Consider the following 57,671-nt stretch of genomic DNA (forward strand, 5'->3'; position numbering starts at 1 on the left):
GGTGTTTGGGTCATTGCCTGATTATATTTTTGTTTGCCGAAATAAGCATTAACCAAAATATTGGGAATAATCATGATTAGGACGATGGCCGCCAATATCCAATGGAAAGACAGCAAAATGGATACTAGTCCCACTAAAGTTATTATATTTGATCCAATGGTTAGCATTAAATTAACCAGGTTAAAACCTTTAACATCTACACCAAACGCCACCCTCTCCAATTGATCATAATAATCGGGGCGGTCAAAGTAACTTAACGGTAATTGAGTGGCTTTATTGATTAATAATTGTTCAAAATAAAATTTCAGTTTTTGTTGTGCTCGAAATCCAATGACAGAATCTAGATAACTACAGAAGCGATCAGCGATCAGAATTAGCGCCTGCAGAGACAGGATGAAATAAACTTCGGAAGCGATCCCCTGTTGTTGTGTAAATAGTAAGGTTACCAAATCAACCAATTCTTTAACAATGTAGATTTGGGCAACGGGAAGTAAAGCAGTAATGATTCTAAGCAGGATGAGCAGGAGGGTTGCACCAGGAATGACTTTAAGCATAAGCGGCATGAAACGGCTGAATACACTTAAAACCACCTTATTTTTATCCGCGTTATTTATCTGCATGTAAGTTCACCTTTATTTTATAATAAAGAGGAGAGCGCTGATGGATCGCTCTCCTCTTTTGTGTGTTACTATCAGGAAACATTTACCGCATCTTTAGGAGATGCTTAACAACCGCAAGAGGTCTCTTCCTCATATCTGCAATTTGTTCCTGCGTACCAATAGGTTACTTTTACCATATAAGTATTTGGAGAACATTGCTGTTGATAACAATAGCTACCTGCTGAATGACATGACATAAGTATAACCACCTTTAAATAAATTTTATTTTAAATACATTCATGTAACGATATCTTTGTAGATTACAATGCTGATGACCACGGATGGATACAACGGTCATCTTGCATAAGTTAGGTACCATTTGTTGCTTCTTTAGAAAATACCTAACAACCGCAAGAGGACTCTTGCTCATACCTGCAATTTGTTCCTGCGTACCAATAGGTTACTTTTACCATATAAGTACTTGAAGAGCATTGCTGTTGATAACAATAGCTACCTGCTGAAGGACATGCCATAATTTTCACCTCCTTTCCGTGATTCTAAATTCTTATTAAATTATTTTTTTAACAGTAATCATTTTCGTTTTTATGATGCTTTAGGGACGACAGCTTGTTGAAGTAATGCGTTCAGTTGTTCCCTGTACTGCACCACACTTTTGGCAATAACCTCTCCTTTAGGAGATAAATAATAGACAAAAGGAAAGATGCCGGTCTGGAACGATGTCGGGGAGTCGATTGGCATAACTGGAACCGTCAGTCCATATTGATTGATGATCTCTACTACATCGGGTTCTTGACCGACCATCAGGATAAGCGATTGATAACGAGGACTCTGCTGGTGGAACCTCTCTAAAACCGGGTACAGCTCTTTACAAGAAGTGCATTTTGCATCTGTAAAAGCTATCAAGAATCCATGTTTTTGTTTGTCGAGTTTTTTTAAATCAATCAAGCCTTTGTTAACGGTTTCGAATTGGAACTGAGGAAACAATGCTCTTTTGGGAAGCCCGTGATCTTCTTCAATAAGACCGGGCCCAGCATCCGCTGTACCTTTTGCCGCTTGTAATTTTCGTCCAAGTTGAATAATGAAGTAGGATTGCAGCGCAATAATTGCCCATAGAAATGCATAGGATACATTGAACAAATTCATTGGATTTATGAGCCTCCCTCTAATAGTAGTTTTCTATTTTTCAACATGAAGTACATATTCAATATGCCAATCGTAAGTCCAACGCAACTAATCATTTCTGTCATATTCATTGAAGTCAGCGATAGCGAGCGATCAACCGAAAGTCCGGTCAATGTTAACAACAAGAGTGGTGTAACCTTCCAAATCGTTCCCCATCCCAGCTTTTCTTCACTTGATTTCCCAAAGCAGTTACAACTTACATTCAATTTCTTATAAATGGCCAAGCCCGCAACCACATAGAAAGACAGGAACAACAACATTGCGGCGAAATGACCAATCTGCTGAGTGAAATCTAAAACTAGTAGCACTGCGATAATCCCCTCCGCTGCTACAACCATCCAAGTGAAATACAACGGAAACTTCAGTTGTTGTATAGTCGTTTTAAAATCTTGGTAAGACACAGTTTTGGCTATAGAGGAGTATAACAATAGGGTAGCTAAAGCAACCGAAACAACTAAGTTAACGTCCATGAAAATCCCCCCAACTCTTATCATTTAGTTTGCTTGCGAAAGTGGTACAGAGGATATGACCACAAAATAAATGTAAACACTTACATTTATAAATAAAATCATATTAAGTAAATGTCTGTTGACTATAAGTAACAAATATACAATTTTGATAATTGTATAGACCTATTGGGGAACAAGAGTGCGGCCTTATCCGAGCAACGAAAAAAATAAAAGGAAGCGTCTGGAAAGAGTTACAGAGGTGTTTGATTTTTGGTGTCTTACGAAAGGTTAGCTTAAACAGGGGGCTTATAATATCTTGGCCGTTACCCTGTGCAGGAATTTCAAGGGAGTTCTATCTCATTATGTGTACGAAGAGTTGGTTGCGTTGCTGCGAATGCCCTAATGGGCGATTGTAGTGATTCCTTGAGGATGATAATTATGGAGAAATGAAGTGTAGACCGACGCGCGCCTGGATTCAGGTGCGTGGATGTGGTGAAACGTTGGAATATAGGCAGCGATTCTGCACTAAAAAATAATATTTTTAGGGATTTATACTATCAATATCAATAAACTACTTTAATAGTATATTATGGTAGATTGTATTGTCAAGACACGATTTTAGGTTTTATAAGTGCATAAGATTTGAACCCCTCAGGGGGCCAAACTTAAGTATTGAAAATGGCTGCCGGTGTCCTGTATTGTAGGAATTATGAGGCCGTTCAGAATTGCGTATATCACAATATTGAGTTGTTCCTTTAGAGTTGATATTCCGGAAGAATTGGAGCAAGATCATTGCGGAAGCATAGTTTTTGTGGCAGAGTATGGTTGTTATACAGTGTTATCGGGTGACGGAAGAAATTGAAGATATTAAGGTAATAGTAAAGTTAACGTCCTTTAAGTGATAGAAAATAATCTTGCAGGAGTTTCTATATTCTTCTATAGAATTTGTTACTATGATAATAGGTAGATGTCTCACACCTTTGTGCTTCAACCTGATATTAACGAAGTAAGAGGCAATTAGTGCATACCTATCAATATAGAGATGACAACCAGGAGGGAATAAATTGAACACACAGAAACTCGGAGTTCCATTAGAAGGTTTTGCTGAATTTAGCAGACGAGTAGCAGCAGAAGGTGCTGTGCTGTTAAAAAATGAAGGACAAGTTCTTCCCATTCAAAAAAACGAAAATGTTTCAGTGTTTGGCAGAACTCAGGTTAATTATTATCGCAGCGGTACAGGTTCGGGGGGCAGTGTCCATGTAACCCATACAACCAATCTGCTGGATGGTCTTCGAAATAAAAAGAACATTACCATCAACGAAGAATTAGCAGCTGTATATGAAAAGTGGATTGAGCAAAATCCATTTGATAATGGTGGAGGCGGCTGGGCGGCTGAGCCGTGGCATCAGAAGGAAATGCCTTTAAGCGATGAGCTGGTGTCAGCGGCAAGAAATAAATCGGACAAGGCGATTGTTGTCATCGGACGTACAGCGGGAGAAGATCAAGATAATGCCAATGAGCCGGGCAGCTACCAACTAACGGCAGAAGAAAAAGCGATGCTAAAGCAGGTAACAGCATATTTCGAACAAACAGTCGTTGTACTGAATGTATCGAATATTATCGATATGAGCTGGATGTACGATGAAGGTTATGTACACCCGATTCCATGTGTCATTTACGCTTGGCATGGCGGCATGGAAGGGGGCAATGCGATTGCTGACGTATTGATCGGAGAGGTGACACCAAGCGGTAAATTAACCGATACCATTGCATTTTCGATCGAGGATTATCCATCAACCCGTAATTACGGCAATGAACTTAACAATGTTTATCAGGAAGACATCTATGTGGGATACCGTTTTTTCGAAACGTTTCGACCGGATAAAGTTCAGTTCGAATTCGGTTACGGGTTGTCTTATACCCAGTTCGAAATCGTGCCCGAAGAAGCCAAATTGACCGTCAAAGAAGGAAAACAATACGTTGAAATCGGCGTAACCGTAAAAAATATCGGAACCACCTACGCAGGTAAAGAGGTCGTGCAGGTCTATTACGAAGCGCCGCAAGGAAAGCTGGGCCAGCCTGCTAAATCTTTGGCGGCATTTGGGAAAACGAAGGAACTTCAAGCGGGTGAGTCGCAGCATCTCATCGTGAGCTTCCCTGTTGATGCCATGGCTTCGTATGATGACGCCGGTGTGACGGGGCAGCCTTCCGCTTATGTCTTAGAAGCCGGAACCTACCGTCTGTATGTGGGAACCAGTGTCAAAAATGTGGAGGAAATCGGCATTGACGGTCAAAAAGGTTATGTTGTAGAAACTCTTCAAATCGTTGAGCAGCTGCAAGAAGCAATGGCGCCAATGGAAAACTTTACGAGAATGAAGCCGGGCGCTCGCAAAGAAGACGGTTCGTATGAACTGATCTTCGCAGAGGTACCGAAGCGCAAGATTTCCATGGCGGAACGGATTGAAAAAAATCTGCCACAAACCCTGGAGCAAACCGGCAATCAGGGCTACAAATTAAGGGACGTGTATGATGGAAAAGTCAGCATGGAAGCCTTTATCGCCCAGCTTAGCGATCAGGATCTGGCGGTGATCGTTAGAGGAGAAGGCATGAGCAGTCCGCTTGTCACACCGGGTACGGCTTCGGCTTTCGGCGGGGTAAGCGACAGCTTGTTAGACTACGGAATTCCGGTTGCTTGTACGGCGGACGGTCCGTCCGGGATTCGGATGGACAGCGGGCAAAAAGCAACGCAGGTTGCCATTGGAACCTTGCTTGCGGCTACCTGGAACACGGAACTGGTCGAAGAGCTTTATGTCATGGAAGGCCGGGAATTATTAAGCTACAACATTGACGCTTTACTTGGACCTGGCTTGAATATTCGGCGCAGCCCGCTTAATGGACGCAATTTTGAGTATTTCTCGGAAGATCCGTTGATCTCTGGGGTGTTTGCCGCAGCATGCACGCGCGGGATTATGAAAGGTGGCTCCAATGCCACGCTGAAGCATTTCGCCTGCAACAACCAAGAAAAGCATCGCAGCAAAGTTGATGCCGTTGTCTCTGAGCGCGCCCTTCGGGAAATTTATCTGAAAGGCTTTGAAATCGCGGTGAAGCAGGGCGGAGCGAATTCAATTATGACCTCCTACAATCCGGTCAATGGACACTGGGCGGCTTCCAATTATGATTTGAACACCACCGTTCTTCGCGGGGAGTGGGGATTCCAAGGCATCGTGATGACGGACTGGTGGGCCATTATGAACGACGTGGTTCATGGTGGCCCTGCAGATCGGAAATATACGAACTGGATGGTCCGTGCACAAAACGATCTTTATATGGTGGTCATGAACTACGGTGCGGAAATCAATGCGTGGGACGACAATACCATAGAATCCCTAGAAAATGGTACCCTGACTCGTGGAGAACTGCAGCGCAGCGCCATCAATATTTGCAAGTTCCTGATGCAAGCGCCGGTATTCTCCAGAAAACAGGTGATCGAAGAAGCGGTCGCTACGTTTAAAGCCAATCATTCTCTTTCGCCGGAACAAGTCCAAACTTTATCCGAAAACGCACAGGTAAAACCTTCCGTAGCCGGATCGACTTTTGTGAAAGTAGATCAGTCCGGTGAATACCGGATCATTGTGCGCATCATGTCTCCGGAATCTGAACTGGCTCAAAGCGCTTGCAACGTGACACTGAGCGATCAACCGATGACGACCATTCAAACGAATGGTACAGACGGCAGATGGATCAGACAGAAGCTTGTAAAAATCGAATTGGAAGCAGGTCTTTATGAGATGAAGTTGGATTTCGTCAAACCAGGCTTGCAGATCGATTGGATTGAGTTTAAACGAGTTTAATGTAGAAACGCGTAAATGAGGTTATTAAGCTATTAAACGGCCTCGCCAAACGACTGAATCAACATGCGGCGGCGAATTGTGGATTTATCCCTTCATGGTTCGCCTCCATACATAAACCCCGCTCAGTTGAGCGGGGTTTTGTTTTTGTAAGGATTTTATAAACTCGAATGAACTCCCTTACTTTGGAATGTAGCTACTACTCCTATAGTATCCAACAGGATTCAGCCAGTGTTGTAAAAAATACAACTGTATTCCTTAATACAACAGCAAATTACGGATTGTTGCATTCAATACAACAATAGGAATAGGAAATCGTTTATTTACCTCGTCAGGAAAGGATTATTGTAGAATCTACAACAATATCAGTAAATTCAGGCATTCTGCTTGCCTAATGTTGTATGTTATACAACATTACTTATCACTTCATGTTTGATTTTTGTAGCGGCTCTTAAGGCCGGCTTTTTTTTACTTTCCAATTGCATCTAAAACCATATTGGTCAGCTGATGCACTGTAGGCTCGTTTAATGGTCGCTGAAGCTGATATATGTCGATACTGCCAGACATGCGAGCTGTCATGTCAAAATGCCATTTGGTTAACCCGCTGTCTTTAAGTAAGGATTTGCGATATGTATGGCGGTACAGAAGCGGCAGCCGTTCTAACTTCTCAACCGACCGAATCCGGGCCTGACTGCAATCCGTCTTGAACAGCTCAAATATACCGGCTAGCGGAAGGGTGTCGGAAGAAAAATGAGACTCCACAGGAACGGCGTATTTGGTTTCACGCTCAAATAATGGACGGAATTGATCCGGATCCATGCCAAAGACATCGAGGCTTTCCTGCCAAAGCTTCTGCTGCGGGTAAGCCGGCGTTACATAAGGAATATTACGTTGATCAAGGGTAACGGCGATGACATCATCGGTTACTAACTGGTACCCTTGCTGCAAAAAGGCGGAAGCAAGCGTAGATTTACCGTGTCCGGAATGACCGACGAAGGCGTAGGTTTTATCGTTGATCACGACTGCGCTGCCGTGCAATGGAAGTATTTTTCTCTGGAGCAAAATAGCGCCCATGCATGTTCCAAGAACAAACAACCGCATTTTATTTTCATCGGCACCCATCTCAGGCGACACATAAATGGTGTTACCGTTCTCCGCAGCGAAAATAGCCAGATCAGGGATTCTGAAAATGACCATAGTCTTTGTACATACGGATGTCCTCGACGAGTCAGAATGTTCCAACCATTTTTCGGTTAAGTCGGCATAACGGACGACAATATCTACAGTTTCATTAGGATGATCTATCTGCTGCAGTTCAGGCAGGTGGATGTCACTTTGTATAGAATGCCCGAAGGCTTTATATATGGTTTTGTTAAGAGTTTGAAACATGGTCCTCACTCCATAGCTCAAAATACGAATAAAAGAGTAAAGCCCTTATACCCAATAAGGCGTATAGGGGCTGCGCTTCTAAGTAGATGATGGCTTATGTTTAGCTGTAGTGTACCGTTTCATCGGGATCGGGTTGAACTCCATCTGGAATTGCATCACCAGGACCAGCCATAGTCATCTTAATATCAAGAACTTCCAAAGCAGGTGTGTTCCATTCCTTTTTCATTGATTTCACCTCCTTTCAAAAATTTTTTTCGAGAAATCGGTACAAAATTAAGCTGCGCATTAACAACTTGATGGACGGATTGTAGGCTTGATTTGGGTTAATACCATGACGGGCTTCTGTTAGTGCATCTTGGATAACAGGCATGTTGATGACCTGCTGCATTCGAGAATCGCAGTTCAATTGATCCAACTCTTCGATGAAAACAGACCAGTCGCTTAACATTCTATGGATGGAATCCGCAGCTTGTATCCCTCTCGTTCGTTGATTGAGCCGGATAGGATCAGGGAGCCAACCTTCTGTGGACCGACGAACTAATGCTCGATCCATGCCATTCTGAACGAATTGTTCTATCGGAGTCGATAGGCAGAAACGTATAACCCGCAGATCATTGGTAGGATCGTGGCTCCATACCGAATAACGAAGAGAAAGTTTGCATCCGCTTGTTCCGGTTGTACTCCACATGTTTACACGGTCGTAATGCTGCCTTCTTGCTTCAAGTGGATCTGCCGGCAGATCGTCTGTTGAGCCGATTCCGATAAATTTGCGGTCTCTGAGTTTGTCATAGATACCGGTCCGTTTGGCGAAGTCTGAATTAATTAATTGCGGAAATTCATATGTTGAACTAGGAGGTTTTAATCGTTCGAGTGCGGGAAATGCTTTTCGGCTGATGATGGAGTAGATTCGCTTGCGTCCTACTCCGACATTTTTGCTATATTGTTTGATTTCTCGGGATAATTTAAGCCAGTTGAACCTTTTCATGAGCTTGGTGTAATACTCGATTGCGGGGCCCCAAGAGATACTGTAATTTCCTCTGGCTCCGGTGAGCATAAGGCCTATCCCTCGCTGCTCAGCTTGCTCATAGATACCTCTTAACCAGAATGAATTATCGAAGAACTTGTAGGGAGACTCCATGATGTCAAGCCAATCATCGATTTCCGAGAAGGGGCTTTTTCCTTGGAAATTCAAATAATTGTCGTTAATGTTCCCCACAAAATCCACTGTTTGCTTAATAAGTGGTCTTTCGTCTGCAAACCTGTGCTTTGGTGTCCAATCCACAAATCCATCCTCTGGTATGTAACTGAATGTATGAAGGGGACGGTTATTCTTCTGCAGGGCTTTGGCAGCGAAGCTGACGACAGCGCCTGAATCCAATCCTCCGCTAAGATGAGCACCGACATTTCGGTGAGTACGTCGGAGCCTGGCCGTAACGGCTTTATTGAACACCTCCCTGAATGCCTCCTCATACTCTTGCGATGATGCAAGCTCTAAAGGAATAACATCAGAAAGACTATTGTATCTGGTGATCGCTACCTTATCATGCTTGATGATTATCGTATGAGACGGCGGTAGCTGATGAATACTTTTATAAATTGTGGTTGAAACATCCGGAGGTTCGAAAACACCGCTAATCGCCAGAAACTCTGCCAGCCATTGTTCATTAAGCTCTTTATGTATATAAGGTAAAGACAATAAGGGGTTAATAACTGTACAGAAGGAAAGCTGCTGCTCATTGCGATGATAATAGAGCGTCCTTGCGCCTGAGAAATCCCTTGCTCCAAAAAGGAGCTGCTTTTTCTCGTCCCAAATGACGAAGGCAAAATCCCCGACCAGTCGTTCCGGCATTCGTTCCGACCACTTTTCATATGCCAGCAGTAAAACTTCACTGTCTGTCATGTTTGTCCTAAGGTTATAGGAGACTTGCAATTGATCCATTAATTCGTCTCTGTTGTCAATAATGGCATCTGCCGTTATGGCCAGCCCCCGATTCGGATCGTAGGAAGGTAATGATTCGTGAGTGGACTGTTCCGTAATCCATTGCGCATGACAACCCAGCATGATGTGATCCTTATGCCACGCCCCGCTTTGATTAGCTGGATACTTCCTCAATGCTTCCATTACAAATTCGCCATGCTCTATTACTTGGACAGGTTCTCCATTAAAACGATAAATACCAGCAATTGCACTCATTCGATTTTCCTCCGTTACGACCCATCCTGCTGAAATATATTTTGATACAATTCGTATCACGGTCATTATATAACAAGTATACAATTTGTATCAATACTTTTTTTGCTGTATCATACCATTTCGAATAAAAAATTTTAATGTACATTGTTTATGTTTCTTGTACGCCTTGATTTTTTACGGAACAGGATCATACAAAATAGGTAAGCAAGGAGAATGCCGAAGGAATCGTTAACCACATCATAGATTCGACCGCCCCGGAAGAAGAATAACTGGAGAATTTCAGTTAGTGCTGCAAAGATGACAGACAAATAGAAGGCAGACTTGTATTTGCCGAAGTCGGATGCGAGCAGAGCAAGAATGAAGAAACCAATGAGATGTCCTATTTTTCGCAGAATCCAATCGTTACTTGACCATTGAAGATCAAGCTTCAGCAGCTCCGACCAATCGGGATTCGGGTTGAACTGGAAATCAACAATGTGATATTTGATCAGAAGATGGAAGTTAAGCGAGCAAGTGAAGATGAACAGGGTGAAAGCCCATATGGCTGTAAGTATAATGCGCATAAGAGAGCTCCTTTTTGAAAGCGTTTCTATTATATATAGGGTATGAAAATGTAGGAATGAAGCTAAATTTGATACATTTTGTATCTCGTTAAGTTTGTATACTATAGCAGTTCAATATTGATTTCAAGTAAATAATAAGCTGATTTCATAATTAGGTGGGGGCTTGAATTGTAGATGGGCATTTTCATCAAGCATTTATGGTAATGGAATCATTACTATAAGTAAAAAGGAGGAGATGAGCATGGCCAAACAACAAACTAATTCCATGAAGATGAATAAGTGGTCATCTACAGATACAATACTTCCCGAAGACCTGAGTTCCAATTTCGACGTGTTAGATGAGGAAATGAAAAGCCGCGGAATTAATGTAAAGTGGTTTGGAGCTGTTGGTGATGGTACAACGGATGATACTGCGGCTTTTCAGGCAGCAATGGCAATGTGCGAGAAGCGTTACAAAATGTTTGTGCCTGCTGGAAACTATCGGATCAGACAAACCATTGAGAACAATAGCCGCGGGATATTCGGGGTCGCTCCTTATGTAGATAGTGGACAGACGGGCACCAGAATTATCTGGGATCCCCTCGACACAACGACTGATTTACTACCTTGTATAAGAATTAGAAATGCTGGAGTAAAAGCTGTGTTCGAGGATTTTGGAATTTATGGAATTTTAAAATATAGTTCGAGAAATCTTTCAACCTGGGTTAATAAGGATTTATTCGAACAGAGCTCATATGACATGTTTTCAGAAGGTACAGCGGCAATAGAAATAGCGGGATCAGCGACCCCAATATTTAGAAACATTTCAACTTCTGGAGTGAAAGTTGGACAGCTACTTAATAGTAGCAATGGGCATATATCCTCTTACGACTGTAACTGGAACGGATTAATTGGTGTATATTGCCGTATCAATTCGGGAGATTACTTTTACCAAGGCAGTGTTATATCGGGAGCATTCTGCGGAATCATGATCGGCACTATATTGACTGCAGGACATCGAGGGGGATTTAATGCAAATATTTATAGAACTCATCTTGGCTTTTCACCATATGCCATTTATCAGTGCATTGACAGTGGGATTGATGACTATAATAATGCTCCTTCGGTTCTAGGGATAAGTGGTATATATAATAATGCTCAATTTGAGCAATGTGGAGAAGCAGCAATAAAATTGCTGACCAAATCCTTAACTTCGAACTTGAGAATATTTGGATTTGGATTTTCTTGGTCAGTATCAAGTTATTCCGGGAATCTTTCGGGCTGGGAATATCCGTTGCCTGATGATCTGAAAAAGCCTAGTGAAAAACAGCAGTATGCAGCTTGGTTTGGAACTATTACAGCGCCTACTGCTATTAATGACGAAACCGGGAAATTAAGAAAATCAACTGCCCAGGGAGCGATCGGATCAGCCTATATAGATACTTTAACTGGTGATAAAGAATCTGATTTGACTGGATTAACGATTGAAGATACGGTTATTCGGAGGAAAATAACTCCATTATACAAATCTGCTGATTTACAAGCACGAATGCAGGAAAGAGAGCATAGGGCACTAATGCCGGTCTCAGCGCCTAACTTGCTTAGAAATCCGGAAGTGCTGTCAAATTGGTCGGTAGCGAATGGGGGAGTATTAAGTCTTGTAGCAGCGAATCAAGTTCCAATACCTATTACCAATGAAATGAAACAGATTATCGGGAATAATCCCGTGATTTTGAAGGTAACGCCTAATGGGGTCAACTCACCGAGTATTAGAATAAAATTCAATTCACAAACTTTACCGTATCATGGGGACGCTGATCGGAACTTAGCAATGCAGTATTTTATTTTGGAAACAGAATATGAGAGCTCTTCTATGTTTAAATCGATGGGGCGTATTTCAGCGCAAAATGCAGAGTATATTTTTAACGATGCAATAACCTGGAAACAGAAAGGTTGGAAGCATCTACGGGGAAGAGAGTTGGCTAGTAAAACAGGTCTGTTGAACGAGTTTAGCATTTTTTTTATACCGAAGGTAGGTGAAACCTATATTGCAGGCGTAATGGTGACATGGGATCATATAGGGTCGTACTCCCCATACCCACATAGTTATATGACAGATTCGCTGGAAATCGGCGGATTAGTTAATGGCATAATATTAACTGATTCAGTTACTAGTGTTAGATATCAGTTATCGGTTACCAATGGAGTTTTACAAATCAAACCAATAACTTGACAGATCTCTAAATATTTATAGTTATTTTAAAAAATCGGCTTTGTTGATGTGTATATACATCAACAAAGCCGATTTTTTGGCATTATTCAACGGTTAATCTCTGAGAAAGTCATAGATTGAAAACATAAACAGATATTTGAAAGCGCAATCAATAGAATGTACTTCTTATTTTTGGATACAAAACGTCACAAATTGAGGACGAGTTATAAAATATAGCCTTGACATGATACAAAGTGTATCGTAAATTATGGGATATAAATTATACAAATTGTATCGTTGATCGTGAATGTAGGAATAGAGATCAGAATATTCAAAATAAAATCCCGATTTATATATTACCATTTCAGAAATTAAGCGGGGGGTTACTAGCGAATGGAACTCAAACAGTATTTTAGAATTATTCAGAAAAAATGGTGGTTGATCGCGGTTATTGTAATTGTTGCTATGGCCGCAGCAGGAGTCAAAACATTTTATTTTACGACACCAATTTACGTTGCGAATGCTAAGCTTATCGTCAACCAGTCTTCAGGAGAGGGTGGGGCAACCCTTAATGCTAGTACAATCCAAACAAGTATCTACCTTATTAATTCCTACAAGGAGATCATTAAGTCATCAGCAATTATGAATAAGGTAGTTGAACAATTCCCGAACTTAGGAGAGAGTGCTGCACAGCTATCTGCTAAGATTTCTGTCTCATCAGCTAACAATTCACAAGTCATGAATTTGGTCTATGAGGATACATCGTACGTTAAGGCTGCTGAGATCGTAAATGCTGTTTCTATGGTATTCAAAGATCAAATTCCTCACATCATGAATGCTGATAATATCACCATATTGAGCGAAGCAGATACGGAAGCAATACCTATCCCAATTAATTTCAAGCCATTTATGAACATGTTAATTAGTTTTGTCATTTCATTATTACTGGCTATCGGACTCGTATTCCTGCTCGATTATCTGGACGATACGTTAAAGACAGAAACTGAGATTATGGAGATTATAGATGTCCCGGTACTTGCTGTTGTAGGAAAGATTGCTAAAGGTGACCTGAAGAAATCCGCAAGAACGAAAGCAAAACAACAACAAAAGGTAGGTGATAGCCAGTATGCGACGATCAATCAATGAGAACAGTCTAATCGTATCCTTAAAACCTAAATCTCCAATTTCTGAAGAGTATCGATTGCTTCGAACCAAGATCCAGTTTTCTTCCAAAGACCAGGAATTGAAGACTGTTATGGTTACCTCTTCTCAAGCAGGTGAAGGCAAAAGTACAACGATCAGCAACTTGGCCGTTGCCTATGCACAGGAAGGCAAAAAGGTGCTTCTTATCGATGCGAATCTGCGTAAGCCTTCGCTTCACCGTATTTTTTCCCAGATGAATCACCAAGGCTTAAGTACGCTTTTAACTGGTCACACGAGTGTTGAGGATACTATCCAGGCAACGGCTGTTAGCCATCTATCGCTGCTCACTTCCGGGCCGTTGTCAGCTAATCCGTCTGAACTCATTGATTCTCCAGCGATGAAGGAACTACTGGAGTTACTGAAACAGCAATATGATCTTATTCTGATGGACACATCTTCGGTGCTCGCTGTATCAGATAGTGTAATCATTAGCGCTTTGTGTGACGGTGTTGTAATGGTTGTGGCTGCAGGCAGGGCGAAGAAGGATCATCTGAAGAAAGCCAAAGAACAATTGGATCATGTCAATGCTCGAATGCTGGGTATTGTACTTAATCGGGTTGTTTGAGCAAGAGTTATTTTTTGCGGAAATGTAGGTCGGCTGCAAGAAAGTAAAGTAAAGGTAATGTCTACTGCACCTCTATCACTGTAGACACTCGGTTACGCTGTGGGTCTTATTGACCTTAGACATCATTGTCGAGGGTGTAATGTGAGGAGGGGTTGAATGCCCTTATCAGAAAGTCTAAGCTATGTTTTTTTCAGGCTGAAGAATACATAGCTTAGTCTATCTGCTATAAGATTTGTTTTTGGTATTTGTATAAATAATAAATATAGTTGGAGAGTGACTGAACAATGAGGAAAGTAAAAAAAGCAATTATTCCTGCGGCGGGACTTGGGACGCGATTTTTACCTGCGACAAAGGCCATGCCAAAGGAAATGCTTCCAATCGTAGATAAGCCAACCATTCAATACATTGTAGAGGAAGCGGTGGCATCAGGGATTGAGGATATTATCATTGTGACCGGTAAAGGTAAACGCTCTATTGAAGACCACTTTGACCATGCGTTCGAACTTGAACACAATCTATTTAGCAAAGGGAAGTTTGATTTACTAGATGAAGTGCGCCGCTCTTCTAATGTAGATATTCATTACATACGCCAAAAGGAAGCCAAGGGACTTGGCCACGCCGTATGGTGCGCCCGCAACTTTATTGGAGATGAACCTTTCGCTGTGCTCCTAGGTGATGACATTGTACAATCTCAGACACCTTGCATCCGGCAGCTGGCAGAGCAGTTCGAGCAATTACAGAGATCAGTGATCGGTGTTCATACCGTTCCTCAGGACGAAACGCATCGTTATGGGATCGTTGCTCCTCTGGAAAGAACCGACCGCTTATACGCAGTGGATTATTTTGTAGAGAAGCCTCTCGCAGGTCAAGCTCCATCCAGGTTGGCAATTATGGGAAGATACATATTGACCCCGGAAATTTTTAGATTTCTTGAACATCAGGAGGAAGGTGCTGGTGGAGAAATTCAGTTGACCGATGCAATCCAGAAGTTGAATGAAAGCCAGGGGGTATACGCTTATGATTTCGAAGGAATCCGGTACGATGTAGGCGAGAAGCTTGGATTTATTATGACTACACTGGATTTCGCGCTTCAGAACGAAGAGCTTCGAAAACAGTTGTTACAAGGTATGGAGATGATTCTTGAAAGAGAATATACAAGCAAAATAAATCGCTGATGAGGTGAATTAATCATGTCCCCCAATCCGCAACGTAAAGAAACAAACGTTGTGTTTAAAGCCAATCCACCTTATACAAACGAGATGAGCATTGAGGAGAAATCCAGGGTGTTGTATTTGGGAATCAAACGTGTAATGGATTGTATATTGGCCCTAATCGGGCTTGTAGTACTGTCGCCGCTCTTTTTTATCGTGTCGATCCTTATCAAATTGGAGGACCCCAAAGGGTCTGTTTTTTTTTATCAGACACGTATAGGAAAGGATGAGAAACCGTTTCGAATGTACAAATTCCGATCGATGGTGTCGAATGCAGAAGAACTGTTGGAGGAACTGCTGAGTCGAAACGAGGTCGGCGGTGCGATGTTCAAGATGAAGGATGATCCTCGTATTACTAGAATCGGTAAATGGATTCGTAAGACGAGTATCGATGAACTGCCCCAGTTATGGAATGTTATCCGTGGTGAGATGTCGTTAGTGGGACCAAGGCCAGCATTACCTAGAGAGGTTCAGTTATATAGCAGCTATGACAAGCTTAGATTAAGGATAAGTCCTGGATGTACCGGATTGTGGCAGGTGAGTGGACGAAGTAATTTGAGTTTTGATGAGATGCTTGAGCTGGATCTAGAATATATCGAACGAAGAGGGTTATGGCTTGATTTTAAATTGATACTTCGAACGATAAAAATCATAGTTCTGCCCAATTCAGCTTATTAAACGGAGTGTGTTTCGCAAATAAAACTAACAACAAGAGTTGTTATCCAACCTATAGCAGGGTGGAGACATTGTCAAAATGTATTGAGGGAATAAACAGACAAAGCCGATATCCGGATCAAATTGTCATTGTTGTACGAATTACTGATGATTCTATTCAACAGTATTTATCGTCCATTGACATTGTTGTCCCGTCAAAAGAGTATGGCCATAAAGAAAGTGGGTCTGGTATTTAAAGGCAGATGGGGTGGCTGAAAGCATGGAATGGATCTCTGGAAAAAGTTCTTGGAGAAAGGGTGCTATACGAACGGTATATAGACTGATACACATGACGGGAGTCATTGGGTTTGGAGCTATGATTGGGCTCGCCAGTGCTGTTGACTCCTTGCATATGAAGCTGTTGGAATTGGCATTTCTACTTCTTAGCTTGCTGTTGGGGCTATACATTCATACCAAGAGCACCCATGCCCTTATTCCGTATACGCTCTTGATTTGGACGATCAGTCCTGAGATAAGACGCTTGCTTGATTGGTCCTTTCAGTCGTACAGCGATACTTCTATTATCATGCTGACTCCTTATTGTGTCTCTTTGATTCTTCTAATACCGATACTTAAGCATTTCAAACGCATTGACCCTAGAATAAGCATGATATTAAAAATTATAGGGGCAGCATTAATTTATGGGTTCTTTCTTGGTATCTTGAAGTATCGGCTGTCTTCTGTATATGAACTATTGAATCTAGCTGTTCCGTTTTTAGTTTTGGCCTATGTGCATGTCAGCCGATTCGATAGTACTGTTTGGGACAGATGGCTGAGAAGCTTCGCTTATCTTGCGGTTATCGTCGGAGTCTACGGCATTTATCAATATCTGGTTCTTCCGCCTTGGGATTATTTTTGGATGACTACTGCTGACATGAACTCAGTCGGACTACCGGAACCCCAAAAATTCCGGGTGTTTTCCTTACTTAATTCACCCGGCCCTGCTGGCATGTTCCTAGGATTTGCACTTGCCATTATGATCGTACAGAAAAAGTGGAGGGCATTTGGCATTGTGGGAATCATGATAGTTGCGTTTGCTTTGTTACTTACTTTGGTTCGGGTTGGGTGGATTACTTGTGTAATTATGATTATTGCATACTTTGCTCGATCTCGACTAAAGAGTAAACTACAACTGCTCACTTTGGGTATTATCATGGTGCTGGCGTATGTATTTATCCTTCCGGCATTACCTGGCGCAAATCAGGTGACATCGCGCTTCAGTACATTGGGATCACTAGAGGAAGATCACTCTTTTAATGAACGATTGGATTTTGCCAAATATATCATCTCGGATATGATAACTCATCCCGTCGGAAGAGGACTTGGCAGTTCGGGACTAGGAGTCAAACTAACACAGAATTCTGATACATTAGCTGTTTTCGATAATGGTTATTTAAATTTGTTTTATTCATTCGGTCTTCCATTGGGGCTTGCAGTGATCATCATGTTAGGATATCTTTTTTTGGTTCTATACAAAATGAGCAAAACAGAGAAAAGTTATGCCCCGATATCATTTGCAGCTATTAGTGCCACTCTATTTCTTTTATTAGGTAGCAATGTACTGAGCGGGCTGACCGGATATATTCTGATGCTGAAAATTTCGCTCGCATTAACGTACACGCCCTTAAATCGGAGGGAAATGTAGCATGTTAATCGTTTTTTTAGGCGATTCCATTACAGAAGGATTGGGCGTCATTCGCTCCAAAACCAATTATGCGAATCTTTTGCAAACCCATATTAAGTCTTTGGTTTCTCAGCCAGTTGAAATTGTGAACTTCGGTGCTAGTGCTATGCAAGTCAACGAGTCAAAAAAGAAGTATGAACAGCGTATTTTGGAATTACAGCCGGACATTATCGTATTTGCTCACGGAATTACCGAAGCGATCGTAAGGGAACAGAAGAGGTATTTGAAATGGCTGCCTAAGCGGTGGCGGAGACCCGGTTGGATGGACCCAAGACCCTATTATTCTACCCGCATGTTGCGGAGATGGCCTGAAAAGCTGGAGTCGGGGCTTCGCTGGAGAGTGAAGGTGGCTCTTATCAAAGTGTTCGGAGGCAAGCAGTGGATGAGCCTGGAGGAATTTAAACAGCATACGACGGACTTTGTTTTGAATGTTCTAAATAACAGTGTAGATACCAAAATTATTTTGCTTTCTCCAAGTGATATCGAGGAGAAGTATTTTCCCGGATCACCTGCGTCAATGAAGCAATATCGAGGGGTGTTGAACGATATTTGCGAGAAGTGGAAGTTCACGAATCGGATATTTCTGTGCGATACATCGCAATCCTTACATAAATGGAATGATTATTTAGAGGATCGCTTTCATCCGAATGAGTTGGGCCATAGCAAAATTGCCAAAGCACTTATGAACACGATTATACAATATTCGCTAGCAGACCGACAAATGAAGAAAGAGGTAAGCCAATGAAGATCTGTTTTGTTACGCATAAGGTAAAGAAGGGGGACGGACAAGGCAGAGTCAACTATGAAGTCATTATGGAGGCCTTGAAGGAAGGCTGCGAGGTAATGGTGATATCCTCAGAACTGTCAGAGGACCTTCAGAATCATGCTATGGTGGAGTGGATTAGGATCAAAGTCCCCAAAATACCGACTGTGTTGCTGCGATATCAGATATTTGCAGTAACTTCGGCATTTTCGATTTGGCTCCGCCAAAGTAGTATTGACCTCTTGGTAGTCAACGGGTTTATTACTTATGCGCGGTCTGATATCAATTGTGTGCATTTTGTTCATAGTTCATGGGTGAAATCAAAGTATCATCCGTTTAGGGAACGGAAAGATATACGAACTTTGTACCAGTTCGTATATAATCGTCTGAATGCAATACTGGAGCGAGTTGCACTGAAGCGAACCCGGCACATTATCGCCGTTTCTGAGAAAGTGAAACGAGATCTTGTGTTCGATGCGAAGATCGGGAGTCCGCGTATTTCGGTGATTCATAATGGTGTTGACACAGAAGAGTTCTATCCGCGGCAGGCTAATCGATCTAATTATAAGCTGGATGAACATATGACCTATGCGCTATTTGCAGGAGATTTAAATTCTGGAATCAAAAATCTGGACACTGTATTTCATGCATTATCTGAAGTGGAGGACATTCACTTATTGGTGCTTGGAGACCCCGAAAGAAGCCGCTACCCGAAGCTTGCCGAACAATTAGGCCTCGGGAAACGCGTTCATTTTCTCGGCTATAGGAAAGATATTGCGGATATTATGCCCCTTGCTGACCTCTTTATTTTCCCTTCAAGATATGAGACATTCTCGCTTGTAATTTTGGAGGCGATGGCGTCAGGCTTGCCGGTGATCATAAGCAGTAGCTGCGGCGTAGCTGAGCTTCTGTCCGAGGATGGTGCTGTCGTTATAGAAGATCCGGACGATGTTAAGTCTCTGGCTAATGTGCTCAGGGAGCTTGTTTCTAATCCGAAAAGACTGGAGAGAATGGCTTTGCTAGCGAGAGAAGAAGCGCTTCGAAACCATTGGGGGGTAATGGCGAACAAATACATGGAAATATTTCAGCATTCAACGAACTCAGATAGACTGCCTGTTAGTAAGCAGGCCTGAAGGGATACAATCTTATGGCGATAATGCAACTGATTAAAACCAGAAAGAATTGGGGAAGCGTTGGCAATGTTCTACAAATATTCGCATCCAATGTATTTATTCTTGGCATCAACGTATTGACCGGGATCATGATCGCGAGGTATTTAGGTCCCGAAGGCCGTGGTGAACAAGCAGCGATAATTATGTGGCCACAATTTTTAGCCTACTGTTTAACTCTAGGTATTCCGTCAGCGCTTGTCTATTATATGAAGAAAAAGGATGGGAATCAGGGCTCGCTCTATATCACGGCTTTGTATATGAGCGTGATTCTCGGCTGTGCGGCGATTGTGATCGGCGCTTTCCTGATTCCGTTCTGGATGAAGGGCTACTCCCAGGAAGTCATCGAATTTGCAACTTGGGCATTGGTCATGTCGCCGATTGCTATGATCGGTACGGTGAACACAGCTACGTTGCAATCCCGGGAGGAGTTCCATCTTTACAATGTTTCAAGATATTTCCCGCTTATAGGCACGTTAATCCTGCTCTTGGGTCTCGTTACCATTGGGCATGTTACGCCGTTTTATACATCGGTAGCTTATCTATTTCCGGTGCTTCCAATAGCTTTATGGATAACATTCAAGCTGGTTTCGCAATACAAGGTGAGTCAAAGCAATAAATTTACATCTGGAAAAAAGCTGTTGAGCTACGGAATTCGATCGTACGGAACGGATGTAGCCGGGACCCTTTCTGGGTATATTGATCAGATCTTGGTAGTTGGTTTACTTTCGCCTGCCAGCCTCGGCTTATATGTAGTGTCACTGAACCTGTCGAAGATTTTAAATACAATTCAGAATGCCATAACCTCGGTACTGTTTCCTAAGGCTTCAGGGCTTCAGCATACTGAGGCTATTCAACTAACGTTTAAAGTTTACCGTATCAGCACGCTTGTGACCATTATTGTAGGAGCAGGGGTGTTTTTGGTTGCGCCGTACCTGTTAATTCTCTTATACGGACAGTCATTTGCAGATGCAGTTCCTATATTCCGAATCCTGATCTTTCAGACGGCAATCACTAGTCTTTCATGGATTCTTTCGCAAGGTTTTATGTCAACTGGCAAGCCTGGAGTGGTTACGATTATTCGAATGTCGACCCTTGGACTCAATATCGTGCTGTTGAATATTCTCATCCCTCTTCTAGGGACTGAAGGTGCTGCAATCTCGCTTTTGATTACATCCGTCGTAGAGTTTACTGTAATCTTTTTGGTTTATACTCTAAATAATCATATTAAGCTCAGAGATTTTATAGTGTCGAAAAAAGATATCTCATGGCTGCTTCAGCGCTTTCGTAGTCAACGCCTTCAATTGAAGGAGAAATAAGATCAATCAGAAAGATAGCAGTCCGAACTGACATGTATAAAAGCAGTTTATACTGTCAGGGTACGCAATATTACTCTATTTAGAAGTTGCATATTACACACTCTATATATCAGAAATGCTAATAAGTTAAATTTACTGAGAGAAAAGAGAGATTATGATGAATATACTTACAACTGGAATGGGTTGGATTGATATTCAGCATGGCGGATTAAACCGATATTTTGCGGATTATATGAGAGCTATGAAAGAATATGGTCATGCTGAGCTTGGCTTCGTTGTAGCTCCCCAGGGAGCAAGGTTAAAGACGGATCTTAATATCATAAATACAACAGAAGAAGCATCAAATAATTATCTTCTCTCTCGCATGAGATCAGTTCGAAAGCGTTCCTTTCAAGCATTGGGCAGTTTTCAGCCCGATGTGTATAATCCGCACTTTGCGCTATATTCAGCTATGGTAACAAGGAGTAGAATCCCATCTCATGTCCCAATTGTTACTCATTTTCAAGGACCATGGGCGTTGGAATCAAAGGTCGAGGAGAAGAAACAGAGTGGAGCAATAATAGAGGCGAGGTATTGGCTAAAAAAGCAAGTTGAACAGTTAAGCTATCGGCGCTCCGATAGCTTTATTGTTTTGAGTGAATACTTTAGGAATATGTTGGTGGAAAACTATGGTGTAGGGGAGCGGGACGTACATATCATTCCTGGAGCGGTGGATCATGAACGATTCCGACCTCATCCAAATCGTGAGCAATTGAGGACACAATTGGGTATCTGCCCTAATCAACCTTTGCTTTTCTGCATAAGAAGGCTGGTCCGAAGGATGGGGATTGACCGTTTGATTCATGCCATGGTTGATGTTGTCCGTCAGCATCCTGATACCCAATTGTTTATCGGCGGAGATGGACCCATGCGTGCAGAATATGAAGCGCTAATCCATCAGCTTGGACTCTCTTCTAATGTTAAATTGCTTGGTAGAATTTCAAATGAGGAGCTTGTTCAATACTATCAGGCTGCGGATATCAGTGTTGTTCCGACACTCACCTTAGAGGGATTTGGCCTTATTACGGTAGAGTCTCTAGCATGTGGAACTCCAGTTTTAGGAACTCCATATGGGGGGACGAAAGAAATCCTACAACAATTATCGGATGATTTGCTGTTTAAAGACGGAACATCTGAATCTATGAGCCAGAAGATTATTGACGTTCTAAATAAAAATTCATATCTACCAACTCGGGAAACATGCAGAGAACATGTATTGAAACGGTATACATGGAATAGGGTGGCAGGGGCTGTTACCGAATTGTTTACGGAAGAAATTGATAAAAGAAAGGTACTTAGAAAATGAGAATTGCCTTCTATAATCACACGAGTACCGTGAGTGGGGCCGAGATCAGCTTGCTCCTGACAGCCAAGCATTTAACAAAAGCGCATCCAATATTGTTTGCACCAGAGGGAGAACTTCTGCAGAGAGCGCGCAGTCAAGGGCTTGAGGTCGTCGCTATACCGAGTTTTCGTGCAAGGATAACCAGAAATCCGTTCCTACTTGTTATATACGTATTTGGAATGCTTTGGGCGGGCTGGAGGCTGGCTCTGTTTATGAAGCGAAGCAGGATAGATCTTATTCATGCCAATTCGATTCGGGCGGGGATTATGGCAGGGTTATTCAGGTGGTATCATCGGCTGCCAGTCGTATGGCATTTGCGTGACATGCCGCCTAAGGGACTCATTGGAAAGCTAATTCAAAAGTTAGCCGTTCGAACTACGCAGGCCCTTATTGGTATTTCTGAATCAGTTATTCAAAGCGTGGATCATCCTTCCTTAGAAGGACGGTGCCATCTCGTACATAACGGTGTAGAGTTGATTAACTTTAACACTATAGTGAAACAGGAAATAAGAGAAAGAATCCGATCGGGGTTCAAAACACCACAGAATGCGCAAGTATTAGCAATCATTGGCCAGATCGCCCCGTGGAAGAGACAGGAAGATGCAATTGAAGCATTTTCAAGGTTTGCAATTGAAGAACCGAGTGCGGTTCTATGGATAGTTGGAGAGGCTAAGTTTAGACAAGAAAATGAACGTTATCTCGAAAATTTAAAGGCCAGAGTTAGAACATTAAAACTCGAAGATAAAGTTGTGTTTACGGGATTTAGAGAAGATGTATTGGAGATCTGCTGTGCAGCAGATCTCCTTTTATTATGTTCGGAGAATGAACCATTCGGGCGAGTAATTATTGAAGCAATGTCGCAAGGGATGCCTGTTGTCGGCACCCATGGAGGTGGTGTGCCTGAGATTATCCAAAATGGTGAGAGTGGGCTAATGTATGAGACTGGAAATATTGAGAAGCTTACACACTGTATCCGACAGGTGCTAAAGGATAAAAGAGTGTGGTTAACGCTTAGCCATAATGGGCAAGAGCGTGTGAGAGATCATTTCTCTATTAAGCAGACATCGCAAAAAATTGAACTGATTTATCAACAGCTATTGTCTACACCAGGATTGAAACTGGTGGAACAACAGCATGCAAGGGAGCTGGTATAATGCGGGATTTGAAAGTAGCCATTGTGCATGATTACCTCAATCAAATGGGGGGGGCGGAACGGGTGGTGGCTGTACTACACAAAATGTTTCCCGAGGCGCCGATCTACACAACAATTGTCGATCGCAATAAACTACTTCCCGAATTAAAGGGCGCGGTTATCCATACGACTTGGATGCAACGAATACCGGGAATACTGAACAAATTCAAGCTTTATTTCTGGCTTTATCCACTCGCAGTACGATCAATAAACGTGAAGAACTATGACCTTGTTCTTAGTTCCAGTAGTGCTTATGCGAAAGGTGTGCGGAAGGGTCAACAAAGCATTCATATTTGTTACTGTTATACACCAATGCGCTTTGTCTGGGATTTTGAAACGTATATGGAAAGTATTCAAGTGCCTAATTTTGTGAAGCTGATTGCGAAATGTTTGATCTATCCCTTAAAGATATGGGATAAGAATAACTCTAAACGCGTTGATCGTGTGATTGCAATTTCCACCATCGTGAAGGAACGGATAAAACATTGTTATGAAGTGAATGCTCCGATCATATTTCCTCCCGTAGAGATTAGCCGGTTTAGCGTCAATGAAGGCGATCAAGAGGATTATTTTCTTGTTGTCTCCAGATTGGTATCGTACAAAAAAATCGACTTGGCGATAGAGGCCTGTACACAGAGCGGAAAGCGTCTAATCGTAATTGGAGACGGACCAGATCGGCAAAGACTTGAGCAACTTGCTGGCGATACTGTCACTTTTCTTGGGAGGAGAAGTGACGAGGACGTTGTCCGCTACATGCAGCTTTGCAAGGCACTAATATTTCCCGGCATTGAGGATTTTGGCATAACACCTCTTGAAGTCAATGCATGCGGCAGACCGATCATCGCGTACTATGGGGGCGGAGCCTTAGACACGGTTGTAGCCGAGCAGACAGGGTTATTTTTCGAGGAACAGTCGGTAAACTCATTGATGACGATAATCAAACGGTTCGATCAATATGATTGGGACCCCGATTTTATACGGCAGCATGCAGAGAAATTCAGTGAGCACATATTTATAGAACGGCTACAGTCGATCATTGATGGTTCGTTGGGAACAAGAGAGATCAATGCCACTATTACAGAGCCGAAAGGGAGCTATTAGTATGCACATTGTTCTATTGTCGGGAGGCAGCGGGAACCGATTATGGCCGCTGTCTAATGAGACGCGTTCCAAACAGTTTCTCAAAATACTGAGCGACTTGGCAGGACAGCGGGAATCGATGGTCCAAAGGGTGTGGGGTCAGCTCGGCAAAATGAATTTACAGCAGTCCGCCGTTGTCGCAACCGGGAGATCGCAAGTAGAACTGCTTCAAAACCAGCTCGGGCATGAATTGGAGATTATCGTTGAACCTGAACGTAGAGATACCTTTCCTGCTATTGCATTATCAGCCGGTTATCTATACTCCGTTAAAGGTGTCAGTCTCAATGATGTGGTCATTGTACTTCCAGTAGATCCATTTGTTGAAGGTCACTTTTTCGAGAAAGTGAAGGAACTAGAAACACTAATGCTTGAAACAGAAGCTGATCTCGGATTAATGGGTGTTTCACCGGATCATCCCTCTTCGAAATTTGGCTACATCGTACCGCATTCCGCATCGAATTTAGACAATGGGGTGGAATTTTTTAAGGTTAGCCATTTCGTAGAGAAGCCTGAAGAACAACATGCTCTTCGGCTGATGGAACAATCTGCACTTTGGAATTGTGGCGTGTTTGCTTTTCGCCTTGGATATCTCATAAATTATCTTCTAGAGCAGTCGCTTCCCATTCAATATGATGAATTGCTTCTTCAGTACAAACGAATGGAAAAGACAAGTTTTGATTATGCGGTGGTAGAAAAAGCAAAGAATATTGTTGTAATGCCGTATAAAGGGGTGTGGAAGGATTTAGGTACGTGGAATGTGTTGACAGAGGAAATCAATAACCCGTTAATTGGTAGGGGCACATTGACCGAGGATTCCTCCAATACACATGTTATTAATGAGCTGGATATTCCAATAACCGTAATAGGTGCTCCAAATTTAATCGTTGCGGCTAGCCCGGATGGGATCCTTGTATCAGAGAAGAACGCCAGTATGCGAATTAAAGAAGTGATCCAATTTGGAGATCAGCGCCCTATGCATGAAGAGCGGCGTTGGGGGCGCTACCGTGTACTAGATTATATTAAATATCCGAATGGCCACGAAGTATTAACCAAGCGTATATGTATACTTGAAGGACAAAATTTAAGTTATCAATATCATATGTTACGTAGTGAAGTATGGACTGTGGTGTCTGGGCAAGGCGAAATGATATTAAATGATGATATCCGTAAAATTAAAGAAGGCGATGTAATTGTCATTCCAATAGAAGCCAAGCATAGTTTACGGGCTATAACAGAAATAGAAATAATAGAGGTTCAAACTGGCAGTGAGTTGATTGAAGACGATATTGTGAGACTGGCCATAAAGTGGGAAGAGATCATTAATATTGTTTCAGTGTAAAATGGGTTTTCATTACTCAATTGGAGTGATAAGAGATGAAGCTAACTGTAATTGGAACCGGCTATGTCGGGCTAGTGTCTGGCGTATGTTTTTCAGAACTTGGTAATGAAGTCATATGCGTTGATAAAATCGAACAGAAGATCGACCAACTCAATCGTGGAGAGGTGCCAATATACGAACCAGAGCTTCAACAATTGATCGTTACTAACAAAGAAGCAGGCAAGCTAAGTTTTACAACAGACCTAAATGAATCGGTCAAGAGTTCGGATATTGTAATTATTGCAGTGGGAACGCCATCTTTGCCAAATGGTCATGCTAATCTGAGTTACATTGAGCAGGCTGCCAAAGAGATAGGGCAAGCAATGAATGGTTACAAAATTATCGTAACAAAAAGTACTGTTCCTGTAGGCACGAACGAGAAAATCAGAGAAATGATTTCACAGTATACGAATGAACCGTTTGATATCGCGTCTGTACCGGAATTTTTACGAGAAGGAACAGCAGTTCATGATACGTTGAATCCTGATCGAATAATTATTGGTACCGACAGCGAAAGAGCTATGAAACAACTAATAGATCTACATGAGACGTTGACCTCGGATATCATCGTAACTGATATTCGCAGCGCTGAGATGATTAAATACGCTTCGAATGCTTTTCTGGCAACGAAGATATCATTTATAAATGAAATTGCGAATATATGTGAGAAAGTTGGAGCCGATGTGACGAAAGTAGCCGCTGGAATGGGTTACGACAAACGCATTGGCTCTTCTTTTTTGAAGGCAGGTATCGGATACGGAGGTTCCTGCTTCCCTAAGGATACGCAAGCCCTCATTCAAATAGCAGGGCAGATGGATTATGAGTTCAAACTTCTGAAGTCAGTTGTTGAAGTTAATCGTGATCAACGCTTTAATGTGGTTCGTAAGCTTGAATCACTATTGGGTGATTTATCCGAAGCCACGATCGGAATCTGGGGCCTTGCGTTCAAGCCCGAGACAGATGACGTTCGCGATTCTCCAGCATTCGAAATTATTGCTGCTTTGCAGGAGCGGGGAGCAAGGATTAAAGCTTATGACCCCATCGCATCTGACAATTTCAAAAAGAATTCAGCTTTTAAAGAGATTATCTACTGTGAGGGAGCGAAGGAAGCCGCTTGGCAGGCGGATGCACTATGTATTTTAACGGAATGGAAGGAATTTGAGCGTATCTCGTTAACTGACATTGCAGACTGGTTGAAGTCACCTTATCTGATTGATGGAAGGAACATATACACTGAAGAGCAGCTGGCTAACACCCAGCTTATTTATTATTCGGTTGGTAGGCCCAGTATGAATAATGGTATCAAAGAAAAGGCTCCATCCCTTGTCTTGTAGCACAAATCATTGGATGAAAATCTATCGGCTGCGAAGCTGTTGCTTAGTTAATTACAAATGAAAAACTTAGGCAACACCAAGAAAATTAAAAATTTTAAGTAAGGGGAAGATTTATCATGACTAAAAATGCACTCATTACTGGAATAACTGGACAGGACGGTTCCTATTTGGCGGAATTATTATTAGAGAAGGGCTATAAGGTCTATGGACTTCGTAGAAGAACTAGTACACCAATTATGGAGAATATTGAACATATTAAAAATGAAATTGAATTTATTGATGGTGATTTAATGGATCAAGGTTCATTAATTAATGCGGTTCGCATTTCGAATCCGGATGAGGTTTATAATCTGGCAGCCCAATCTTTCGTAGGCACTTCATGGACCCAGCCGGTACTGACGGGACAATCAACAGCGATTGGTGTAACAAATATGCTTGAAGCTGTACGTTATGTTAAACCAGATGCAAGATACTATCAAGCATCCAGTAGTGAAATGTTTGGTAAAGTGGTGGAAACACCTCAAAAGGAGACAACACCATTTTATCCACGCAGCCCTTACGGTGTAGCCAAGGTATACGGTCATTGGATTACTGTTAATTACAGAGAAAGTTTTGATATGTTTGCTTGTTCGGGTATCCTGTTTAACCATGAGTCCCCTCGTAGGGGTGTAGAATTTGTCACCAGAAAAGTAACAGATGCTGTTGCAAGAATTAAATTGGGACTCCAAACAGAATTAAGACTAGGTAATCTTGATGCCAAACGTGATTGGGGATATGCAGGTGATTATGTAAAGGCAATGTGGCTCATGCTGCAGCAAGACAAGGCCGAGGATTTTGTTATTTCTACTGGAGAAATACATACGGTAGAGGAGCTAGTGGCAATCGCGTTTAGTCATGTAGGCCTGAACTGGAGAGATTATGTTGTTATTGATGAAAAGTTTGTTCGTCCAGCTGAAGTGGATTTATTGTTAGGTGATTGCTCAAAAGCGAAAGAGAAGCTTGGGTGGGAGTTGGAGGTTGGATTTGAGCAAATGGTTAAAATGATGGTTGATAATGATTTGCAGAAAATCTCTAATAAAAATAATTTAATGGTACACCAATGAAAGCTTTAATTACTGGAGTTAGTGGTTTTGTTGGCAAGTATCTAGCACAAAACTTAATTGATCATGGTTATGAAGTATGGGGCACATCACGTGTGACCCCCCCCTTCATTATTAACGGGGTGAATATCATTAATATTGATTTCTCCCATAAGGATACGATAACTAAAGCTATGGAAGACGTAAAACCTGATGTTATTTTTCATCTATCTGGTCAAAGCTCAGTCCAGTATTCTTGGTCGCATATTAATGAAACTTTTCAATCTAATGTCATGGATGCGATTGGACTTTTTGAAGCTATAAAGGACTCTACAATAAAAAAAACGGTAAGGATTGTATCCATAGGTTCTTCTGAAGAATATGGGTTGGTTAAAGATCTACCAATAATGGAGGATGCGGATACTAATCCCGGTAATCCTTATGGTTTATCAAAACTTACGTTAAGTAAATTAGTACTCTCATACTGTAGTTTTCATGAAATGAATATTATTCACGCCAGAGCCTTTAATCATATAGGTCCAGGTCAAGCACTTGGTTTCGTAACAAGTGATTTTGCCAATCAGTTGATTAATATAGAGTTGGGCAAAGTTGAACCAGTAATCTCTGTAGGAGACTTAAGCAGTAAACGAGATTTTACAGATGTAAGAGATATAGTAGAGGCATACCGCTTGCTTTTTGAAAAAGGTAAAGCGGGAGAAGTTTACAATGTATGTTCTGGTAAGTGTGTTTCAATTCAAGACATCCTTACGCTGTTGTTATCTTTTTCTTCCAAACAAATTGAAGTTATTGTGAATAAAGATAAATTAAGGCCAAATAACGTACCTGAATATTATGGTTCTAATCATAAGTTGACTGAAACGACCGGGTGGGCCCCCTCAATCACATTAGAAAATAGCTTGAAGGATATCTATATTTATTGGAAGGATCATAACTTATAATTGGCGAGCACGTAGACTTTTTAAAGTTTCTTCTATTGTAATCTCGATTCATACTGCGTTATTAGGGGCTGGGTGCATTGATATTAGAAAATACAATTGAGTTGGACCTGAGCGATGTATCAAAAGAACTATCTTTTTTACTGTTTATTTTACGTGACGATTCTCAGGATGAGATGATCATTCAGCAACACACAGAGGATTTGGACTGGAAATTGTTTATGAGGCTTGTTTTACATCATCGTGTGTATCCTCTTGTATATTTGAAATTGAAAGGACTTAGCACTTCATTAATTCCTGCTAACGTTATGGAATCCCTTCATCTCCAATATCATAACAATACAATGAAGATGCTGCATCTTAGCAGGGAAATGAGTCATATTTGCGAAGCATTCACCAGCAGTGGGATACGCAACCTTTTGTTGAAAGGTCCTATTCTTGCTACACAGCTTTATGGAGATTTGGCGCACAGGACATCCAAAGATCTGGATATACTAGTTGATGCTGACGACGTGGAGAAAGCTGAAAAAATACTGGTACAGCTCGGTTATAAGTTGGAGGATGAGCATACATTAGGCAATTGGAAGAAAAAAAGTCATCATCTTTCCTTCGAACATATAGAAAATTGTACACAAGTTGAAATTCATTGGCGATTAAACCCTCATTTCAGCAAGTCGTTTTCTTTCGATCAACTGTGGGAACGTAAACATGATGTGATACTGTCCAATCAAACATTTCACTACTTAGGGAACGAGGATTTACTCTATTATCTTGCTGACCATGGTGCCAGGCATGGCTGGTTCAGGTTACGTTGGTTAATTGATATTGAAAGATTACTGCCTAGAATAAACAGTGAAAATATGAAGATATACTTTGATCAATATGGAGGGCAGCAGTACGTAGGGCAGGCTTTCATCCTATTATCGCTTCTGTTTTCAACTAAGATTCCTCATGATTTAGAATGCTTAACGATCAGTTCTAAATCGCATCGACTAGCAGGGAAGGCACTCTATTATATTAAAAGAATTGTTAAATTAAATCCGGTACCGGAAAAAAGTGTAGCTTGGCATTATAATCGCTATCTTTTTTCATTGATGTCAGGAAAACAAAAATTAGCTTATCTCTTAAACAAGTTTCATCCCAGTTCACGGGATGCTTTATTGTTGCCGTTGCCTAAGTCGCTTCATTTTCTCTATTTCCCTCTCAGGCCTTTCCTGTGGCTCTGTAGGTATTTGAAAAGAGAGTCAGTATTAAAGGGATGAGGTTTTTTAAGAGTGACAAAGGGGAGAACTAATAAAAAAATAGTCTCCTCTTCAATTATTATTGTATTAGATTTAATGCCCACAATTTATTCTAACCCCTTGCTTTTATTCTTCATTTCTCCATTACGAACTACATCCCCTTATCTCATAACTTCTCAACATTCATGTATACAAAACGGATCTATGTTTGCTATAATTGATACAAAATGTATCATTAGAGGAGGTTCCTATCCATGAGCGCTGAATTAATCACGGCTGATGATCTTATCGTACAATCCGAAGGTTTCCTGGTAAGTGATATGGATGGCGAAAAGGTGATGCTGAGCATCGAAAATGGCAAGTATTATAATCTCGGTCAGATCGGTGGACGGATCTGGGAGCTTGTTTCTTCTCCTGTTACCATCGCTGGCATGGTTGAGCAATTAGTGTCCGAGTATGAGATTGAACCTGAGATGTGCGAGCAGCAAGTACAAATATTCCTGAAGCAGCTTACAGCTGAGGGACTCGTGCAGGTGAGAAAGCAGTAATGCGTTTCTATAAGAAAGTACGCAGATTTATGTCTTATCCTTCAGATATGAAGCGGATGTTCGTAGAAGCTTACTTTTATCTGGCGTGGGGGAGAGTGCTTAAGCTGCTCCCTTTCACTAAAGTAGCTCCTTCCTTGGGGGAACATATGAAGGAGACACCTTATACAGGGTATACGGAGCAGGACCTCTTACTGCTGCGTAAAATTTCAAAGGCTGTCCATACGATGAGTCGTGTAACGTGGTGGGAGAGCCAGTGTTTGGTCAAAGCCGTTGCAGCGATGAAGATGCTTGAACGAAGAGGGATTCCGAGCACACTTTATCTGGGAAGCGGCCGGGATGACAAAGGGCAGATGGCTGCTCACGCTTGGCTCCGCAGTGGTTCTTACATTTTAACAGGTAAAGAAGGACACGAAAGGTATGCCGTCGTAGGGATATTCGGAAATGGTATACAGGCGGAAGCGTTAGCGCCCATGAAGCAGTAGTCCGCATAAGGAGTTTTTTATATTGAAGGATCTATTCTATTTTTTTCGTAAGCTCCGTCGAGTCGCAGGGGTTAAACTATACATAAATATGTTTATGACTTTGTTCATCAGTTTATTGGATGGCATTGGCATCTATTTAATCGTTCCTCTCCTCAGCATTATAGGCGTATTTCAAACCAATATGGATGGAATCCCGCTAATCTCTTCTCTGCTTGACCTCATCAAATCATGGTCATTTGAACTGAATTTGCCGATTGTGCTGGCTTTATATGTCGTCATTGTGGGAGGGCAGGCGCTTCTCCAGCGAAGTCAGATGTTATTGAATTCGAAAATACTGCAGAGCTTTATCCGTACGCTTCGGATTGAGACGTATCAGGGATTAATACAGGCTAAATGGGAGTTTTTCCTTCGTAAGCGCAGGTCGGATTTCAACCATGTGATGTCTAATGAGCTTGGGCGTGTAAATCAGGGCATCTTTCTATTCTTACAAATGATTTCTTCCTTTTTATTTACGATGATACAGATTGGCCTTGCACTATGGTTGTCTCCTATGTTAACTATGGTCGTCCTGCTCAGCGGCGGGCTGCTGGCTCTGTTCGGGCGTAAGTTTATCAGAAAGTCGAAGCGTATTGGTGAACAGACAACAGAACTGTCTAAATATTATTTTGCAGGGATCAGTGAACATTTCAACGGCATTAAGGATATCAAAAGTAACCGACTAGAGCAGTCCCATATGAACTGGTTCAGCAACTTATCTCGAAAAATGGAAGATAACTTTATTCAATTCGGAAGGGTTAATTCGCTGTCCCAGCTTATTTATCGCCTATCATCCGTTGTGCTGATTGCCGGCTTCGTCTATCTGGCGCTTGAGGTTCTCAAGACACCGGCTGAGCAATTGATTATAATTGTCCTTATTTTCTCGCGTTTATGGCCAAGGTTTATTAGTATTCAATCGAATACGGAGCAGCTTGCATCCAATTTTCCTGCCTTTCAAGCCATGCGTAAGCTGCAAATGGAATACGAGGCGGACAAGGAGCTCGGAGAATCGGCCTCTAGATCTGAACCCAACCCGTTTCGTATGCATAAGGGAATTGAATGCCGAGATGTAGGCTACCGGTACGATTCCAGTACGCCAGTATTTGCCTTAAGGGACATTAATGTACGTATTCCCGCCAATCGTATGACGGCAATCGTTGGCAAATCCGGTGCAGGCAAAAGCACACTCATCGATATGTTGATGGGACTGATTCAACCGGAGAATGGACAGGTAATGATTGACGGAGTGTCACTTCGAAATGAGCAGCAGCTTCTGTCACTGCGCAGCGCAATCGGATATGTGTCACAGGATCCCTTTCTCTTTAATGAGAGTATTCGGGATAATCTGAAGCTGGTCGCTCCTTCCGCTAATGATGCTGAGTTGTGGGAAGCTTTGAAGTTCTCAGCCTCCGATGAATTTGTGCGTAAACTTCCGCAAGGTCTGGATACCGTAATCGGTGACCGTGGAATTCGCCTGTCCGGAGGAGAACGGCAGCGGATTGTGCTTGCAAGAGCGATCTTGAAGCGTCCTGCCATTCTTGTATTGGATGAGGCGACAAGCGCACTGGACAGCGAGAATGAACGACTGATTCAAAATGCGCTGGAGCTTCTGAAAGGAAGCATGACTATTATCGTCATCGCTCATCGGCTGTCTACGATCCGCAATGCGGATCAGGTAATCGTCATGGAACAGGGTGAGGTTATACAGCAAGGCGGCTATCAGCAGCTGTCGCAGGAGAACAAAGGCACCTTCAGACAGCTGCTCAATTATCAGACGGGTGCTCAGATGTAAGCAGCCGTCAGGATATGCATCTGCAATAATAGAAGTTAAGAGTAAAAGGCAGCCGCCCCTTCATTATGGGGGCGGCTGCTTTTTCATGCATAAAAGTATTAAAACCCCATTTTGGATCCCAAGACGGTGGACCGCCTCCTGGTCTCCAAAGGAAGAAACCACCCTCTGGTCTTCCATCAGGATGACCATCTCCTTACCCCTCCAACAAATATCCCAAACATTGTGAAAATTGAAAGCCCAACAGTTCAAGGGCAACTACCATTTGTTTTTCTGAAGGACGGATCTTCGATCAAATCCAAATCGTGTGAAAAAACCGCTCCGCATTTAGCGGAGCGGTTTCATAGCTGACCTGTAACCTTTTCTATTCAGTTTCATCAGCCTACATAATTAAAGGGAGAGAAGGACCGTTTGCAGATGCTGTAATGCAGTTATTGTGCCAATTTCGGTGTATTTACAGGAACTGTTCTGGCTTTGGTAGCTTGCTCAAAGGAATAAGCAAGGTCAAGCAGCTTTTGCTCACTGTATGCTGTTCCCAAGAATGAGATGCCCACCGGTACTCCCGCTTCCGCTGTTCCCGCAGGTACGGTTACTTCAGGGAAGCCTGTAGTTGATGCCACGTAGCTTGCTGTATAGGTATCATATGCTGTGCAGACAAAGGTAGGATCCTCTTTGTCAAAGCGGTTTGAAGCAGGGCAGGACATTGTAGGGAAAACAAGAGCGTCCAGCTTGTTGTCCTTCATTATTTTTGTGATTTCTTCACGAGTTACTGGAATTTCTTTATTAATGATGTTCTTGTACTCTTTGGAATACAGGGTATCAGCTTGTGCCAATGCTGTCTTCAAGCCTTCCAGACGCGCCGGGTTAACAGGCGTCGCTGAGTTCAATACTTCAGGAGACCCACTGATGTCGATCACTTTCTGCAGTGTTTTGGGTGCGCCGAAAGGAAGCGTGCTCAAATATTTTTCAAACTGTCTTTTGAATTCCGCATCCCCAATCGGTCCAAGAATTGGAGTCCAGAGGTATTTGGTTTGCTCGGAGAATGTTACAGGCACGACAGCCGTTCCCATGCTTTTCATTTTCGCAATAGCTTGATTCGTGATAGCATCTACTTCAGCATTGTCACCAAAGAAATCAGTTGCCACGCCGATACGAGCATGCTTCAGCGAAGAAACGTCCAGCGCTTTGGCGTAGTCTTGAACATGATGCTTCGCAAATTTCGTCGCTTTATCTTCTTTATCTGTTCCAGCCATTGCAGTGAGTACTGAGCTTGCGTCCGTGACGCTGCGCGCCAATGGACCTGTTACGTCCAAAGAAAGCGAGGAAGGGACAACACCACTGCGACTGGTCAATCCTAGAGTCGGTCTGATACCTACTAGGCCGGTAACATTGGCTGGACCTCTAACGGAACCGGAAGTATCCGTTCCAAGTCCGAATACGGCAAAGTTAGCCGCTACAGCTGCAGCACTACCACTGCTGGAACCGGAAGCATCACGGTTCAGGTTGTAAGGGTTGAGCGTCAAACCGCCCATGGAGCTATAGCCCAGTCTGCCGTAGGAAGCGGCGAGCTCGGACATGTTTGTTTTGGCAGTGACAATGGCTCCGGCATCAATAAGTTTCTGTACGGTGAATGAATTTTTAGTAGGATAGGCATCCTTCAGCGCTACAGATCCGGCTGTTGTTGGCATGCCAACAACGTCAAAATTATCTTTTACGACAAATGGAATGCCATGAAGCTTGCCTCTTGGTCCTTTAGATTTGCGCTCGGTATCAAGTGCCTTGGCTGTTTCAAGAGCTTGGTTGTTAATCGTAATAATGGAATTTATAGCAGGGCCTTGTTTATCAAAGGCCTCAATACGTTTCAGATAGTATTCCACCAGTTCTTCCGATGTAATTTGCTTTGAGCTCAAAGCATTTGCGACTTCATCGATGCTTTTCTCAAACGGATCAAACGTATTTTTCGCTATTTCGGCATTTGCATGATTCCACGGAAAAATCGCAGCAACTAGCAAAATAGCTAGTAAAGTTTTGAAATTTAAAATTTTTTTACTCACGTGTCTTACCTCCTGATGTCTTTTTAATAGTTCATAATGCTCATTTTGTTTTTCTCCCCCTTAATAGTTATCGTACCTCCTCCCAAAAAAATGAATAGAATCCGACAAAAGGCTCATTTATTCGGCAATAAATTCGACAATATTTAACAAAAACTGATCTTTTGCCGATAGTATGTAAAGACAATACTTCAATGTTTAAAAAATGGAGGAGAGACAACTTGAGAAAGAAACTGCAGTGGAATCTGAAGCTTCAACTACTGGTGACGATGGTCATCTTGGTATTGCTATCGACATTATCGCTGGGCTTCGCGATAAATCAGAGAGTTAAGCACGACATGGAGGAGAACTTCTATGAAGCTACCCGAAAGGAAATCAAGCAAGTTAGCGGCGCTATGAACCTGTACTTTAATACCGTGAATGAATCGGTTGAATACTTTGCCAAGCAGCCCGTCATCCAAAAGATCGACAGTTCCATCACCTCCTATGTGAATGCAGTAGGAGAAGACGGAACTATTCAAATGACTCCATCAGAAAAGGCAGGTATGGAATCACAGATTTATAACTTCTTCTTGAATTATTCCAAGACGCATCCAAATGTGGCCTATCTCTATTTGGGAACAAAGGATGGGGGATACATACAATGGCCACAAGGCACTTCCACCGATAAATTTGACCCGAGACCCAGACCGTGGTACACCCAGGCAGTTGAGAATCCCGACAAAGTCATGCGAACGGGTGCTTACGCTTCCTTTACCGGTAATGTTCCGATCGTGAGCTCTTCCGTTACCATTAAGGATAAAGCAGGTAACATCGTAGGTGTCCAAGGTGTAGACGTAAGCTTGGAATCGCTGACGAAGACCATCAATGACATTAAAATCGGTAAAGCCGGCTATGTCATCCTGGCAGACCAAACCGGCACGATCCTCGCAAATCCTAAGAATCCGGAAACTAATTTTAAAACGCTAAAGGATCTGGATGTGAAGGAATTTGCTGACATCGACAAGATGGTGGATAAAAATTTTGAAATCACCATGAATAAGAAGAACTACACCGCTAGCGTTTACGTTTCACCGGAAACCCAATGGAAATATATCTCAATAATGGACAAAAGTGAAATAGAGGAATCAATCAAGGCGATCCAGAACATTATTGTCCTCGTCATGGCTATTATCGCTGTTATCGCCATCGGGGCTTCCTTGTTTTTATCCGGCGCGATTACGAAGCCGATAAATGCTGCTGTACAGTATGTTCAGCAAATTGGCAGTGGTAATCTGGCCACCGATATTCCGCAATCTATGTTGAACAAACGAAGTGAAGTAGGTACCATGGTTCGGGCTATTAACACCATGAAACAGGATATCCAGAAAATGATCGGTGGGATTTCTAGTTCGGGGCATATCGTCTCTCAATCGGCGGTCAACCTTAAAGACAGTATGGATCAGACTCAAAAGGCTTCCTCGCAAATTACCGAGTCAATCATTCAGCTTTCCACCGCTTCAAGCGATGAGGCGAATACTGTTATGGAGGGCTCCGAAAAAGTCGAAGAACTCGGCGGAGCGATCGATCAGGTCACGGCATCCACTCAGGAAATACTGGATATTGCTCGTCGCACAGGTGAACTGAATCAACGCGGCATAGTCATTGTGCAGGAGTTGGTAGGGAGATTTAACAGTACACTGCAATCTTCACAGGAAACAGCACAAGCTATTAATCATGTGAGTGAAAGCGCTGGTGAAATCAGTAGCATACTTGTCACTATTCTTGAAATTTCAAGACAGACGAATCTGCTGGCCCTAAATGCGTCCATTGAGGCTTCAAGAGCAGGTGAACATGGTCGCGGATTCTCCGTTGTAGCTGCCGAGATTCGCAAGCTCGCAGAGCAATCAACTTCCGCTGCGAATAATATCAGCCACATTATTTCAAATGTAAACAGCCAGGTGGGAGCAGCTGTTCAGGCCATCGGCACATCACGCGAGCTGTTTATGGACCAGGAAACGGCGGTCCGGGAAACCGAATCGATCTTTAACGATATCATGGTCTCCGTAGACAGCCAAATGGACAAGACGAGCGAAGTTGATGGCCATATCCAGGTGATGGTTGAAAAGCGGCATGAACTCACGGACGTCTTCACCAATATCTCAGCGATTACTGAAGAAAATGCTGCTATTACCCAAGACGTGTCCGCGGCAGCTGAGGAGCAGCTGGCTACGATTGATGACGTGGCAGGTTATCTGGATCAGCTCAAGGGACTTTCCAACGATCTAGAGGACAATATTAAGAAATTCACCATAAATAACGAGTGATTTACGCCCCTCATTGAGGAGGGTACTCTTCAGAACAAAACAAACCAGCCCGGGAAAGCATAGACTTCTCCGGGCTGGATTGCTAATATTGTTTCAGTAGTAAAATGTAAACGCATCCCTATTCATGATATAATGGCATCTAATAGTCTATTATATCGAAAGTTCTGGATTCATTGTGAGAACTGGATCAGGAGTGTTGCAGGGATGAGAAGATATAACGCGTTGCGTCCGGTGATGCTGATTGCGGTCGCGTTGCTTACGAACAGCTTGTTTACAAACCTTTGCGGCATGTTTGGAATGTCGCCTGAGTCAGCAAGTAATGTTGGTTTTATTGCCATGATGATTGCCGCGCTTGTAATGTATAACCGAATGACGAAGCACCGCCGTAAATAAATAGTCATTCAGAATAATGAACTATTTCATGATCATGTGTATGTAAGTACCGTCAGTTGCGCCTTCTGTGACGCTTTTGACGGTATTTTTGCGTTCAAATAATTATACTGGTTTTCTATTATCATTTTAGATTCCCCATACAACAAAATTCGGGAAATGAAACCTTTTTCCTGGATCTAATGTATTATAAGATGGGATATAATCTTTTCGAGGGGGAGCTCATTTTGGGAATCTTGTCGAGATTTAGGGATATTATGAAAGTCAATGTTAACGTTTTAGTGGATAGGACAGAAGATCCGGAGAAGACAATTGATGATTACATGCGGAATTTGAACAGCGACCTGGGCAAAGCTAAAGCGGAAACGGCTACGGTGTTAGCGGATGAGAGAAGGGCGAAAAGAGCATTGGATGAATGCAAAGCCGAGATCAAAAAGCTGCAAAATTACTCCGAGAAGGCAGTGGAAGCCGGCAATGAAGAGGGTGCCCTGAAGTTCCTGGAAAGAAAGGCGACGCAGGCCGAGAAGTTGAATGAATTACAAACGGCTTACGATCTGGCTTCTTCTAACGCAGCGAGTATGAAACAAATGCAGGATAAGCTTGTGTCGGACATGGGACAGCTGGAAGCGCGGCGTACGGAGCTGAAAGGGAAGATGGCCGCTGCTAAGGCGCAACAACAAATGAATTCAAGCGGCTCCTCCTTGGGCGGTGCGAACGCTGCTTTTAACGCGATGGAAGAGAAAGCGAACCACGCTTTAGATGAAGCGATGGCCCTGGCTGAACTTAGAGCAGGAGCGAAGGAAGACGATCTGGACGATCTGATCGCGGAATTGGAGAAGAAGACGAGCACGGATACGAATACGACTATAAATGCCGAAGATGAGTTGGCTGCAATCAAAGCAAAAATGAAAAAGCAGGAATAACCATTTCTTTTGTTATTGAGGTGAGCAGATGCCAGTTATCGAATACAAATGTCCAAACTGCGGCAGTGGCATGGTTTTTGACGTTGAAACAGGGATGTTATCCTGTCACAGCTGCGGAAGAAAAGACAATATCGAGAAGATTTCTGATCCTTTGACGAAAAATGTTTTTTCAGAAGAGGATAAGGCCAGGGAGTATCATTGCAATAGCTGCGGAGCTGTCATTATGACCGATGCGGAGACGAGTGCAACGAGCTGCAGCTTTTGCGGTTCAGCCGTTGTTCTCGGCGATCGACTGACCGGGAAACTGGCTCCAGCGAAGATCATCCCTTTTTCAATTAGTAAGGAACAAGCGATGAAAGCCTTCCGGAAATGGTGCAGAAAAGGCATTTTGACACCAAGGGGGTTTATGTCAGCGGATCGAATCAAGGGAATAACGGGGTTATATGTTCCTTTCTGGCTATATGATTTACATAATGATGTAGAGGTTCATGGCCGTGGTACGAAAGTAAGTAGCTACACAAGCGGCGACTACGAGTATACAGAAACGGATTATTATGAAATATACCGAAAAATCTGTCTGGATTATGTAAAGGTACCGATTGATGCTGCGGAAAAAATGAATGATGATCTGATGGATAAATTAGAGCCTTTTCCTTATGATCGACTAGAAGACTTTAAAACTCCGTATCTTGCCGGTTACATTGCTGAGAAATACAGCTATGACGATGAGGAGCTTTTACCGCGGGCTAAAGAAAAAATATACAAATATATTGATTCTTATATTGATTCTACGGTGGACGAATATGACGGCGTGAGCTATTCCGATGTCCAAATTGATACGGAAATAGAGCGTGCTGACTATGTTTTGCTTCCCGTTTGGGTGGTACTCTATAAATACAATAAATCGGAATATACCTTTGCCATGAACGGTCAGACGGGCAAGGTGGTTGGCAAGCCTCCGATTAGCAAGGCGAAAGTGACCGCATGGTTTGCAGGTATTTCCGGCATCATTTTTCTTGCATTGCAGCTGGTGGCCTTTTTGATCCTTGGGGGTGAGTTCTGATGAGAAGGTTGAGAGTGATCCCTATAGCCTTGTTTTTCTTCGCAGTTTTGCTGGCCGTCCCTTTGGAATCCACTGTGGCCGCAGCGGAATTGAAGCCATTAATATATGATGAAGCGGGGCTGCTCAATCAGGAAGAGTATGATGAGCTGAACGTTATGGCTAATGAATACGGAGCCGAGAGAGAAACGGACATCATGATTGTTACGATCAACAGCCCAGAAGCTTACGACGTTATGGCTATGACGCAAGATTTTTACGATTACAATGGACCTGGTTATGATAAGACTCATGGTAATACGGTCATTTTGATGATGGATATGACTCACAAAGAGTTTTATTTGGCCGGATTTTATAAAGCAGAGGAGTACTTGGATGACGAGAGACTTGATAAGATACGTAACAAGATCACCCCGGATTTAAAGAACGGTGATTATAAGCTTGCATTTCAAAAATATATCGAAACTGCACACAGATATATGGGATTCGATCCAGAGGTGAACCCGGACAATATATTATTAAATATTTGGGTTCAATTGGGCATTTCGGTGGTCATCGGGGGGATTATCGTTACATTGATGGTTCGTCGTTCCGGCGGCCGCATTACGGTAAACTCGCGGACATACGAGGATAGCAGTAGTTCAGGACTTATGGATTATGAGGACTCGTACCTTCATACAAGCACAACGAGACGGAAGATTGAGAAGAGTGATTCCAGCTCAGGCGGCGGAGGAGGGACCACCTCAGGCGGTCATTCGCATAGCGGAAGTAGAGGATCATTTTAACGGAAGGGATGGATGAAAATATGGGGTTCTTCAGAAACCAATTTGCGAATGTCGTGGAATGGGAAGAGTTTAGGGACGATATGATCTTTTGGAAGTGGAACAATCGGGAGATTAAAAAAGGAAGTAAGTTAGTTATTCGCGCCGGTCAAGATGCGATCTTCGTAAATAACGGCAAGATCGAAGGGATTTTCGAGGATGAAGGGGAATATAGCATTGATTCGGACATCATCCCATTCCTATCTACGTTAAAAGGATTTAAATTTGGCTTTAACAGCGGGATGCGGGTGGAAGTTTTATTCGTCAACACGAAGGAGTTCACCGTGAGATGGGGGACACAGAATCCGGTTCTGATCCCGACTCCTCAGCTTCCGGGCGGTATGCCTATTCGCGCTAACGGTACGTTTAATTTTAAAGTGAACGATTACGTTACGTTTATCGATAAGATTGCCGGAATGAAAGACAGTTATCTTGTTGAGGATGTTAAAATCCGCATTACTTCCATTTTGGATCAGTTGTTAATGAAGTGGATCAGCAGAGAAGGGAAAGACATGTTTAATCTGCAGGCGAATGCTGTAGATATTGCGAAAGGCATCCGTGAAGATCTGGATATGGAAGTGATGGACAACGGAATGACGATTACCGGCTTTCAAGTGATGAGCTTCAATTATCCTAAAGAGATTCAAGATATGATTACGAAGACAGCTTCCCATGAAATGATCGGTAATCTGCAAAAGTATCAACAGGTTAGCATGACGGACGGTATTGCATCCGGCAAAGTACAAGGCGGCGGCGCTGCTTCGGATATGGCAGGCATGATGATGGGGATGAACATGGCGAATGAAATGATGAAAAATATGAACCAAAATCAAAAGCCTCCGGTTGAACCCCAGCAACCTGCATCAGTTGCTTCCTCTACTCCTGAAGGCAATAAAAAGCCCAACTTCTGCCCTAACTGCGGTGCGAAAAACGAAGGGGCTAACTTCTGCCCGAATTGTGGTCAGAAACTGAACTAACCCGGACAGTCGGCGTAATGAAGAAAAACTACGCTTCACCCCACCAATATAAGCAAAGAAGCGACCTCGTAAGGTCGCTTTTTTAATTTTTACTGGAATTTATCCATATTAGCAAAAACAACTTGGTGTGTCTCGAGAATCAGTCTCCCCACCACCATCTTGGGTATTCGGACTATCGTCAAATGATGCCAATGCATGAGTGGCGTGACTTAAAATGGCTCCAGCACGAGTGGATGTTGCAACCAGTACCGCTTCAAAGGCCTCTTCCCGTGTTCCACCCAGTGCCTTGAATTTTTTGACGTGTGTATCTATACAATAGGGGCATCCAGTCACATGGGCGACAGCCAGGGCAATAAGTTCTTTGGTTTTTAAGGGTATTGTGTTCAACTCATGGTATACCTCATTCTCAAACGCTAAGAACGATTGAGCGGCTTTTGGAGCAAGCTCTCTTCCTTGCTCACTGATCTTGCAGATTCGCACAGTGCCTTTCAAAATAAACATGGCATGGTGAAGATATGACCTTCACGTATGTTGTGCGGGGTGTTAGGGGTAATGGTTCTGACCTCGGTTTTGGATCAATCTTCATCTGGAATAGAGGACAAGTATAGAAAGAGAAGATGAACCCGTTTAATGTCAAATGATTGCACTAAAGAAAGTATCCTCCTGATTACAAATGCATTTAGGTTATTTCTAGTTGTCACCCGTAGAATCCTTTTTAGTGACAGTTAGGTCTTGGAAGCACTCACTAGTATTCGCTCTTGATAAAAGGGTAACTGGTTACATATAATATTAGTAACTAGTTACCATTTTTAGGATCGGAGGTATTTTATTTTGACTGAAATGGAGAAAAAAGCTTACATCTTTGGTGGTATTCTCACTTTGGCAAACCGATTACAGGTTCTTGGCGACAAATTAGATGAGAATGTGACGCTAAAGCAATGGTTGCTGATCGCCGTTATTTCAAAGTTTGGGCGATCATCTCCGACCATAAGCGAGGTGGCCGAGATGATTGGGAACTCCAGACAAAATGTTAAGAAAATGGCCCTTATTCTTGAGAGGCAGGGCTTTGTTTCACTAATGAAAGATGATCATGACGCAAGAATCTTTAGAATTCACCTTACGCCTAAATGTATAGCTTATTTCCAAAGTAGAGGAGAAAAAGAGGCTCAATTTATGGATGCATTGTTTGATGCATTTGATGAAAATTTGACGGATGGATTATATGAAGGAGTCCGTAAGTTAGCTGATAACGTGATTAGAATGGAGAATGCTCATGATGAAGAGGAAAGGGGCTAAAAAAATAATGTGGATGATCGTTGCGATCATTGCAGTTATAGTCGTTGGAATCATTGTATTTTTTAATGTACCCTATTCCAAGACCAAAACAGCATTTAATCAAGTAGTCACAGAACATATCAGTAATTCTAAAGCTGTAAATGATGTTTTTACGTTAGATGACGTTAAAGAATTGCCGCATCCTGTCCGTAAATATTTTGAATATAGTGGATACATCGGCACTCCTAAAATGTCCTACATGAAAGCAGCATTTAAAAAAGTTGATTTTATCATGTCGCCAGATAAACCAGCTTTAAAAATAGATTACACTCAGTATAACTTTGTTCGAGAGCCTATAAGATTTGCCTATATTGACACTACTATGTATGGAATACCATTTGAGGGGTTTGATTCGTATACGGATGGTGATGGCAGCATGAAAGGAGTTTTGGCTAAAGTAATTACACTGTTTAATCAAAGAGGTGAGGAAATGAATAAAGCTTGTCTAGTGACATTTCTTTCGGAATCTTTAATCATGCCCAATGCTGTCTTACAGCCTTATATTACTTGGGAGGCAGTGGATGATACCCATGCAAAGGCGACTATATCATATAACGACTTATTGGCAAGCGGGATCTTCACTTTCAATGAGAATGGGGAACTACTTTCCTTTACAACAGAAGATAGATCCGTCATATCTGCCGATGGGGCAATTCAGCAAGTGAGATGGTCGGTTGAATTTAAAGACTACAAGATGATTGGAGAAATCAAACAGCCAACTCACCTTCAAGCTGTTTGGACTTACGATCATGGAGATCTCATATATTTTGACAGCAATTGTTTTACGGTTGAGTATGATTCAAATTAAGAATCCGATTTCATTGCTTATCCATCTAGCACTCATTATAATGGGTGGGATGTCAGTCAATAAAGATTAGAAAGGGGCCTTTGTACGTGAATGGCTCGATGATCATTACCCTAGTTGTATTAGCTGTAGCATCAATTTTGTTCATATCTGGGAAAGTACGATCCGATTTGGTTGCCATAGGATCATTGATAGTATTAATGCTATTCAAAATTCTAACACCCAGTGAGGCATTATCAGGCTTCTCCAATTCCGTTGTTATTATGATGGTGGGGTTGTTTATCGTGGGTGGAGGGATTTTCCAGACCGGGCTGGCCAAGCTGCTGAGCAACAAGATGCTGCAGCTGGCAGGTACGAATGAGACCCGGCTGCTCATGATGATTATGATTGTCACGGCACTGATTGGTGCATTTGTCAGTAACACAGGAACAATCGCTGTGATGATGCCCATCGTTGTAAGTTTGGCGAAAAGCGCAAAGACCAATCCGGGAAGATTTCTGATGCCGCTGGCCTTTGCAAGCAGTCTTGGTGGAATGCTGACCTTGATCGGAACACCGCCGAACCTGGTCATTCAGGATGTTTTGCTTGCAGCCGGATATGAGGGTGTATCCTTTTTTACGTTTACGCCGATTGGTCTTGTTTGCATAGCGGTAGGATTATTGTCGATGCTGTTTCTGCGCAGATTTCTGCCGAAGAATGATCGAGATGCAGAGAATCGTCGCTATGGACGTTCGCTTCAGGAACTGGCACGGGAATACCAGTTGACGCAGAATCTTTATCGAGTACAAGTAGGAGCCAACTCGCCGATCTCTTCCAAGACGCTGCAAGAACTCGAAATTCCTGCCCGATACGAACTGAATGTTATTGAAATTCGACGGAGAATTTCAGCCAAGAACCAGTTTTTCAAAACAATTAACCAAGAAATCGCTACATCAGAGACGGTCATTCAGGAAGAGGATATTCTGTATGTCCACGGTCCTATCGAGCGTGTCGAGGAATTTGCCAACGATTATGACTTGCTGATGCTGGATCATCAAATTCTAGAGAACAAATCGACAGACATCGTGCAATATGCAACGAATGATGTCGGGATTGCCGAAGTGATGCTCACTCCTACCTCTCGGCTAATAAACAGGCTGATCAAGGAGTCAGGCTTCAGAGAAAAATATCGTGTAAACATTCTGGGCATTCAAAGGAAGGACCAATATATTCTGCATAACCTGAAAGATGAGAAGATGCGTTTCGGTGATGCGATGCTTGTTCAGGGAACCTGGAAGGACATTGCTTTGCTGGCGAATGAACCGGATATCGTCGTAGTTGGCCAGCCGATTGAAGAATCACGTAAGGTGACAATGGACAATAAAGCGCCGATTGCAGCCGGAATTATGCTGTTGATGGTGCTGCTATTGATCACAGACTTTATTCCCGCTGTAGCATCGGTAATGATCGCGGCGGTGTTGATGGTTGTATTCGGTTGTGTGCGCAATATGGAGGATGCCTATAAGACGGTCAACTGGGAGAGTATCGTGCTTATAGGGGGGATGATTCCGATGTCGATTGCGATCGAAAAAACGGGGGCCGCAAAGCTGCTTTCTGATGGAATGGTCCATTTATTGGGCGACTATGGACCATTGGTGATGCTTGCAGGCATTTACTTTATCACATCGATCCTTACACTGTTTATTAGCAATACAGCGTGTGCGGTGTTGTTAGCACCGATCGCACTGGGGACCGCTCTTCAGTTTGGCGTTAATCCCTATCCGTTCTTGTTTGCTGTATCGATCGGTGCCAGCATGTGCTTTGCATCTCCATTCTCTACGCCGCCGAACGCACTTGTCATGTCGGCCGGCCGCTACAAATTTACCCATTACCTCAAGGTGGGGCTTCCGCTTCAAATCATGATAGGAATCGTGATGGTCGCCGTACTCCCTCTGTTTTTCCCATTCTATAAATAGGGATCGACCCTATTTGTATTGTCTCCACCAACCATGAAGAAGGGCACCTCAAAGGTGTCCTTTTTTATGTTGCTGGAGACGTGAAGGGATCATAGCGCGTCTTGCTGTTTTTATGTTCATTCTCTCTTTTCTGACATTTGTCATATGTACTTTCTGACAACCCACACTAACTGCAGCTACAGCTCCTTCGCTACAATGAAGACAACAAGAAAAACGAACACAAACATAACAAAGAACAAAGGATGATAAATGATGACAAAAGCCATTGAATGTATAAATCTAATGAAGCAATTCGGCGATTTTCGCGCCGTTGATCATATGAATCTCAGTTTCGAACAAGGTCGAATATCGGCGTTGCTCGGACCGAACGGTGCAGGCAAGACAACAGCCATATCCATGATGCTCGGGATGTTGAAACCGACGTCAGGAGAAGTTCAGGTGCTAGGAATGCCTGCGGGATCAAAAGAATTACGCCAACGTGTCGGAGCGCTGATGCAGGATGTGAAAGCAGCAGATGGGCTCACGGTCAAAGAAGTGCTGCAACTCTTCCGCAGTTATTACCGGAATCCGATGTCACTTGAGCGGTTGTTTGATATTTCAGGTCTTCATGCGGATGCGAAGCGAAGAGCTTCCTCTCTGTCAGGAGGACAGCGCCGAAGATTGGCTTTCGCGCAGAGCTTAGCAGGCAATCCGGAACTCATCCTGCTCGATGAACCAACGGTAGGGATGGATGTCGAAGCTCGCGGACGCTTCTGGGACACGATCCGAGCACTGGCAAGTGACGGTCGTACGGTACTTTTAACTACGCATTATTTGGAGGAAGCGGATGCGGTTGCTGACCACATTGCGGTAATTGCGAGCGGTCGAGTTGTCGCGGAAGGAACGCCTGAAATGTTAAAAGCACAGGCAGCGCTTCGGACGATTTCTTTCCGGGTAGCGAATGCACATGAAGAACATGAATGGCTACAATTGCCCGGTGTAGAAAAAGCAGAGTGTTCCGGGCAGCGAGTTCGTCTTCACGCACATCAGACCGATGAATTGTTATTTACACTGATGCAGTCCAATTGGGGAATTACAGATATTGATGTACAATCAGCCAGTTTAGAAGAAGCTTTTCGAAGTTTGACGGATACAAACCCATCTACCTTGAATAACAAAAGAGCTTACTAGGAGGAACCTTATCATGTTAAATATGTTCATTGCTCAGACCAAAGCAGAAAGTCTACGAATCATCCGTAGCCCATTTTTCTTACTGTTCTCCATTGCAATGCCGCTAGCATTCTATTTTTTATTTGCTAGTCTGAACGGAGCGGATAAATCGATTCAATCGACAACTTGGGGTGTATTCTCGCTCATGTCCATGACCGCATTCAGCTTGATCGGTACAGCGGTGAGTCAATTTGGTATTCGTTTATCGTTTGAGCATCAAGATGGATGGGTGGGACTGCTTCGTTTAACTCCACTTTCTCCGGCCGTCTGGATTGGCAGCAAACTTGTTGCACAAATGGCTATTCAACTGATCGTTATCATATTTATCTTTTTGTCCGCTGGTTTGGTATATGATATACAACTTACGACAGGTCAATGGATCACTTGCGGGTTGTGGTTATGGATTGGAAGCCTACCTTTCCTTGCCATAGGCGCTTTGTTAGGAACTCTGAAGAATGCGAATACAACGATGGCGATTGCGAATATGCTGCAGATGGCACTTGCGATCATGGGTGGATTGTGGATGCCGCTAAGCTCACTGCCGAAGTGGATGCAATCGATCGGAGAATGGCTTCCTTCGCACCGTTACGCGAATGGAGCGTGGAATATGGTTGCTGGAAATGCTCCAGCAAGTATTGATTTCATAATTTTGATGGGCTGTGCTCTCGCATGTATGGTACTATCAGTGTATATTTTTAACAGACGGGAAGCGGTGTAATTGAATCGAGTAACTTGGCGGCTGTTTCCGGAATCGGAAGGGGCCGCCCCTTACATTTTACTAACCAATTTATTAATACCTATCTATTTTCTACTTCGAGAACCAACATCGATGCAGTGGTTAGGTTTTGTGCTGCTTGGATTGTTCGTTATACTCTTTCGACAATTCTACTATACTTCCAAGTGGGCTCTGCACATCATCATAGTTCAGGTGGCCATTACCTTGATATTAGGTGCTGTATTTCACCCGATGTATACATTTGTTGGATTTCTAATCGCGAATTCGCTCAGCAAACAAAAATTGCCGATCCTGATCTCCATATCCATCTTATTCGCCATAGGAATGGGAGCGATTGTTGTTCCATACGTTGGTCATGCAGGTCCAGAATTGTGGATCGGTTTGCTGCCTCCCTTATTTGGCGTTTCAGTTATGCCATTTATAATTCGAGCTTCCATGCAATATAAGCAGATGGCAGAGCGACTTGAAGCGGCAACCGTTCAAGTGGAACGCATGGCGCAACAGGAAGAACGACAGCGGATTGCGCGTGAATTACACGATACACTGGGACATACGTTATCTTTAATCGCATTAAAAGGGGAAGTCGTAGAGAAGCTGGTTAAACGTCAACCCGAGAAGGCTGCACGAGAAGCGAGTGAAATACGAGAAACGGCGCGTGCCGCTTTGAAGCAAATGCGTGAATTGGTCACGGAGATGAAAGTAGCGTATTTCGTCGATGAATCTCATCACGCAATTTCACTTTGTTCAGCAGCGGGTATTCCTATGGAGTTCAACTATCGATCGGTATCGGACCCTAGTCCAACCGCATATGTAGAACGAGATGTTATAGAGAACATTTCTCTACCGTTAACACCGCTGCAGGAGACGATTTTAGCGATGTGTTTTCGTGAGCTCATAACGAATGTGGTTCGCCATAGTCGAGCAGAAAGCTGTAAAGTTCATTTAGATATTCAAGAAGGGGAAGTCCGTGTATCCGTTAGTGATGATGGCATTGGGATAGATCCGGAACAAGTCTCTACCAGCAGTAATGGTATGGCTGGATTACGGCAACGGCTTGTCCTTGTAGATGGTCGCATCTCGGTGTCTTCATCCTCAGGCAAAGGAACTGAAATAACGATACATATCCCCCGAACTATACGTGATGAGAGAGTAGGTACAATATAAATGATTCGAATTATTCTGGGAGAAGATCAACGGTTATTACGGGGAGCATTAGTAACCCTACTTTCATTAGAAGATGATATTGAAGTCGTCGGAGAGGCCGAAAATGGAGAAGAGGCGATATCTTTAATACAGCAACATCAGCCAGATATCGCTGTATTGGATATAGAAATGCCGTTAAAAACAGGGTTGGATGTTGCGGAATGGATCCAGAATACTAAAGCTACGTGTCGTGTAATTATCCTAACCACGTTCGCGCGCCCCGGATATTTTCAGCGAGCTATGCAGTCAGGCGTATATGGATACATGCTTAAAGATACTGGCAGTGAGGAAATATCTGATGCAATCCGCCAGGTCTATCAGGGGAAGCGCGTTATTAATGCGGAGTTATCTCTTGCGGTATGGGAGGATCAATGTCCACTATCAGCTCGTGAGCGTGAAGTTATGAAGTTGGCTGCTCAAGGATTAACACTTCAAGAAATTGGTGCGCAGTTGTTCCTATCCTACGGAACCGTGCGCAACTATATGTCGGAAGCGATTGGGAAGCTTAGTGCGAATACGCGAATTGAAGCGATTGATATCGCGCGTAACAAGGGATGGTTGGATTAATAAGGTTCATACATATACCCAGTCCACATAAGGGCTGGGTTTTCTTATGTATTAGCTATTTATCACCTCTTGCATACTTATCAGTATATTTTCAATCTTTTTGGCGTCGTCAGGATGAAACATATGCGATGACTTCTCGACCCAGAATAACTCTTTTGTTGTCGTGGAATACAATTGATCAAAGTATTTCTGAATTAGGCTGCCGTATACATGAACATCTTTTCGTCCATGAATAAAGTAGATAGGTATATCGGTATTTTTTACGGTATTTAAAAAATTGACTGTCGAAAAATCTTCGATCATTTGCTGTGTGTAAGAAAACATGAAGCCTTTATAAAATGAATTGTAAATGTCCTTCAGAGTATAATCAGGCGAATAAAGCATAATCTTCATAGCGTCTATAAGACGAGGATGATGAATTTCTTTATCTGTATAGATCATGGAATTGTATTTCATTAGCCATTTTCGTAATTGTCCCCATTGCTTTAAGCTTTTCGTGTAAGGTGGTTCTCCTAATAGGGTTAATTCAGCAACAGCTTTTTTGTTACCTCTCTTTTTTGCTTCGTTTATTGCCCATTCCCGACAAAGTCGGTCGTTTTCAGGCCAATCTACAATCTGAGAAATTCCTGCGTAAGCATGCAATTTATCAGGGATTTTTGCTACAAGGGATAATCCGATCACGCTTCCCCAGGAATGTGCAGCAATGAATATTTTATGTTGATTAAAACGGCTCCTGAGATAATCGACAAGCTCTTCTGCGTCAGAAATAAACTGAGAGAGATTCATTGATTCCTTAGGGATGCTTGGATGATATGACTTTCCTGTTCCTCTCTGGTCCCAAAATACAAGTACATAATGTTTAATAAGTTCCTTAGTGCAAGTTGCCACCGTGTAATCCCGAGATCTACAGCTTACCCCTGGCAGCGGCATGCTTGGGCCTCCATGAATAAATAGAAGTACGGGTTTGTCGATATGTTCAGCTTGTAATAAAATGGTTTGCTCAATCCCGCCAATATTCAACTTTTCAACCGTACTGATGCCAGTTATTAAGGTCCCGCTTATTTATCTAGAAGCAGGGAGATATCTGGTATGATTAGAAATATAAGGATGAGATGAAAATAGGAATACTAACTAAGGTTTATGAAAGGAGAAGTCATGGAAGGAAATAAAATTACGTATGAGTCAATGGATGATTATATTTCACAATTTCCTCATGAGGTTCAGGCAATACTTGAAACATTAAGAAAAGTTATTAAAGAGTCGGCACCAGATGCAAAGGAAAAGATAACCTATCAAATGCCTACTTTTGTGCTGCATGGAAATCTGGTGCATTTTGCCGCTTATAAAAATCATATTGGATTTTATCCAGCCCCAAGTGGGATTAATGCATTTAAACATGAATTATCTAAATATAAAGGGGCAAAAGGGTCCGTACAATTTCCTATAGACAAGCCGCTGCCTTATGAATTAATAAGAAAAATCGTTCAATTTAGAGTTGCTGAGAATATAGAAAAAGCTGAAGGTAAATTAAAAAAGAAGAAATGATTGTATTGCGGTAGAAGGAATGTTTTTATAGTTGTAGATTAGAAATATAAATTATATTAAAAAGCTAAGGCTAGCATTTTCTGGAGGATCAAAATGGAAAAAGTACTGGGGAAGATTAGAATTATTTTTATAGTTGTCATATGTATCTTGCTCTTAATCATTGCAATTAGTTTTATCAATCATAGAATTCAATTGAAGAAAGAGTCGGCAATACTTTCTCCAATAGGAACTATGGTGAATGTGAATAACCACCAAATGCACGTATATACGGAGGGAAGCGGTGCTAAAACTCTAGTCTTTATGTCAGGTGGCGGCACTTCCTCTCCAGTGTTAGATTTCAAAGGGCTGTATTCTAAATTGTCTAACCAATATAGAGTTGTAGTCGTAGAAAAGGCGGGTTATGGTTATAGCGAAACGGCAGCTGTCTCTCGTGATATAGATACTATATTAGAAGAGACTAGGACTGCTTTATCATTAGCAGGTGAACAAGCACCTTATATTCTATATCCACATTCAATGTCTGGTATCGAGGCTCTATATTGGGCACAAAAATATCCTGAAGAAGTAACTGCTATCATGGGACTTGACCCTGCTATTCCAGCAGCATATGAAAAATTTCCTCTGCCATCAGATTTCACGATGGGAATCACAAGTTTTGCTGCTCGGATCGGCATTACTCGTTTTTTTCCGTCCATAGTTAATTCTTCTGCTGCAATACAAGAAAATCATTTATCAGAACAAGAAAAGAATATTTACCGAGCGATATTTTATGAAAAAACACAAACATCAAATATGAATGAAGAAGTTAAGATGATCCTAAACAATGCCCAAAAAGTATCAGAGGGCGGTATCCCCAATGTGCCGATGTACTTCTTTATATCGAATGGAAAAGAAGTGCCATTAGATGATTGGAAAAATCTTTTAATGGAGTACGTTGGAGCTGCAAAGGATGGAAAATATATGATTTTGGATAGTGGTCATTATATTCATGACTACGAACCTGAAATCATTGTGGAAGAAAGCATGAAATTTATAGAGAGTATCTGAACATTCAGTAGGTAATACAGGGGTTCGACTTCTGGCTATAAAAAAGACACCATATGAGGTGTCTTTTTTCTTTCATTTCCCATCCTATCAAAGCTCATCAGCAATCCCTAACAATGCAATCCCCAGAATTACAACGATAATAACGGTATATTGCACCTTGCTCAGCCGCTCTTTGAGGAATATTCGGGATAAGATGACCGAAAAAATGCTGTAGGAAGCAATAAGGGGTGCTGCGATAATGGCGTTGCTGGACATGGCGAACACATAGAAGAACTGCCCGGTTGTTTCAAAGATGGCAGCATATCCTTTGACACGTTCTTTGAAGAGGTTGAACGGCTCTTTTTTAATAAACTTCAGGTATGTAAATGCCAATACGGCACAAATGAAAAAGGTGAACTCATAAGCGAGCAGGGCTGCATCTTCACTGATCAGTTTCAACTCGTCCAAGTAAACTGCATCGGCAAAGGTTCCGAGTCCATCGATTAAGCTGTATAAAATCGGGAAAAAGATGGCCATAAAGCCGATTTGATATTTTTTATCAATCTGTGTTGAACTGATCCGGAGTGATTCGCGTTCCGAATTTTTTTCCAAGATAGCAATTCCAATTACGCCAAAGGTAACAATAGTCACACCCAATATTTCAATGATGTTCAGTTCGTGGGTGAAAAAGATGAACAATAGTATGGCCGTAATGGCTCCGGAAGAATTTTGCACGGGAGACGCAATGGAAAGCTCAATATATCTCAAACCGATATAACCGATCGTCATCGACAAGATGTAGAGTGCAGATACAGGGAAATAGCGAATCATATCTGTGGGATCAAAGTTTATTCCCTGGATGAGCATATAAGCTGTGGCGTGAATTCCCATAACCAAGCCTACCATAATGACGATTTTAATATGGCTGAATCGGTCATTACTATCACTGCCTTTTTTATAAAATAGATCCGCACCTCCCCAAGCGAAGGCTGTTAATAAAGCAAATAAAAACCACATGAACAGTACTCCTTGTTGTAGATTAAATTAGATCAAATTGATCCCTGCATACGATCTTGGCACGAATAAATAGTTTAGAATACAATTGATCATTTGGTTATGGTATTTATCACCATTGTAGAGTACTGTCTGTAATTTGAAAAACAAAAAAGTGACCCGCAAGCGGGTCACTTTTTTATCTAATAGTAACCATGCCTGCGGGCCTAATACATATAAGAAGAAGTAAAACTTTATGTTGCTAATTGCTCTTGTTCATCATTATATTTTTCCATTTCTTTTACTCCTTTATGAAGGAGGACACAGAATACTACACACAGTACAGAAGCGGAAAGTAGCAAGTAGAACCCACCATTCCAACCAACATTATCAACTAGCACACCGAACAGAGTAGTACCGAGCGATGCTCCAAGAATATAGCTCAGGAATCCGCGCAAGCCTACTGCAGAACCAACAGCGAATGGAGGTACGACTTCTAACGTTTGTACAGAAGCCAAGAATTGTGGTACGTAAATTAAACATCCAATAGTTGCAGCGAAAATAGTTGTTGTGAACAAAGAACCACTTTGCCAGTAACCAATGATACAGAAGAAGATGAGTACCATTGCAATAATTGCAGGAGGCATACGATATCCTTTGAACAGCTTATCAGATAAATAGCCTACCAAGAGAGTGGAAGGAATAGCGGCCCACTCGAAGAATAAGAAAGCAACACCCATCTCTTCTTTGGAGAATCCTTTAACAGTCATCAAATAGATAGGCAGCCAGCTAATGATACCGAATCGAACCATGTATACGAATACGTCCATCAGTGATACGTACCAAGCATTCTTATTAAACAGGACATAGTTCTTAAAGATTTGCCAAGCATTCAGATTTTCTGGAGCTTGTACATTACCTTTAGCCTTAATATTTATTTCTTTTTCATCCTCAACAATCTCACTCAACGGAGGCAAACCTTCGCTTACTGGGGAGCCTTTAGTAAAGGCCAATATAACTAGGGCAAATACGATGGCAATCGCAGCTGGTACCTGATAGCTTGCAGCTTGCCAATGATCTGGTCCCAACATAGCAAAACCGACACCAACGATTGGCGCTACGATCCCAGCGCCGATGTTATGCGATATATTCCATACTGCAACAATTCGACCTTTCATCTTATGAGGGAACCAATTCGAGAGGGTAATAAAAGAAGGTCCAACCCCCATACCTTGGAACACACCTAGCAACACAACGAGAATGGCAAACATCCAGAACCCTGTTGTGAACCCCAACATGATGTTAACAAGGGCACACAAGAGAAGGCCTAATGCCATATACTTTTTGGGATCAGCTTTATCTGCAAGACTACTCATAAGACCTTTGCTTATGCCATATGCAATGAGCATGCAACTGGTTAACAAACCAACTTCTGTAGAAGATAGGTTAAGTGCCTCTTTTAGATAAGGTGTTGACAATGAAAAGTTACTACGTACGACATAGTATGCCATGTAACCAAAAAACACACCTATTAGCGACTGCATTCGATAGCGCATGTATGTTTTTTGGACGTCCTGAGGCGCTACCTTAGAGGTAGCTACTTTGGGTTTTAAAAAGGAAATCATACAATTTCTCCTTCATGATAGTGTTTTCATTAATAGTCGTTGCAAAGTATCGTTACGATCACAACCTCTCCAGTGGAGTAGCGTATGCCACTGGTTTAATTATCAACTTGTTTGTTCTTGCAAACTATCAGCGAAGTTCTGATTTTATGTAAGATTATTTGGAAGTCGTGTCAGAAAAAACGACAATAACATATAAAAAATTCAGTAATATATCACATGACAGGTAAATAATTAACAAGTTCATAGAGCGTATTTAGAATTTGTACTATACTAGAGTCAGATTTGGACAAGTATATAGGCTTGCCAGAGGATGTATCCTACAAAGAACGGAGGAAAATATGAAAGGGCTTTCAAACGTGCTATTGATCTTGCTGATATCATTACTTGCATCAGGATGCTCAAGTAGCCATTCCGACATTAATATCGTATTTTCTGAGGTAGAGCCTGTACCTGCCAGTACGGAGAAAGAGGAGCTGCCACCAGTGCGTGTAGCCATTTCAAGCGTGCTGTCACCAAGCGAGACGATTAAGCATTATCGAAAGATCGCTGATTATATCGGTAAACAGCTTGATAGGCCAGCGATCCTCATTCAACGTAAGAGCTATAATGAGATCGGCATGCTCATGATGAATGGTGGCGCTGACATCGCCTTATTTTCATCAGGTGCATATGTAACCTATAATCAAGTTGAAGGAATTGAAGCGATTGCAATGCAGGAGCGAATGGGAGTTCCATACTACTATGGTTACCTTGTCGTCAATCAAGACAGCAATATTACGAATATTAGCCAGTTGAAAGGGAAAAGCGTAGCTATTGCTGATCCATCCAGTAATTCCAGCTACCTATTTTTAAGTGAGAAATTAGCTGAATTTGGTGAGACGCCGGAACATTTTTTCAGCGGATACACGTATACTTACAATCATGAAAAGTCACTTAATGCAGTTCGTAATCGAGTCGTTGATGCTTCAGCACTCAGCAGCTCGATCTATGAACAAGCCAAGGCCAAAGATCCGGAGTCCGTTGCCTCTTTGCGTATTTTGGATAAGTCAAAGCCTCTTGGAACAGGCCCTGTTGTTATCAACAACAGTATTTCTGAGGAAGAGAAAAAGATAATTATGAGCAGCTTTTTTACTATGCATAAACAATCTGATATGAAGCAGGCTTTGGAAGGATTATTTATTGATCGCTATGTTCCTTTCGATGCGAAATACTTTGAAACTGAAAACAGCAAGGCAACGAACGTTAGGGACGGCTTATGAAATTAATGAAGAAAATGAATATCAATCAAAAAATATTTGGAGTTATTATCGCTTCTTTGATTTTTCTTGCCTCCGCTTTAGGATGGATCATTTGGGATTCGCTTCATACGATCATGACAGATGAGCTTAAGAAGCGGGGCATTAGTGTAGCACATAGTATTGCATCGTTAAGCTCGGACTACATCCTTATGGATGAACAATACTCGATTCATCAGCTGATCTCACAAGCACAACTTACGAATGATGATGTTCGATATATATTAATTATTAATAGTAGTCATGATGTGGTAGGGGATACCTTTGAAGGACACTTGCCTAAGGGAATCATACAAGCGCATACACCTGAGAGTGGTCATACATTACAGGTTGCAACACTGATGTCTGATGAAGGAACAATCTATGATGTACTTATGCCGATCGAGGAGGGCGATGTAGGGTTTGTTCGTGTTGGCATGACGGATACGAAGGCTCAGACTTACATCAACATAAAGATGAAGGCACTGCTTTATGTAACGCTGTTCATCTGTGTAATCACAGCGATAATTACGTATTATATGACTCGCTTCATTACGAGACCCATAAACAATCTGGTTGCGGTTGCTACAGGTATATCAGCTGGTAATCTGACGATGCGTGCAAGTATAACGAATAGCGATGAAGTAGGTAGATTAGGTAATGCCTTTAATGAAATGGCTGATAAATTAATTAATTCTAACGCTGAAGTTGAATTACTGCTGAAAGAGCTTCAAGCGAAAGAACATCTCCGGGACAAGTTGATTCTGAAGTTACTGTCCGCCCAGGAAGATGAGAAGAAGAGAATATCGAGGGAACTTCATGATGAGACAAGCCAAGCACTTGCATCCTTAATGGTCACGATGCGAATTTTGTCGAATGAAGCGAAAGACGCCGAGCAGCAGGAATTGCTTAACGCTAGCAGAGATACTGCGGCGAGTATTTTGCGGGAAATTAGAGATTTGGCTGTAGAGTTAAGGCCGCCGATATTGGACGATATGGGATTAGTACCCGCGATTAAAAAATTTGTGAAGAAATATGAGGAGAAATATCATATTGAAGTGGAACTATTCACACCAGATGAAGAGGATATTGGTATTGAAGGACATATTGCTGTAGCGATGTATCGTATTCTGCAAGAAGGCATGACGAATGTTGCTAAGCATTCGGCTGCAACTCGAATATCTATAAACATGGAGATTCTCAAGCAGTCGGTTACCTTGATAATAAGGGACAACGGCTGCGGAATT

General features: G+C 42.3%; 50 protein-coding genes (2 of these 50 only partly in view). 38 read left to right on the forward strand and 12 right to left on the reverse strand.

Annotation, left to right across the window (positions count from 1 at the left end):
• From MNQ98_RS01510 to MNQ98_RS01520, 3 genes are all read right to left on the reverse strand, one after another.
• A protein-coding gene (locus MNQ98_RS01510; RefSeq protein ID WP_241931587.1) for an ABC transporter ATP-binding protein crosses the window boundary here: on the reverse strand, positions 1-620 show its 5' portion. The gene continues 1,186 nt to the left of window position 1, outside the view; 620 of the gene's 1,806 nt are visible here — the first part of the coding sequence; its start codon is at positions 618-620; its stop codon lies off the left edge, out of view.
• Between the two features lie 582 nt (positions 621-1,202).
• A complete protein-coding gene (locus MNQ98_RS01515) occupies positions 1,203-1,763 on the reverse strand; it encodes a TlpA family protein disulfide reductase (RefSeq protein WP_241931588.1) in 561 nt (186 codons plus the stop codon).
• Positions 1,764-1,768: 5 nt separating this feature from the next.
• Positions 1,769-2,272 carry a MauE/DoxX family redox-associated membrane protein gene (locus MNQ98_RS01520; RefSeq protein ID WP_241931589.1) on the reverse strand — a complete coding sequence of 168 codons (504 nt, stop codon included), beginning with the start codon at positions 2,270-2,272 and terminating at the stop codon, positions 1,769-1,771.
• 1,043 nt (positions 2,273-3,315) lie between these two features.
• On the opposite strand from MNQ98_RS01520, the gene MNQ98_RS01525 reads away from it, so the two are divergent.
• A complete protein-coding gene (locus MNQ98_RS01525) occupies positions 3,316-6,102 on the forward strand; it encodes a glycoside hydrolase family 3 C-terminal domain-containing protein (RefSeq protein ID WP_241931590.1) in 2,787 nt (928 codons plus the stop codon).
• A gap of 465 nt (positions 6,103-6,567) precedes the next feature.
• Here MNQ98_RS01525 and MNQ98_RS01530 read toward each other — a convergent pair whose 3' ends face one another.
• The 4 genes from MNQ98_RS01530 to MNQ98_RS01545 all read right to left on the reverse strand — a co-directional run bounded on the left by MNQ98_RS01530 (position 6,568) and on the right by MNQ98_RS01545 (position 10,245).
• The gene (locus MNQ98_RS01530; RefSeq protein WP_241931591.1) at positions 6,568-7,488 is read right to left on the reverse strand and encodes a phosphoenolpyruvate carboxykinase (ATP); all 921 of its coding nucleotides are present in this window, start codon (positions 7,486-7,488) and stop codon (positions 6,568-6,570) included.
• A 100-nt stretch (positions 7,489-7,588) separates the two neighbouring features.
• Positions 7,589-7,714, reverse strand: a complete 126-nt coding sequence (locus MNQ98_RS01535; RefSeq protein ID WP_241931592.1) for a paeninodin family lasso peptide — start codon at positions 7,712-7,714, stop codon at positions 7,589-7,591.
• Positions 7,715-7,729: 15 nt separating this feature from the next.
• On the reverse strand, positions 7,730-9,682 hold the full coding sequence (locus MNQ98_RS01540) for an asparagine synthase-related protein (RefSeq protein WP_241931593.1): 1,953 nt from the start codon (positions 9,680-9,682) through the stop codon (positions 7,730-7,732).
• Positions 9,683-9,816: 134 nt separating this feature from the next.
• The gene (locus tag MNQ98_RS01545) at positions 9,817-10,245 is read right to left on the reverse strand and encodes a VanZ family protein (RefSeq protein WP_241931594.1); all 429 of its coding nucleotides are present in this window, start codon (positions 10,243-10,245) and stop codon (positions 9,817-9,819) included.
• A 241-nt stretch (positions 10,246-10,486) separates the two neighbouring features.
• On the opposite strand from MNQ98_RS01545, the gene MNQ98_RS01550 reads away from it, so the two are divergent.
• From MNQ98_RS01550 to MNQ98_RS01645, 20 genes are all read left to right on the forward strand, one after another.
• Positions 10,487-12,457 (forward strand): glycoside hydrolase family 55 protein, encoded by a 1,971-nt coding sequence (locus MNQ98_RS01550; protein WP_241931595.1) that lies wholly within the window; start codon positions 10,487-10,489, stop codon positions 12,455-12,457.
• A gap of 372 nt (positions 12,458-12,829) precedes the next feature.
• On the forward strand, positions 12,830-13,582 hold the full coding sequence (locus MNQ98_RS01555) for a YveK family protein (RefSeq protein WP_241931596.1): 753 nt from the start codon (positions 12,830-12,832) through the stop codon (positions 13,580-13,582).
• On the forward strand, positions 13,563-14,204 hold the full coding sequence (locus MNQ98_RS01560) for a CpsD/CapB family tyrosine-protein kinase (protein ID WP_241931597.1): 642 nt from the start codon (positions 13,563-13,565) through the stop codon (positions 14,202-14,204). The genes MNQ98_RS01555 and MNQ98_RS01560 overlap by 20 nt, the downstream gene beginning before the upstream one ends.
• 284 nt (positions 14,205-14,488) lie before the next feature.
• Positions 14,489-15,379: a UTP--glucose-1-phosphate uridylyltransferase GalU gene (gene galU / locus MNQ98_RS01565; protein WP_241931598.1), complete on the forward strand. Its 891-nt coding sequence runs from the start codon at positions 14,489-14,491 to the stop codon at positions 15,377-15,379.
• Positions 15,380-15,394: 15 nt separating this feature from the next.
• Positions 15,395-16,093: a sugar transferase gene (locus tag MNQ98_RS01570; protein WP_481856705.1), complete on the forward strand. Its 699-nt coding sequence runs from the start codon at positions 15,395-15,397 to the stop codon at positions 16,091-16,093.
• 256 nt (positions 16,094-16,349) lie between these two features.
• Positions 16,350-17,774 (forward strand): O-antigen ligase family protein, encoded by a 1,425-nt coding sequence (locus tag MNQ98_RS01575; protein ID WP_241931599.1) that lies wholly within the window; start codon positions 16,350-16,352, stop codon positions 17,772-17,774.
• 1 nt (position 17,775) lies between these two features.
• Positions 17,776-18,558 (forward strand): SGNH/GDSL hydrolase family protein, encoded by a 783-nt coding sequence (locus MNQ98_RS01580; protein ID WP_241931600.1) that lies wholly within the window; start codon positions 17,776-17,778, stop codon positions 18,556-18,558.
• Positions 18,555-19,709, forward strand: coding sequence for a glycosyltransferase family 4 protein (locus MNQ98_RS01585; RefSeq protein WP_241931601.1), 1,155 nt, complete (start codon positions 18,555-18,557; stop codon positions 19,707-19,709). The genes MNQ98_RS01580 and MNQ98_RS01585 overlap by 4 nt, the downstream gene beginning before the upstream one ends.
• 14 nt (positions 19,710-19,723) lie before the next feature.
• A complete protein-coding gene (locus MNQ98_RS01590; RefSeq protein WP_241931602.1) occupies positions 19,724-21,064 on the forward strand; it encodes an oligosaccharide flippase family protein in 1,341 nt (446 codons plus the stop codon).
• Positions 21,065-21,218: 154 nt separating this feature from the next.
• Positions 21,219-22,409, forward strand: coding sequence for a glycosyltransferase family 4 protein (locus MNQ98_RS01595; protein WP_241931603.1), 1,191 nt, complete (start codon positions 21,219-21,221; stop codon positions 22,407-22,409).
• Positions 22,406-23,602, forward strand: a complete 1,197-nt coding sequence (locus MNQ98_RS01600) for a glycosyltransferase family 4 protein (RefSeq protein WP_241931604.1) — start codon at positions 22,406-22,408, stop codon at positions 23,600-23,602. Before MNQ98_RS01595 ends, MNQ98_RS01600 begins: the two co-directional genes overlap by 4 nt.
• Positions 23,602-24,741 (forward strand): glycosyltransferase, encoded by a 1,140-nt coding sequence (locus MNQ98_RS01605; RefSeq protein WP_241931605.1) that lies wholly within the window; start codon positions 23,602-23,604, stop codon positions 24,739-24,741. Before MNQ98_RS01600 ends, MNQ98_RS01605 begins: the two co-directional genes overlap by 1 nt.
• 1 nt (position 24,742) lies before the next feature.
• Entirely contained in the window at positions 24,743-26,119 is a 1,377-nt protein-coding gene (locus tag MNQ98_RS01610) for a sugar phosphate nucleotidyltransferase (protein ID WP_241931606.1), read from the forward strand.
• A 35-nt stretch (positions 26,120-26,154) separates the two neighbouring features.
• Positions 26,155-27,492 carry a UDP-glucose dehydrogenase family protein gene (locus MNQ98_RS01615; RefSeq protein ID WP_241931607.1) on the forward strand — a complete coding sequence of 446 codons (1,338 nt, stop codon included), beginning with the start codon at positions 26,155-26,157 and terminating at the stop codon, positions 27,490-27,492.
• 116 nt (positions 27,493-27,608) lie between these two features.
• Positions 27,609-28,595, forward strand: a complete 987-nt coding sequence (gene gmd / locus MNQ98_RS01620; protein WP_241931608.1) for a GDP-mannose 4,6-dehydratase — start codon at positions 27,609-27,611, stop codon at positions 28,593-28,595.
• Positions 28,592-29,530, forward strand: coding sequence for a GDP-mannose 4,6-dehydratase (locus MNQ98_RS01625; protein WP_241931609.1), 939 nt, complete (start codon positions 28,592-28,594; stop codon positions 29,528-29,530). Before gmd ends, MNQ98_RS01625 begins: the two co-directional genes overlap by 4 nt.
• A 77-nt stretch (positions 29,531-29,607) precedes the next feature.
• Positions 29,608-30,789 carry a nucleotidyltransferase domain-containing protein gene (locus MNQ98_RS01630; protein ID WP_241931610.1) on the forward strand — a complete coding sequence of 394 codons (1,182 nt, stop codon included), beginning with the start codon at positions 29,608-29,610 and terminating at the stop codon, positions 30,787-30,789.
• A gap of 233 nt (positions 30,790-31,022) precedes the next feature.
• Positions 31,023-31,316: a lasso peptide biosynthesis PqqD family chaperone gene (locus MNQ98_RS01635; RefSeq protein ID WP_241931611.1), complete on the forward strand. Its 294-nt coding sequence runs from the start codon at positions 31,023-31,025 to the stop codon at positions 31,314-31,316.
• The gene (locus tag MNQ98_RS01640; RefSeq protein WP_241931612.1) at positions 31,316-31,798 is read left to right on the forward strand and encodes a lasso peptide biosynthesis B2 protein; all 483 of its coding nucleotides are present in this window, start codon (positions 31,316-31,318) and stop codon (positions 31,796-31,798) included. Before MNQ98_RS01635 ends, MNQ98_RS01640 begins: the two co-directional genes overlap by 1 nt.
• 22 nt (positions 31,799-31,820) lie before the next feature.
• Positions 31,821-33,626 (forward strand): ABC transporter ATP-binding protein, encoded by a 1,806-nt coding sequence (locus MNQ98_RS01645; RefSeq protein WP_241931613.1) that lies wholly within the window; start codon positions 31,821-31,823, stop codon positions 33,624-33,626.
• A gap of 428 nt (positions 33,627-34,054) precedes the next feature.
• Here the strand turns inward: MNQ98_RS01645 and MNQ98_RS01650 are convergent, their stop codons facing one another.
• Positions 34,055-35,677, reverse strand: a complete 1,623-nt coding sequence (locus MNQ98_RS01650; RefSeq protein ID WP_241931614.1) for an amidase family protein — start codon at positions 35,675-35,677, stop codon at positions 34,055-34,057.
• Between the two features lie 218 nt (positions 35,678-35,895).
• Between MNQ98_RS01650 and MNQ98_RS01655 the strand changes: the two genes are divergently transcribed.
• From MNQ98_RS01655 to MNQ98_RS01680, 6 genes are all read left to right on the forward strand, one after another.
• Positions 35,896-37,980 carry a methyl-accepting chemotaxis protein gene (locus MNQ98_RS01655; RefSeq protein ID WP_241931615.1) on the forward strand — a complete coding sequence of 695 codons (2,085 nt, stop codon included), beginning with the start codon at positions 35,896-35,898 and terminating at the stop codon, positions 37,978-37,980.
• Between the two features lie 204 nt (positions 37,981-38,184).
• Positions 38,185-38,373 carry a hypothetical protein gene (locus tag MNQ98_RS01660; protein WP_241931616.1) on the forward strand — a complete coding sequence of 63 codons (189 nt, stop codon included), beginning with the start codon at positions 38,185-38,187 and terminating at the stop codon, positions 38,371-38,373.
• A gap of 224 nt (positions 38,374-38,597) precedes the next feature.
• The gene (locus MNQ98_RS01665) at positions 38,598-39,293 is read left to right on the forward strand and encodes a PspA/IM30 family protein (protein ID WP_241931617.1); all 696 of its coding nucleotides are present in this window, start codon (positions 38,598-38,600) and stop codon (positions 39,291-39,293) included.
• 28 nt (positions 39,294-39,321) lie between these two features.
• Positions 39,322-40,356, forward strand: a complete 1,035-nt coding sequence (locus MNQ98_RS01670; RefSeq protein ID WP_241931618.1) for a TFIIB-type zinc ribbon-containing protein — start codon at positions 39,322-39,324, stop codon at positions 40,354-40,356.
• Positions 40,356-41,138 carry a TPM domain-containing protein gene (locus tag MNQ98_RS01675; RefSeq protein WP_241931619.1) on the forward strand — a complete coding sequence of 261 codons (783 nt, stop codon included), beginning with the start codon at positions 40,356-40,358 and terminating at the stop codon, positions 41,136-41,138. The genes MNQ98_RS01670 and MNQ98_RS01675 overlap by 1 nt, the downstream gene beginning before the upstream one ends.
• 20 nt (positions 41,139-41,158) lie before the next feature.
• Positions 41,159-42,151 (forward strand): SPFH domain-containing protein, encoded by a 993-nt coding sequence (locus tag MNQ98_RS01680; protein ID WP_241931620.1) that lies wholly within the window; start codon positions 41,159-41,161, stop codon positions 42,149-42,151.
• Positions 42,152-42,259: 108 nt separating this feature from the next.
• Here the strand turns inward: MNQ98_RS01680 and MNQ98_RS01685 are convergent, their stop codons facing one another.
• Positions 42,260-42,631: a carboxymuconolactone decarboxylase family protein gene (locus MNQ98_RS01685; RefSeq protein WP_241931621.1), complete on the reverse strand. Its 372-nt coding sequence runs from the start codon at positions 42,629-42,631 to the stop codon at positions 42,260-42,262.
• 360 nt (positions 42,632-42,991) lie between these two features.
• Here MNQ98_RS01685 and MNQ98_RS01690 point away from each other — a divergent pair, with 360 nt between their 5' ends.
• The 7 genes from MNQ98_RS01690 to MNQ98_RS01720 all read left to right on the forward strand — a co-directional run bounded on the left by MNQ98_RS01690 (position 42,992) and on the right by MNQ98_RS01720 (position 49,961).
• Complete coding sequence (locus MNQ98_RS01690) at positions 42,992-43,447, forward strand: MarR family winged helix-turn-helix transcriptional regulator (protein ID WP_241933816.1); 456 nt, start codon at positions 42,992-42,994, stop codon at positions 43,445-43,447.
• Complete coding sequence (locus MNQ98_RS01695) at positions 43,425-44,294, forward strand: DUF6544 family protein (protein WP_241931622.1); 870 nt, start codon at positions 43,425-43,427, stop codon at positions 44,292-44,294. The genes MNQ98_RS01690 and MNQ98_RS01695 overlap by 23 nt, the downstream gene beginning before the upstream one ends.
• Positions 44,295-44,380: 86 nt before the next feature.
• Entirely contained in the window at positions 44,381-46,246 is a 1,866-nt protein-coding gene (locus MNQ98_RS01700; RefSeq protein ID WP_241931623.1) for an SLC13 family permease, read from the forward strand.
• Between the two features lie 252 nt (positions 46,247-46,498).
• A complete protein-coding gene (locus tag MNQ98_RS01705) occupies positions 46,499-47,416 on the forward strand; it encodes an ABC transporter ATP-binding protein (protein ID WP_208920867.1) in 918 nt (305 codons plus the stop codon).
• Between the two features lie 13 nt (positions 47,417-47,429).
• Entirely contained in the window at positions 47,430-48,173 is a 744-nt protein-coding gene (locus MNQ98_RS01710; RefSeq protein ID WP_241931624.1) for an ABC transporter permease, read from the forward strand.
• On the forward strand, positions 48,174-49,355 hold the full coding sequence (locus MNQ98_RS01715) for a sensor histidine kinase (RefSeq protein WP_241931625.1): 1,182 nt from the start codon (positions 48,174-48,176) through the stop codon (positions 49,353-49,355).
• Positions 49,356-49,961, forward strand: coding sequence for a response regulator transcription factor (locus tag MNQ98_RS01720; RefSeq protein ID WP_241931626.1), 606 nt, complete (start codon positions 49,356-49,358; stop codon positions 49,959-49,961). It abuts the gene before it with no gap.
• Positions 49,962-50,012: 51 nt separating this feature from the next.
• Here the strand turns inward: MNQ98_RS01720 and MNQ98_RS01725 are convergent, their stop codons facing one another.
• Complete coding sequence (locus MNQ98_RS01725) at positions 50,013-50,981, reverse strand: alpha/beta fold hydrolase (protein ID WP_241931627.1); 969 nt, start codon at positions 50,979-50,981, stop codon at positions 50,013-50,015.
• A 135-nt stretch (positions 50,982-51,116) separates the two neighbouring features.
• Here MNQ98_RS01725 and MNQ98_RS01730 point away from each other — a divergent pair, with 135 nt between their 5' ends.
• Positions 51,117-51,506 carry an iron chaperone gene (locus MNQ98_RS01730; protein ID WP_241931628.1) on the forward strand — a complete coding sequence of 130 codons (390 nt, stop codon included), beginning with the start codon at positions 51,117-51,119 and terminating at the stop codon, positions 51,504-51,506.
• A gap of 93 nt (positions 51,507-51,599) precedes the next feature.
• A complete protein-coding gene (locus MNQ98_RS01735) occupies positions 51,600-52,553 on the forward strand; it encodes an alpha/beta fold hydrolase (protein WP_241931629.1) in 954 nt (317 codons plus the stop codon).
• A gap of 87 nt (positions 52,554-52,640) precedes the next feature.
• Here MNQ98_RS01735 and MNQ98_RS01740 read toward each other — a convergent pair whose 3' ends face one another.
• A complete protein-coding gene (locus tag MNQ98_RS01740) occupies positions 52,641-53,549 on the reverse strand; it encodes an EamA family transporter (RefSeq protein ID WP_241931630.1) in 909 nt (302 codons plus the stop codon).
• Positions 53,550-53,779: 230 nt separating this feature from the next.
• Positions 53,780-55,150 (reverse strand): phosphoglycerate transporter PgtP, encoded by a 1,371-nt coding sequence (pgtP, locus tag MNQ98_RS01745; protein ID WP_241931631.1) that lies wholly within the window; start codon positions 55,148-55,150, stop codon positions 53,780-53,782.
• Positions 55,151-55,488: 338 nt separating this feature from the next.
• Here pgtP and MNQ98_RS01750 point away from each other — a divergent pair, with 338 nt between their 5' ends.
• Positions 55,489-56,409, forward strand: a complete 921-nt coding sequence (locus tag MNQ98_RS01750; protein WP_241931632.1) for a substrate-binding domain-containing protein — start codon at positions 55,489-55,491, stop codon at positions 56,407-56,409.
• Positions 56,406-57,671 carry the 5' portion of a sensor histidine kinase gene (locus tag MNQ98_RS01755; protein ID WP_241931633.1) on the forward strand. Its footprint extends 198 nt past the window's final position, so the window shows 1,266 of its 1,464 coding nt (coding positions 1-1,266); its start codon is at positions 56,406-56,408; its stop codon lies off the right edge, out of view. Before MNQ98_RS01750 ends, MNQ98_RS01755 begins: the two co-directional genes overlap by 4 nt.

Source organism: Paenibacillus sp. N3/727, from assembly GCF_022637315.1.
In the GTDB taxonomy this organism is placed as follows: Bacteria; Bacillota; Bacilli; order Paenibacillales; family Paenibacillaceae; genus Paenibacillus_AQ; species Paenibacillus_AQ uliginis.

What these genes read in the sequence shown, in the direction of transcription:
- MNQ98_RS01515 (WP_241931588.1), bottom strand. Translation starts at nt 1,763, where the DNA reads ATGAATTTGTTCAATGTATCCTATGCATTTCTATGGGCAATTATTGCG.
- MNQ98_RS01520 (WP_241931589.1), bottom strand. Translation starts at nt 2,272, where the DNA reads ATGGACGTTAACTTAGTTGTTTCGGTTGCTTTAGCTACCCTATTGTTA.
- MNQ98_RS01530 (WP_241931591.1), bottom strand. Translation starts at nt 7,488, where the DNA reads ATGTTTCAAACTCTTAACAAAACCATATATAAAGCCTTCGGGCATTCT.
- MNQ98_RS01535 (WP_241931592.1), bottom strand. Translation starts at nt 7,714, where the DNA reads ATGAAAAAGGAATGGAACACACCTGCTTTGGAAGTTCTTGATATTAAG.
- MNQ98_RS01540 (WP_241931593.1), bottom strand. Translation starts at nt 9,682, where the DNA reads ATGAGTGCAATTGCTGGTATTTATCGTTTTAATGGAGAACCTGTCCAA.
- MNQ98_RS01545 (WP_241931594.1), bottom strand. Translation starts at nt 10,245, where the DNA reads ATGCGCATTATACTTACAGCCATATGGGCTTTCACCCTGTTCATCTTC.
- MNQ98_RS01550 (WP_241931595.1), top strand. Translation starts at nt 10,487, where the DNA reads ATGGCCAAACAACAAACTAATTCCATGAAGATGAATAAGTGGTCATCT.
- MNQ98_RS01555 (WP_241931596.1), top strand. Translation starts at nt 12,830, where the DNA reads ATGGAACTCAAACAGTATTTTAGAATTATTCAGAAAAAATGGTGGTTG.
- MNQ98_RS01560 (WP_241931597.1), top strand. Translation starts at nt 13,563, where the DNA reads ATGCGACGATCAATCAATGAGAACAGTCTAATCGTATCCTTAAAACCT.
- galU (WP_241931598.1), top strand. Translation starts at nt 14,489, where the DNA reads ATGAGGAAAGTAAAAAAAGCAATTATTCCTGCGGCGGGACTTGGGACG.
- MNQ98_RS01570 (WP_481856705.1), top strand. Translation starts at nt 15,395, where the DNA reads ATGTCCCCCAATCCGCAACGTAAAGAAACAAACGTTGTGTTTAAAGCC.
- MNQ98_RS01575 (WP_241931599.1), top strand. Translation starts at nt 16,350, where the DNA reads ATGGAATGGATCTCTGGAAAAAGTTCTTGGAGAAAGGGTGCTATACGA.
- MNQ98_RS01580 (WP_241931600.1), top strand. Translation starts at nt 17,776, where the DNA reads ATGTTAATCGTTTTTTTAGGCGATTCCATTACAGAAGGATTGGGCGTC.
- MNQ98_RS01585 (WP_241931601.1), top strand. Translation starts at nt 18,555, where the DNA reads ATGAAGATCTGTTTTGTTACGCATAAGGTAAAGAAGGGGGACGGACAA.
- MNQ98_RS01590 (WP_241931602.1), top strand. Translation starts at nt 19,724, where the DNA reads ATGGCGATAATGCAACTGATTAAAACCAGAAAGAATTGGGGAAGCGTT.
- MNQ98_RS01595 (WP_241931603.1), top strand. Translation starts at nt 21,219, where the DNA reads ATGATGAATATACTTACAACTGGAATGGGTTGGATTGATATTCAGCAT.
- MNQ98_RS01600 (WP_241931604.1), top strand. Translation starts at nt 22,406, where the DNA reads ATGAGAATTGCCTTCTATAATCACACGAGTACCGTGAGTGGGGCCGAG.
- MNQ98_RS01605 (WP_241931605.1), top strand. Translation starts at nt 23,602, where the DNA reads ATGCGGGATTTGAAAGTAGCCATTGTGCATGATTACCTCAATCAAATG.
- MNQ98_RS01610 (WP_241931606.1), top strand. Translation starts at nt 24,743, where the DNA reads ATGCACATTGTTCTATTGTCGGGAGGCAGCGGGAACCGATTATGGCCG.
- MNQ98_RS01615 (WP_241931607.1), top strand. Translation starts at nt 26,155, where the DNA reads ATGAAGCTAACTGTAATTGGAACCGGCTATGTCGGGCTAGTGTCTGGC.
- gmd (WP_241931608.1), top strand. Translation starts at nt 27,609, where the DNA reads ATGACTAAAAATGCACTCATTACTGGAATAACTGGACAGGACGGTTCC.
- MNQ98_RS01625 (WP_241931609.1), top strand. Translation starts at nt 28,592, where the DNA reads ATGAAAGCTTTAATTACTGGAGTTAGTGGTTTTGTTGGCAAGTATCTA.
- MNQ98_RS01635 (WP_241931611.1), top strand. Translation starts at nt 31,023, where the DNA reads ATGAGCGCTGAATTAATCACGGCTGATGATCTTATCGTACAATCCGAA.
- MNQ98_RS01640 (WP_241931612.1), top strand. Translation starts at nt 31,316, where the DNA reads ATGCGTTTCTATAAGAAAGTACGCAGATTTATGTCTTATCCTTCAGAT.
- MNQ98_RS01660 (WP_241931616.1), top strand. Translation starts at nt 38,185, where the DNA reads ATGAGAAGATATAACGCGTTGCGTCCGGTGATGCTGATTGCGGTCGCG.
- MNQ98_RS01670 (WP_241931618.1), top strand. Translation starts at nt 39,322, where the DNA reads ATGCCAGTTATCGAATACAAATGTCCAAACTGCGGCAGTGGCATGGTT.
- MNQ98_RS01675 (WP_241931619.1), top strand. Translation starts at nt 40,356, where the DNA reads ATGAGAAGGTTGAGAGTGATCCCTATAGCCTTGTTTTTCTTCGCAGTT.
- MNQ98_RS01680 (WP_241931620.1), top strand. Translation starts at nt 41,159, where the DNA reads ATGGGGTTCTTCAGAAACCAATTTGCGAATGTCGTGGAATGGGAAGAG.
- MNQ98_RS01690 (WP_241933816.1), top strand. Translation starts at nt 42,992, where the DNA reads ATGGAGAAAAAAGCTTACATCTTTGGTGGTATTCTCACTTTGGCAAAC.
- MNQ98_RS01695 (WP_241931622.1), top strand. Translation starts at nt 43,425, where the DNA reads ATGATGAAGAGGAAAGGGGCTAAAAAAATAATGTGGATGATCGTTGCG.
- MNQ98_RS01705 (WP_208920867.1), top strand. Translation starts at nt 46,499, where the DNA reads ATGACAAAAGCCATTGAATGTATAAATCTAATGAAGCAATTCGGCGAT.
- MNQ98_RS01710 (WP_241931624.1), top strand. Translation starts at nt 47,430, where the DNA reads ATGTTAAATATGTTCATTGCTCAGACCAAAGCAGAAAGTCTACGAATC.
- MNQ98_RS01720 (WP_241931626.1), top strand. Translation starts at nt 49,356, where the DNA reads ATGATTCGAATTATTCTGGGAGAAGATCAACGGTTATTACGGGGAGCA.
- MNQ98_RS01730 (WP_241931628.1), top strand. Translation starts at nt 51,117, where the DNA reads ATGGAAGGAAATAAAATTACGTATGAGTCAATGGATGATTATATTTCA.
- MNQ98_RS01735 (WP_241931629.1), top strand. Translation starts at nt 51,600, where the DNA reads ATGGAAAAAGTACTGGGGAAGATTAGAATTATTTTTATAGTTGTCATA.
- MNQ98_RS01740 (WP_241931630.1), bottom strand. Translation starts at nt 53,549, where the DNA reads ATGTGGTTTTTATTTGCTTTATTAACAGCCTTCGCTTGGGGAGGTGCG.
- pgtP (WP_241931631.1), bottom strand. Translation starts at nt 55,150, where the DNA reads ATGATTTCCTTTTTAAAACCCAAAGTAGCTACCTCTAAGGTAGCGCCT.
- MNQ98_RS01750 (WP_241931632.1), top strand. Translation starts at nt 55,489, where the DNA reads ATGAAAGGGCTTTCAAACGTGCTATTGATCTTGCTGATATCATTACTT.